This window comes from Xenorhabdus poinarii G6, assembly GCF_000968175.1.
GTDB classification, from domain to species: Bacteria; Pseudomonadota; Gammaproteobacteria; order Enterobacterales; family Enterobacteriaceae; genus Xenorhabdus; species Xenorhabdus poinarii.
Map to the genome: position 1 here is coordinate 1 of NZ_FO704551.1, position 57,671 is coordinate 57,671.

Genomic DNA, 57,671 nt, shown 5'->3' on the forward strand with positions numbered 1-57,671 from the left:
TGATATTAAAAATCGCCACGAGGTACATGCTATCTTCCTCACGATTGGGGAATTATGCCTTGTGCCCAATATAACGTATCTTTTATTCCGGTTTCTTTTATTGGTCTTGTTTTAGGGGAGTTAGCCGTGTCACTTTCGCTTTGGCAGCAATGTCTTGCCCGATTGCAGGATGAGTTACCTGCCACAGAATTCAGTATGTGGATACGACCCCTTCAGGCAGAACTGAGTGATAACACTTTGGCTCTCTATGCCCCCAACCGTTTTGTGTTGGATTGGGTAAGGGAGAAGTATATTAATAATATCAATTTGTTATTAAATGATTTCTGTGGTCCTGAAGTACCGTTACTGCGTTTTGAAGTAGGGAATAAACCTGTTTCACCAAACCAGTCTGCCGTACAGAAAATCTTTACCGATATGCCGGTGGCTGCTGCGCCGTCCACCTCATCAGTACGCCCAAGCTGGGACAACGCTAAAATCCAGCCAGAGTTATCTTATCGTTCCAATGTGAATCCCAAACATACATTCGATAACTTTGTTGAAGGTAAATCCAACCAACTCGCCAGAGCTGCCGCCAGACAAGTGGCTGATAATCCGGGGGGGGCATACAATCCCTTGTTCCTCTATGGCGGAACCGGCTTGGGTAAAACCCACCTTTTGCATGCTGTCGGCAACAGCATCATGGCACGCAAAGCCAATGCAAAAGTAGTTTACATGCACTCTGAACGTTTTGTTCAGGACATGGTCAAAGCGTTACAAAATAATGCCATAGAAGAATTCAAACGTTATTATCGTTCTGTCGATGCGCTTCTGATCGATGATATTCAGTTTTTTGCCAATAAAGAGCGATCCCAGGAAGAATTCTTTCATACGTTCAATGCCCTGCTGGAAGGTAATCAACAGATTATTCTGACATCAGACCGCTATCCGAAAGAGATTAATGGCGTCGAAGATCGGTTAAAGTCCCGTTTTGGTTGGGGATTGACCGTTGCCATCGAACCCCCGGAGCTGGAGACACGTGTTGCTATTTTGATGAAGAAAGCTGACGAGAATCAAATTCTGTTGCCGGGGGAAGTCGCTTTCTTTATTGCCAAACGCCTGCGATCTAACGTTCGTGAACTCGAAGGCGCTTTGAATCGAGTCATCGCCAATGCCAATTTTACAGGCCGTGCAATTACGATTGATTTTGTACGTGAAGCATTACGTGACCTATTGGCTCTGCAAGAAAAGCTGGTCACTATTGATAATATTCAGAAAACTGTGGCTGAATATTACAAAATCAAAGTTGCTGATCTGCTTTCCAAGCGCCGTTCACGCTCCGTTGCCCGACCGAGGCAAATGGCCATGGCGCTGGCAAAAGAGCTGACCAATCACAGCTTGCCTGAAATCGGGGATGCCTTTGGTGGACGTGACCATACCACTGTCCTTCATGCTTGTCGAAAAATAGAACAACTGCGTGAAGAGAGTCATGACATCAAAGAAGATTTTTCTAACTTAATCAGAACATTGTCTTCCTAGCGCTATGAAATTCATCATTGAACGTGAGCAATTATTAAAACCGTTGCAGCAAGTGAGCAGCCCCCTGGGAGGCCGCCCTACTCTGCCGATTTTAGGCAACTTATTATTGCAGGTAACTGAAGGTTCCCTGCTCCTGACGGGCACCGATTTGGAAATGGAAATGAAGGCGCGGGTCACGCTGACTCAGCCACATGAACAAGGTGCAACCACTGTTCCCGCACGTAAATTCTTTGATATCTGGCGCGGGTTACCTGATGGCGCAGAAATCAGTGTAGAACTGGATGGCGATCGCATTCTTGTTCGTTCCGGTCGCAGCCGTTTTTCACTCTCTACGCTACCCGCTTCAGATTTTCCCAATCTTGATGACTGGAAGAGCGAAGTTGAGTTTTCTCTGCCTCAGGCCACACTGAAACGTCTGATTGAATCCACGCAATTTTCCATGGCACATCAGGATGTTCGCTATTACTTAAACGGGATGTTGTTTGAAACTGAAGGTGAAGAACTGCGTACTGTTGCTACCGATGGTCACCGCCTGGCTGTTTGTTCTATGAACATCGGGCAAAATCTGCCGTCCCATTCCGTGATCGTCCCTCGCAAAGGGGTGATTGAATTGATGCGTCTGCTAGATGGTGGTGAAAATCCGCTGCAATTGCAGATTGGCAGCAATAACATCCGTGCTCATGTTAATGATTTTATCTTCACATCGAAATTAGTGGATGGCCGCTTCCCTGACTATCGTCGCGTACTGCCCAAAAATCCTGATAAGACGTTGGAAGCCAATTGTGACATGCTCAAACAAGCCTTTTCACGAGCCGCGATTTTGTCCAACGAAAAATTCCGTGGTGTTCGCATCTATTTAAGCGAAAACCAACTGAGAATTACCGCCAATAACCCGGAGCAGGAAGAAGCAGAAGAGATCCTTGATGTCAGTTATCAGGGGACTGAAATGGAAATTGGCTTCAATGTCAGCTACGTATTGGATGTTCTAAACGCATTGAAATGCGAGCAAGTGAGTCTCCTGCTAACGGATGCCACATCCAGCGTAAAAATTGAGAATTCAGCCAGTCAGGCGGCGACTTATGTCGTCATGCCAATGCGCCTGTAGCCGTATTAATTCATCGATATGATTCTCTCGCGTTTGCTGATCCGCAATTTTCGTAATATTGCGGATGCTGATCTGCCACTGGCGACCGGTTTTAATTTTCTGGTTGGGCCAAACGGTAGCGGCAAAACAAGTATACTGGAAGCCATTTATACCTTAGGCCATGGCCGTGCTTTTCGTAGTCTTCAGGCAGGAAGAGTCATTCGCCATGATTGCGATGAGTTCATTCTTCATGGGCGGCTTGATCAGCCATTCCATGAACGTATCTTGTCGGTCGGCTTAAGCAAAAACCGTCAAGGCGACAACAAAGTCAGGATCGACGGCAGTGATGGACATAAAATTGCTGAATTAGCCAAAATGCTGCCGATGCAACTTATCACACCGGAAGGTTTCACCTTACTCAATGGGGGGCCGAAATACCGTCGGGCTTTTATTGATTGGGGATGTTTTCACAATGAGCCGCGCTTTTTTACCGCCTGGGCCAACCTGAAAAGGCTGCTCAAGCAGAGAAATGCGGCATTACGCCAAGTCACCCGCTACAGTCAAATCCAACATTGGGATCGGGAACTTATCCCATTGGCAACCGAAATCAGCCAATGGCGGGCGGAATATATTGCAGGAATTTCCGAAGATATCGAAAAAACCTGCAAACAATTTTTACCTGAATTCACACTCAGTATCAGCTTCCAACAAGGCTGGGACAAAGAAAGTGAATATGCGGAACTGCTCGCGCGACAGTTTGAGCGCGACAGAGCGCTAACCTACACGGCTTCCGGCCCGCATAAAGCTGATCTGCGGATCAGGGCGGATGGCACACCAGTAGAGGATATGCTGTCTCGTGGTCAGTTGAAATTACTGATGTGCGCGTTGAGGTTAGCACAGGGTGAATACTTCACCCGACAGAGCGGGCAACAATGCCTGTATCTGCTTGATGATTTTGCCTCAGAACTGGATGCCGGCCGTCGTCAACTATTAGCCGAGCGTCTGAAATCTACGCAGGCCCAAGTGTTTGTCAGTGCAATCACACCTGGGCAAGTTACAGACATGATTGATGTAAATAGCAGGATGTTTCGCGTAGAACATGGCAAAATAGAGGTTCAACTACAGGATTAAGATGAGCGAGAAACGTTGATGTCGAATACATATGACTCCTCAAGTATCAAGGTATTAAAAGGGCTGGATGCTGTCCGTAAACGTCCAGGCATGTATATCGGTGATACCGATGATGGTACTGGCCTACACCACATGGTCTTCGAGGTTGTTGACAACGCTATCGACGAAGCCCTCGCAGGTCATTGTGACAAAATAGTTGTCACGATCCACGCAGATAATTCCGTTTCTGTGCAGGATGATGGCCGCGGTATTCCTACCGGCATACACGAAGAAGAAGGTGTTTCAGCAGCAGAAGTTATTATGACTGTGCTGCATGCGGGGGGTAAATTCGATGACAACTCCTATAAAGTCTCCGGCGGTCTGCATGGCGTAGGGGTTTCTGTTGTTAACGCCTTATCGGAAAAACTGGAACTGACTATCCGCCGTGACGGCAAAGTCCATGAACAAACTTATCATCTGGGCGTACCACAGTCCCCGCTAAAAGTAGTCGGTGATACTGAGCAGACGGGGACCACTGTCCGTTTCTGGCCAAGCATGGAGACGTTCAAGGTCAACACGGAGTTTGAATATGATATTCTGGCAAAGCGCTTGCGTGAATTATCCTTCCTGAATTCCGGCGTTTCCATCCGTTTAGTCGATAAACGCACGAATGCAGAAGACCACTTCCATTATGAAGGTGGTATTAAGGCGTTTGTTGAATACCTAAGCCGTAATAAAAACCCCATTCACCCAAATGTCTTCTATTTCTCCACAGAAAAAGATGGGATTGGCGTTGAAATTTCTATGCAATGGAATGATGGTTTTCAGGAAAATATCTATTGCTTCACCAATAACATTCCTCAACGTGACGGGGGAACCCACTTGGTTGGTTTCCGTACCGCCATGACCCGTACCCTCAATAGCTATATGGATAAAGAGGGCTACAACAAAAAATCCAAAGTCAGTGCGACTGGTGATGACGCCCGTGAAGGTTTGATCGCGGTGATTTCCGTTAAAGTCCCTGATCCAAAATTCTCTTCTCAAACGAAAGACAAGCTGGTTTCTTCCGAAGTGAAAACCGCTGTCGAAACGCAGATGAATGAGAAGCTGGTGGAATACCTGCTGGAAAACCCGAACGATGCCAAAACCGTGGTCGGTAAAATTATTGATGCGGCTCGTGCTCGTGAAGCAGCGCGTAAAGCCCGTGAAATGACCCGCCGCAAAGGAGCTTTGGATCTGGCAGGATTACCGGGCAAACTGGCTGACTGCCAGGAGCGTGACCCCGCGCGGTCTGAACTCTATCTGGTGGAAGGGGATTCTGCGGGCGGTTCTGCAAAACAGGGACGCAACCGTAAAAATCAGGCTATCCTGCCATTAAAAGGTAAGATCCTGAACGTTGAGAAAGCCCGCTTCGATAAAATGCTCTCGTCACAGGAAGTCGCGACGTTGATCACCGCTTTAGGTTGCGGGATTGGCCGCGATGAGTACAACCCGGACAAATTGCGTTACCACAGCATTATTATCATGACCGACGCCGACGTTGATGGTTCTCACATCCGTACTCTGCTACTGACATTCTTCTATCGCCAGATGCCGGAAATCATCGAACGTGGCTATGTCTACATCGCGCAGCCACCACTGTATAAAGTGAAGAAAGGCAAACAAGAGCAATACATCAAAGATGACGATGCGATGGAAGCCTATCAGATGTCCATCGCACTGGATGGGGCAGCATTGTATACCAACCCACACGCACCCGCTCTGAAAGGTGAAGCGCTGGAGAAACTGGTAACAGAATTCAATACAACCCAGAAAATCATCCGTCGTATGGAGCGTTTGTATCCGCAGGCTTTACTGAACAACCTGATTTACCATCCCAAACTCACCGAAGATGCCCTAAGCACGCAAGAAAAAGTGGAAGAATGGGTCAGTGCGCTGGCAATTCGCCTCAATGACAAAGAGCAGAATGGCAGTACTTATAGCTATCAAATCCATGAGAACCGTGAGCGCCAGATTTTCGAACCCATTCTGTGCATTCGTACACATGGTGTTGATACTAACTACAATCTGGATTTTGATTTCATTCACGGTGGTGAATATCGCCGTATCACCAAACTGGGTGAATTACTCATAAACCTGATTGAAGAAGATGCCTATATCGAACGTGGTGAACGTCGTCAGGCGATAGCCAGCTTTGAACAAGCTCTGGAATGGCTGACTAAAGAATCACGCCGTGGTCTTACCGTCCAGCGTTATAAAGGTCTGGGAGAAATGAATCCTGATCAGTTGTGGGAAACCACGATGAACCCAGAAACACGTCGTATGATGCGTGTGACAGTGAAAGATGCGATTGCAACCGATCAACTGTTCACCACGCTGATGGGGGATGCCGTTGAACCTCGTCGTGCATTTATTGAAGAAAATGCACTAAAAGCGGCGAATATTGATATTTAATATTTTTGCTTATCCCCGCCCCAGATAACGTCATGTTATCTGGGGCGGCCTCATCCGTCTGATGAGTGTCTGCCTGTCATTGTCCTTCGTCAGTTCTGCGGAACAAAAATATTCTATTTGTTATGTAGAATAACAATTTCTAGCTCAAAATCCGGCAACCCATGAACCACGAGATGACGTCCCCCATAACCGGCTATCAATACGACGGTATAATAAAGGAAAACGAGTAGCCACAGATTTTGCCAGTTTGTGCCTCAATCTCTGGTAATCGAAACGCATAATGAGTATTTGTTTTTTTCTACAACAGAATACGTAACATCCTGCGCAGAGGCTCTGCCGCGCCCCATAAAAGCTGATCACCCACAGTAAAAGCGGATAGGTATTCCGGCCCCATATTCAGTTTACGCAAACGACCTACTGGAGTATTCAATGTCCCCGTCACCGCAGCGGGTGTTAGCTCTCGCATTGTCAGCTCACGATCATTCGGAATAACACGAACCCAATCATTATGGGAAGCTAACAACGTCTCGATTTCATGGATTGGAATATCTTTTTTCAATTTCAGAGTAAACGCCTGACTATGACAGCGCAGCGCCCCAACACGAACACACAAGCCATCAATCGGGATGACATGATGACCCGTGTTCAAAATCTTGTTGGTTTCCGCCTGTCCTTTCCACTCTTCACGGCTCTGCCCGTTTTCCAGTTGCTTATCAATCCATGGGATCAGGCTCCCCGCCAAAGGCACACTAAATTGATCCGTCGGCAATGCACCACTGCGAGTAAAATCAGTGACTCGTTTTTCAATATCCAAAATTGCGCAAGCAGGATTCTGTAATTCCTCTGCAACCTGATTATGCAGCATTCCCATTTGCACCAGCAGTTCACGCATATGACGAGCGCCACCCCCAGAAGCTGCCTGATAACTTGATACTGAGGCCCATTCAACCAAGTCATTGGTAAATAATCCCCCCAATGACATCAGCATCAAACTCACGGTACAGTTACCGCCAACAAAAGTTTTGATACCTTTATTCAAGCTGTTTTGAATATGATGATGGTTAACCGGATCAAGAATAATGACCGCATCATCCTTCATGCGCAGAGCAGAAGCGGCATCAATCCAATATCCCTGCCATCCCATTTCCCTCAATTTGGGATAGATTTCATGGGTATAATCCCCGCCCTGACAGCTAATAATAATATCCAGTGCCTTCAATGCCTCAACATCAAAAGCGTCCTGCAATACACCTGATTTGCCTGCGAATGCCGGGGCAGGAAGCCCATGCTGGGAAGTTGTGAAAAAAACCGGATTGATTTCATCAAAATCCTTCTCTTCTGCCATTCGCTGCATCAATACTGAGCCGACCATACCACGCCAGCCGATAAAACCTACACTTTTCATCATAGTTATCCTGTCTCGAAAGATGTTCATCAGACATACTGACATCACTAAAACTGACAAAATATGATGAAAGGTGCAAGTCTATTTATGAACTATGGCACTATCCTACTTATTGTTTGGTTTTTCCGGTTATTATTTTCAGCGGATGACTATTCATTATTTTGGTTTGTTGGATAAAGGCTTAATGCCAGTATTATCGGTGAAAAACTGTCAACCAGGAGACAATGATGGCTATATGGTTTAAGCAACGCTTTCATATCTTAATCGGGTTAGTATCGATTCTTATCATCGTCCAATTGCTTAATACCTTTACCGGTGGATCATTAATCCATCTCGGCATCATTCCCCGTCATGTTCGGGGATTGATCGGTATTCCTCTCTCCCCTTTCCTACATGGTAGCTGGGAACATTTATTCAGTAATCTTCCGGCACTCTTGGTATTGAGTGCGTTATTGATGACGCATTCCATTCGTTATTATGTCATTGCCAGCCTGTTTATTATCTTTACAGAAGGAATTCTGGTCTGGTTATTTGGCCGTCCCGCCATTCATGTTGGTGCCAGCGGCTGGATCTTCGGCCTGTGGGGATTATTGCTGGCGAATGCTTACTTCCTCAGACGGGCAAAAGATCTCTTCTTTGCCATTTTGGTGATTATTTACTACGGTGGGATTATCTTCGGTTTGTTACCATGGCAAGAATACATTTCAACCGAAGGGCATATTTTTGGCGCTATTTCAGGGGCTGTTTTCTCTTGGTTCACCAAAAAGTGGCTTATCACAAGCCATTAGTTAAAAAAACAAAATACCCACATCCCCTGGTTGCATAACAAAATTTACTTCCACTGTAATGCGGGATCATCAATAGGTTGCCCCAATACCTCTTTATCCTTTGTATAATCGTGCGATACATACCAATTTGGGCTGCGCCCCTGACGAGGAAGAGCGGATTCATCACGTCTCACATAACCCGAACGCAAAGCCCCAAAAATATGCTCATCAATCACGACCTCATCCGGTTGTGCATGGGGTATGACAGCTTTAGCATGACGACGATCCATTTCATTTAACAAACGACAGAGATATTCTGCCGAGAGATCAACTTTTAATGTCCAGGCATTATTGATATAACCAAACAGGTAAGCAAAATTAGGAATATCCTGTAACAATGTTCCCTTATATAACAACTGACTATTACTTTGTGGCTTTTGCCCATCAATAAAAAGTTCAATTCCCCCCATAAGATGTAAGCGCAGCCCGGTAGCTGTCACGAGGATATCTGCGGGTAATGCATTACCCGACTGCAACAAAATACCGTTTTCAGTAATACGTTCAATCTGGTCAGTCACGATAGAGGCTTTCCCCTCCCTTAGTACCTTAAATAAGTTACTGTCTGGAACAAAGCATAGCCTTTCATCCCATGGCATGTACCTTGGTGTAAAGTGCTTCATGTCAAAACCAGCGCCAACTTTTCTGCGAACCAATCTCAGTAAAAACGATTTGAGCAGATTGGGAAAATATCGACTCATCTTATACAACGAACTGAAAAATAAGATATTACGCTTTCTGCTTAATGTGTAAATCCAACGTTGTGGAATCAGGCCTGTTAGCCATTCTGCCATCTTATCCCTTCCCGGTATTGATAAAACATAACTGGGGGAACGCTGGAGCATGGTGATATGTTCAGTATCATTAGCCATTGCCGGCAGTAAAGTGACTGCGGTTGCACCACTTCCAATCACAACAACGCGCTTTCCTTTGTAATCTAATTCCTCAGGCCAGTATTGCGGATGAATGATCGGGCCTTTGAAATCTGCAAGTCCGGGAAATTGAGGTAAATGGGGTTCATCATGATTGTAGTAACCTGTCGCTGCGATAAGAAAATGACAGGTAAATTGCCGAGTTTCTCCACTGGCTTCATCAATGGCATTGACTGTCCATTGGCAAGTTTCATTTGACCAATTCGTATGGGTGATTTTTAATCCAAACTGGATTTTTTTATCAATGCCATATGCCTTCGCTGTTTCATGGAGATAACGTCTGATTGAAGGAGCATCAGCAAAAATACTGGTGTCAGTCCAGGGACGAAATTTATAGCCATAGCTCATCATATCTGAATCAGTACGAATGCCTGGATAGCGAAATAAATCCCACGTTCCCCCTATGGCATGGCGACGCTCTAATATGCTGATTTTTTTATCAGGACATTCTCTTGCTAAATGGCACGCGATACCAATGCCAGAAATGCCAGCACCGATGATCAAAACATCATAATCGTTATTCATGTTCCTTCTCCCGCAAAACAATTTTATTAATCAGATAAGCAGCCTGTTCAAACTGCCATGGTATTTTTTATTTGCGGGGGCAACCATTTGTATTTATAAGGCAGGAGTATCATGATGAGATACATGATTTATTTTCATTAGCATAATGATATCAATTCATTAATTATCGTGTTCTTTTGAATCAATCAAACGTTAAAGCTCGCACCATATTTGGTAAAACAAAGCGCCAGATAAAAACCAGCACTTTGTTATTAACCTGAAGGCACTATTGCTAGTGCCTTGATATTATTAAGAGCAAAAATGAGTACTGAACGTATCAAAGTTATCGGCTTTAACAAACCTGGCAGCGTTAGGCACCTCTTTGCCATCTTTATCTTTACTTAACGCATTAAAATGCTCAACACCACACTTGATCTTCGCTTTTTCAGCTTCACGCAGGTCATCTGAGAATATGCTTGATTTCGTTTCAACCACAAAGTAAAGCTTCCTCCCCGCGCCGTCATCTTTGTCAATTAATACCGCCCAGTCAGGATTGTAACTGCCCAGCGGGGTACCAATCTTGAACCAAGATGGCAACTTGGAATAAATCTTCACTTCTTCAGCACCTTCTAGCTTTTCAGCGAAGCTAACCTCCGTATCAGAATCGCAAATGATGTAGTCATATACCGACTTTTCAGCTTTTACCATATCTTTGAAATAACCAGTCAGCTCTTCTTCTTGGAAAAGCACTTGAGCATAGTATGCCTCGTCACCAATACGTTGATATTTAATGCCATCTACAATGGCAATACGCATCTGTTTACGGATAACTTCACCCGCTAATTCGATAAAGCGCTGAGGGTTGTTTTTGAAGGCTTCCAGCTTATCGCCTAAACCTAACAGAATATCGATAATTGTCTGGCGGGTCAGATTGGTCTGATCGGTCAGATAAGTCACGATATCTGGCAACTGGAAGTTGCGATTGCGGTAATCCTGAATCTTGGTTTTCTTATCATAAGCTTCCAGTTCAGCTTCAGTGACAGCAACCTTAACCTTGGTGTACTGAAACCTGGCACTGGCTACGACCACATTCGTGCTAATTTCTTTGATACAGTTATCAACCAGCTCGTTGATATTAAAGTTAACACGGTAAGTTGTTTTGTATTTAATGCGCTCCCAAAGAGCCTTGAAGTCTTCACCAAGAACAACTTGCTTACCATTTGTATCTGCACACAAGCTTACAGAGCGCTTCTCTGCGTGTTTTTTCACCTTCAAGCCTTTTACCAACTTCTTCAATGTGGCAACGATGGCATCCGTATATTCAGCAACACTGGAGGGCAGGCTCACCTCATTGTTATTGATAGCAATTTTCAGCACATCCTGAATCTTGCCTTTGCCATCAATATAACCTTGGGACAGAAAATACTGGAAGATCTCTGCTGACTGCTTTGCACCCAAAAAGGCCTTCTGATCCCGCTCGCCAGAAACAACCATGTTGGCAAATTGGTGAGGCTCAACCGCCCCGAATTTAATGCCTTCTTCTGTTTCAATCTCTTTTTGCAGTCCATCAACAAAGCGTTCATAAGACTCATTTGCCATCACGGTCAGGGTATTTACCTCAAAACCGTAAGGCACACGCTCACCCGACTGATCAACAGCTAAACGCAGGCCACGACCGATTTCCTGCCGTTTTTTAGTGATTGAGCTGGATTCATTCAACGTACAGATCTGGAAAACATTCGGGTTGTCCCAGCCTTCTTTCAGTGCTGAGTGTGAAAAGATAAAACGTAGCTTCTCGTCTATAGATAGAAGCTTTTCTTTATCTTTCATGATCAGACTATAGGCTGATTCATCAGCCGCAGTTTTTCCTCCTTCGCCTTTAGCTGAAAGCTTTGAGTCAGTAAACTGAGGGCGACCAGAGACATCTTTTTTCTTATCCTGTGCAAAGTAGCCATCGTGCACTGTTTGGGTGAGTTCTTGCAGCGCAATTTCGTTAATCGTGTATTTATCGCCATCACTGTGCCAGATTTTCGGATACAACACGCGATATTTTGGCTTGCTAACCTGTCTGGCAAACGCTTCTTCAAACCACCTGACAAACTTACCCTGCACAGGCACGCCATCGTTAGAATAGCCTCGGTAGTTGGCAACCTTATCGATAAAGAACAGACTCAACACCTTAATACCTTTCTGACTTAAGATTTTCGAGTGGTCGAACTTGTCATAACCCGCTGTTACCTTGTGATAAAACTTCAGTTCTTTTTCCAGATGTTCTTCGATAGTTTTGGCTATTTGAATACGCTTAAAGGCTTCCGAATCCACTTCACCAATGGCTTGCCCAAGACGCACAATTTCATCGCAACAGGTAAAATCAATATATTCATTACCTTCTTCGCAATAAATATCATTAACGATATAACCTTCATACACACTGCGCCCACCCGAAAGTTCGAATAAGTCATTGACCTGACCATCTTTGATAGTGATTACCTTACGGGGTTGCAGCTTGCCGGTGCGCGTTTGAGCGTCAATTTCAATTTTGGCAGAAATGGGGGATTTCTTATTATCAACACTCACTAGCTTGATGTAGGCTTGGTTATGCCCGTCTTTAACATCCAGCGAAGCAACTTCAATTTGCTTAACCAGTTTGCGCTCATAGGCATCAATAGCGTCAAGCTTATAGAGCAGGTGTGGCGATTCCTCCAACGTAGCCGAATAACGGAATGTACACAGCGGCGCCAAGCTGCTAATCGCGTCTTTTCGGTTTGCCGTTGATACCACTGACTGTGGTTCATCAATAATAACGACTGGATGAGTCGCCTGAATAAATTCAATCGGCTTCATCCCGTTCAATCGGTCATCGGTACGGTGAATCAGATTCGCCGTCGTTTCCTTCGTCGGATCAATGAATGATTTACTGAACGCATCAATATTGATCACCATGATTTGGATGTAATCATTGGTCGCAAAGTTACGCACCTGTTCGCGCTTTGATGAATCATAGACAAAATAGTCATACTGGACGTTTTTATACTGCTCACGGAAGTGAGACTCAGTGATTTGCAGCGACTTATAGACGCCTTCTTTAATCGCAATAGACGGCACCACGATAATAAACTTTGTCAGTCCATAACGCTGATTTAGCTCAAAGATAGAACGCAGATACACATAGGTTTTACCTGTACCCGTTTCCATCTCAACACTGAAATCCAGACTTATCAGTTCTTGCTTTGCGTTTTCAACCTGTGGCAAGCCATTCTTTAACTGGACGTTACGCGTGTTGGCATAAATTTCATCAGGCGATAAGGTAAGAGCATTTCCAACACCGAGGTCATTGTTTTTACCAAAGATATCCAGTTGCTGATTCGCCCACATCTTATCAGCTACCGTAAAATTACATTGAAATGTTTCCTGCCCTGCAAACACACCTAAAACAGCCTCAACCGCCTCCATTTGGTGTGATAAGTCCGATCTAAATTGAATCTTCATTACCATCACCTTAAATGCTCTTTACATCGTTGATACCATACTGCTTGAGGATCTGAATCGCATTGGTTTTGACGATACAGTCTGCAAAGCCCTGGTCTTTAAAAACGACTTGCGTACTTTCTGGATTAAGTTTTTCTTTCAGTTTGGCAATACCTTCAATCACCTGTTCGGTAATATCATCGTCCAGGCATACGATTAAAGCCCCGGTGCCAACAATGAAGATTTTCTTTCCCTCTACAGTGACTTCTTCAACACGGGTGGTTAATTCAATACCGTATTTAAGCAGGATTTCATAAAGAATATCTTCTACCGAGCGATCATCTTTAATTGATTTTAATGCGAGTTTAAGTGCTGGCTCCAAATTATCGAAGTTAGCATCCCAAGAACGGATATTAGTTTCGTCTAGCTTAAATACTTTAAAACCAGTATTAACTCCTGTTTTTTCACTTGCCCTCTTTATCCTTTCTTTTGTAATTTCCGATAAGAAATAAGGTTTACCATTTTCCTTACAGAACTCAATAACTGATTTATTCTCTTTTTTGTTTTCATCGAGTAATTCAGGAAGTTGAACCATAATGAAGGTTAAGTTTTTATTATATATTTTGACAGCTTCAAATACAGCATGAGCGGAAGTTCCAGAACCAGCAAAAAAATCAAGAACTATTGATTTTTCTTCTGGAATAGAACCTATTTTTATTGCTCGTAGTATTGTGCCAATTGGCTTTGGTCTTGAGAATACCTCTTTTTCAAAACCAAGTTCAATAAATTGTTCACTACCTCTCTCACTATTAACATCTTTGTGAGTCCAAGCAGATGTTGGCTTAACTGGAGGTCGTCCTTCCAAATAGTCTTTTTCCATAATTCCCCACATTTTTTTTGTAGGCATATATTTAGGATAAATATCATTAATCCTATTTTTTGCAGTATCAAACCCCCAACGCCATCGGCCATCTGCTCCATTGTCTTTTACTGGCTTAATTTCAATTAGATCACTGTTTATTCTATCTTTTGATACTGTTAAACAGTTTAATACCTCATCGAAATAGAAATAATAAAACATATCTGGACGATCTTCTCTTCGATCAGCATCACCTGTTTTCCTTAGATCTATGTCACGGTATTTTTTACCATTTTCATCGATCTTATTATACCGTTTTGTTATTTTTTCATCAGGTTCAAATCCATAAGTCCTAGCCAAAGATGAATTTTTTGCAATAACTAGTAAATATTCATGGGCTGTCGCAATAAATTTATCATCTGAACGACCTTTAGGATTATTTATATTGGTGATAACTCCCAATATGTTATCTTCTCCAAATATCTCACAACAAATCGATTTTAAATTAGCAATCTCATTTTCATCTATAGATATGAAAATGAGGCCATCATCCTTTAGAAGATTTCTTGCTAACTTTAAGCGAGGATACATCATATTTAGCCACGACGAGTGATATCTACCAGATGTATCTGAGTTAGTTCTAATTTTTCTTCCTTCACCATCAACCTGGCCTGTTAATTCAAGATAATTTTTTATATTGTCATTAAAATTATCTCTATAAATAAAATCTTTACCTGTGTTATAGGGAGGATCGATATAAATCATTTTTATCTTTTTATGGTAAGACTTCTGTAATATTTTAAGCACTTCAAGGTTATCGCCTTCAATAAACAGGTTTTCGGTGGTATCCCAATTTACACTTTCTTCTTTACAAGGGCGTAATGTGCCTGTTGATGGAGTCTGGGCAATTTGACGCGCCCGAGTCTTACCATGCCAAGTGAAGTTATAGCGCTCATCTGAATCATCAACGGCTTCACCAAGCACTGCTTTTAAGGCATCAAAATTAATTTTTCCTTCAGAAAATACTTCAGGAAAAAGTTGCTTAAGTTGATCGATATTGTTTTGAGTGATATCCGCACTCTTAGACTCAGGGTAGTTCGGGGTGATTTTTTCAATTGTCATCAAAGGAATTCCATTTATTGCCAACGGAGAAAAACGCATGCCCGTGGCTCATATTCTTCGTAAACAGTTAAACCATTGCCTTAATCACAGCAATTGACTGTTTAAGTGTAGTAAAGAATTTCTGATACATTGAAAATCTGAAAATCTTATTAAGATAAAAACGACGGGCGATGCCCGGCGCACTAAAAAATCCGATCAAACTTGCGCATATCTGGATAATAACTACAGTTATTACACAGAATGCGGGAAAAAGCGGTTCAGGAGTGAAAAGAAAAATCGAATCAGATACGAACCCTGTTCGCCGAAGGATCACACCCAGTAATGTGGATGACAGAAAGCCCATCCACAAATTAGCCCAAGAGTTAACATAGATTCTCTAAAAAACCGTAATACATAACCATGTTAGTCCAAATGATTACGGCTAATTAAAATACCACTATAATCTTCAAGAACGATATATAACAAAGTAAAAACCACTCTTGCCAATGCCCCTCTAAAAACCTCAGCAGCTCCAGCTGGCAATTCAACAATATTCGGCTGATATTTTGAAACTAATACGAAAAATTTACCTTTACAGGTATATTTTCCATCATAGCCAACTGCATTGAAGGTTTTAGTATTAGTCAAAGTGCTGAGTTTTTTAATATCTTTGATTACGTCTTTGAGTGCTGTATGAACATCCCCATTTTGTTTTAATTCCAAAAGGTAGTAGCTATTTTTCTCACCTGACCAAAGCCAAAAATCCGGCTTACATCTTTCAATATTTTCAGGCATGCCATCCCATTTGATACTAAACTCTCTCCACCATTCTCCATCTTGCTCTGTAACATGGTGGTATAAAAAATAAGCCAGTTCGATCTGAAACCAATTCTCCCAACCCGTTATATTCTCAAATTTAAATACATTAAAGCGTTCAATAACATGTAGCTGGTTGAAAAAATCGACCAGCAATCTCACTGGATCAACTTTTTTCTCTGGAAATTTGGACATCATTTCTACAGATTCTAAAGCCGTTTCAGGCACTTTTTATTTTCTCCATTTTATTATCGTGAATATCCTATATGTAGTGATAAGCCTCTATTAGGATTTTTCTCTCATAAAAAAATCCGGCCAGCTTTCGCCTAACCGGATTGAGAACGTACTTGTTTGACTATACGTCTATATTAATAACGTATTATAAATATTACTCCACCGTCACTGATTTCGCCAAGTTACGTGGCTGATCCACATCTGTACCTTTGATCAAGGCAACATGGTAAGACAGCAATTGCAATGGCACGGTATAGAAGATCGGTGCGATCAACTCTTCTACGTGTGGCAGGGAGATGATCTTCATATTTTCGCTGTCGGTGAAACCCGCATCCTGATCGGCGAAGACGTACAACAACCCGCCACGGGCGCGGACTTCTTCGATGTTGGATTTCAGTTTTTCCAGTAGTTCATTGTTTGGTGCAACGATGATCACTGGCATGTCCGCATCGATCAAAGCCAACGGGCCATGTTTCAATTCACCTGCTGCATAGGCTTCAGCGTGAATGTAAGAGATCTCTTTCAGTTTCAGTGCACCTTCAACCGCGATCGGGTACTGATCACCACGACCGAGGAACAGAGCGTGGTGTTTTTCAGAGAAATCTTCTGCCAGCGCTTCAATCAGTTTGTCTTTGGACAACATGCTTTCAATGCGGCTTGGCAGGGCATGCAGGGCATGAACAATGTTTTGTTCCAATGATGCATCAACCCCTTTCAAACGCCCAATGTAAGCCACCAGCATCAACAAGACAGTCAATTGAGTCGTAAAGGCTTTGGTCGAAGCGACACCAATTTCGGCACCCGCTTTGGTCATCAGCGCAAATGCTGATTCACGTACCAGAGATGAGCCCGCTACGTTACAGATGGTCAACGAAGTCAGGTAGCCCAGCTCCTTGGATAAACGCAAGGCAGCCAAAGTATCAGCCGTTTCACCAGACTGAGACAGGGTGATCAACAGGCTTCCCTTACGACGTGCAGGTTTGCGGTAACGAAATTCTGAGGCAATTTCCACATCACAAGGAATCCCCGCTAACGATTCGAACCAGTAACGTGAAACCATTCCCGCATTGTAAGAAGTGCCGCAGGCAACGATTTGGATATGCTCAATTTGAGACAATAATTCCGCTGCATTCGCACCCAGTTCTGTCAGATTTACCTGACCGTTGTTTAAACGGCCTGCCAATGTGTTTTTGATCGCCATTGGTTGTTCGTAAATCTCTTTTTGCATGTAGTGGCGGTATACCCCTTTGTCACCGGCATCGTACTGAACATTGGATTCAATCTGCTCACGTTCAACCGCTTCACCCTGTATATCAAAAATGCGAACATTGCGGCGAGTGATTTCAGCAATATCGCCTTCTTCCAGATAGATAAAACGGCGAGTCACCGGCAGTAACGCCAGTTGGTCAGATGCCAGGAAGTTCTCCCCCACCCCCAAGCCAATCACGAGTGGACTACCAGAACGCGCAGCCACCAGCACATCAGGATGACGGCTATCCATAATCACGGTGCCGTAAGCGCCGCGCAATTGTGGGATAACACGCTGAATCACTTCCAGTAATGAGCCACCTTGTTGCTGTTCCCAGTGAACAAGGTGAGCAATGGTTTCAGTGTCTGTATCTGAAGCAAAAATGTAACCGTGCGCTTTTAACTCTTCGCGCAATTCTTCGTGGTTTTCAATAATGCCATTATGCACAACCGCAATATGGTCAGAAGTATGAGGATGAGCGTTGCGTTCATTTGGTTCACCATGCGTTGCCCAGCGGGTATGCGCAATACCTGTGCCACCAATAACGGGCTGTTTATCTGCTTCATCAGCCAGCACCTGGACTTTACCGACTTCACGCAGGCGAGTCATACGGTTTTCACTGTCAACAACAGCGATACCCGCAGAATCGTAACCACGGTATTCCAAACGACGCAGACCTTCGATCAGTATTTCTGCAATATCTCGTTGTGCTACTGCACCAACAATTCCACACATGTGTTTTATTCCTAAAAACAGGGCGATAAAAAGCCCCTTTGATGTCGCACAACCTGATTGTGTTACGGCAAATCGTGTTCCGGCTTGCCGATCCCCGAGCTTTGTAGAAATGGGGAATCTCCTCATTTTTATTAAGGAGTATTATTTATTATGGGTATAACTTATTTATTTTTCTTAACTGGACGCTGCCAGTTTTGAATATGCGTTTGTTTTACGCGGCTAATCACCAATTCATTCTCAGTAACGTTTTTTGTTACTGTAGTTCCGGCACCAATTGTCACCCCTTTCGCGATGGTTACAGGTGCAACAAGCTGAGTATCAGAACCGACAAAGACATCATCACCAATGATGGTTTTAAATTTATTAACACCATCATAGTTGCAGGTAATCGTTCCAGCACCAATATTGACATGACTACCAATTTCAGCATCACCAAGATAAGTCAGATGACCCGCTTTAGAACCCCGACCCAGTGAAGTTTTTTTCATTTCAACAAAATTACCAACGTGCGCTTTTTCCGCCAATTTGGAGCCCGGACGTAAATGGGCAAAAGGCCCGACAGTACATTCGGCAGCAATTTCAGAATCGTCAATAACAGTATAAGGGCGAATCACCACACCATCACCAATCACGCAATTTTTCAGAATACAACCTGATCCAATCTGAACATGATTGCCCAATGTGACATGGCCCTGAATAATGACATTGGTATCAATCACTACATCGTGACCATGTTCTAATGTTCCACGCAGATCAAAACGTGCTGGATCTAATAACATGACACCGGCGAGTAGTAATTTTTCAGCCTGTTCCGATTGGTAAATACGTCCCAGAGCGGAAAGTTGAAGACGATTGTTAACTCCTTCCATCTCACTTAAACGGCTTGGATGTACCGCCTTAATTTGACGGCCTTCTTTATGTGCAAGCGCAATAATATCGGTTAGGTAGTATTCACCTTGTGCGTTGTTGTTTTCCAATTTGGATAACCAACGTTTCAAATCACCGCCATTAGCAACCAAAATACCCGTGTTAATTTCGTTGATTTTATACTGTTCTTCCGTTGCATCTTTCTGTTCGATAATGCCGATGACTTCTCCATTTTCACGAATGATACGGCCATACCCTGTTGGGTTATCCAAAATAGCAGTCAATAATCCAATACCACCTTCTGGTTTAGCCTCAATCAAACGCTCTAAGGTATCTTTAGCAATCAAAGGCACATCACCGTACAGAATCAAAATATCTTCATTATCTGCAAAATGCGGCGCAGCTTGCTGCATGGCATGACCCGTACCAAGCTGTTCAGCTTGAAAAACCCAGTTCAGATTCTGGTTAGAAAGCGCTTGTTTCATCAGATCACCGCCATGCCCATAAACCAGATGAACACTTTGCGTTCCCAACGCCATTGCGGTATCAATAACATGCTGAACCATTGGCTTACCAGCCAACAAATGCAGAACCTTGGGAAGGTCGGAATACATGCGGGTTCCCTTGCCTGCGGCAAGGATCACGACACTTTTTGCATTGACACTATTTGCAATCATAGACATAAGAAACCTGACAATTCCAATTTTAAGTATGAAAGTAAACCTGCTTGAGAAATAAATTGCTACATATTTCGCAATGCAAAAAAGCCAGTTAGCTTTCACCAACTGGCTTTTTATCTAACTGCCTGTATCCTTCATCTTTCAAATTACAACGCATTTGAATGCAATTCGAAATCTGTCAGATACCTGTTACATCATTTTTTTTGTCAGCTCGATAACGCGAAGTTTCGCGATCGCCTTCGACAATTCAGCAGATGCCTGAGCATAATCAACATCGCCGTGAGAATTACGGATGTGTTCTTCTGCCTTGCGCTTGGCTTCAAGCACTTTAGCTTCATCCAAATCCTTACCACGGATCGCTGTATCGGCCAGTACGATAACGCCGTTTGGCTGAACTTCAAGAATTCCACCTGACAGGTAAATAAACTCTTCTTCACCAAACTGCTTAACAATACGTATCATGCCCGGTTTTATGGCAGTAAGTAGTGGCGTGTGTTGAGGATAAATCCCCAATTCACCTTCACTACCTGTCACCTGAATTTTCTGTACCAGCCCTTCAAACAACTGTTTTTCAGCACTGACTACGTTCAGGGAGAACGTCATTGCAGCCATATCAACCTCCCGTCAGCCGTATTAAAGCTTCTTCGCTTTTTCCACTGCTTCGTCGATGGTACCCACCATGTAGAACGCCTGCTCTGGCAGATGGTCATAATCACCGTTCAGGATGCCCTTGAAGCCACGAATAGTGTCTTTCAGAGAAACGAATTTACCTGGAGAGCCAGTGAAGACTTCTGCAACGAAGAATGGCTGAGACAAGAAGCGCTGGATCTTACGGGCACGTGCCACAACCAGTTTGTCGTCTTCAGACAGTTCATCCATGCCCAAAATAGCGATGATGTCTTTCAGTTCCTGATAACGTTGCAGGATAGACTGAACGCCACGAGCCACATCATAGTGCTCTTGACCAACAACCAATGGGTCAAGCTGACGGCTGGTTGAATCCAGCGGGTCTACCGCAGGATAAATACCCAGAGATGCGATCTGACGGCTCAATACGACAGTTGCATCCAAGTGAGCAAAGGTTGTCGCAGGTGACGGGTCAGTCAGGTCATCCGCAGGAACGTAAACCGCCTGTACGGAGGTGATGGAGCCGGTTTTGGTTGAAGTGATACGCTCTTGCAGAGCACCCATTTCTTCCGCCAATGTTGGCTGATAACCTACCGCAGATGGCATACGACCTAACAGTGCCGATACTTCTGTCCCAGCCAGGGTATAACGGTAAATATTATCAACGAACAGCAGCACGTCACGGCCTTCATCACGGAATTTTTCCGCCATCGTCAGCCCCGTCAGTGCAACACGCAGACGGTTTCCTGGTGGCTCATTCATCTGACCATATACCAGAGATACTTTATCCAGTACGTTTGAGTCAGTCATTTCATGATAGAAGTCATTACCTTCACGGGTACGCTCACCGACACCGGCAAATACAGAGTAACCTGAGTGCTCGATCGCGATGTTACGGATCAGCTCCATCATGTTAACGGTTTTACCTACACCCGCACCACCAAACAAACCAACTTTACCCCCTTTAGCAAATGGGCAAATCAAGTCCATGACTTTGATACCGGTTTCCAGCAGATCCTGAGAGTTGGACAGCTCTTCATAGGTTGGTGCTGTACGGTGAATTGACCAGCGCTCTTCTTCGCCGATTTCACCTTTCATATCAATCGGATCGCCCAACACGTTCATGATACGGCCCAGTGTTGCTTTACCCACTGGTACTTCGATTGGGTGTCCTAAATTAATGACGTCCAAATTACGGCGCAGACCATCGGAAGTTCCCATCGCGATACAACGGACGATACCGCCACCTAACTGTTGCTGAACTTCCAGCACCAGTTTTTCTCCACCGTTTTTAACCTCAAGGGCATCGTATACTTTTGGTACACTGTCCTGAGGGAATTCGACGTCCACCACGGCGCCGATTACCTGGATAATCTTTCCAGTAGCCATCTTGAATCCTCTACGTAATTCGTAAACCTAGCTGTTAAACCGCAGAAGCACCTGAAACGATTTCGGTGAGTTCCTGAGTGATGCTGGCCTGACGAGCCTTGTTGTAAACCAACTGCAACTCTTTGATCAGGTTGCCGCCGTTATCGGTCGCGGCTTTCATCGCGACCATTCGTGCGGCCTGTTCACTAGCCAGGTTTTCAACGACGCCCTGATAAACTTGCGATTCTATATAACGGCGCAGCAGGGTATCCAACAGCGCTTTAGGATCAGGTTCATACAGATAGTCCCAGGACTTCTTCTTCAGTGTTTCATCGTCTCCGGCTGGCAGAGGCAATAACTGAGTGATTGTCGGAACCTGAGACATTGTATTCATGAACTTGTTTGTCACTATATACAGTTTATCCAGACGCCCTTCGTCATATGCTTGCATCATGACGTGGACTGGCCCGATCAATTCGGACAATGATGGGTTATCTCCCATCCCTGTTACTTGAGCAACAATGTTGCCGCCAACAGAAGAAAAGAAAGAAACCGCTTTCGATCCAACAAGCGCCAAGTCAACTTGGACGTTTTTATCAGACCAGTCTTTCATTTCTATCAGCAATTTTTTGAACAAGTTAATGTTCAAACCACCACATAAACCACGGTCAGTCGAAACAACCACGTACCCAACACGCTTCACTTCGCGCTCTTCAAGGTATGGATGTTTATATTCCAAATTACCTAACGCAAGGTGTCCAATCACACTGCGAATGGTGTCTGCATAAGGACGGCTAGCCGCCATGCGATCCTGCGTTTTACGCATTTTGGACGCGGCGACCATTTCCATCGCTTTAGTGATTTTTTGCGTGTTCTGCACACTGGCGATTTTGGTACGTATCTCTTTTGCGCCGGCCATTTCTGCTTCTCCTCATTAACCAGACGGCCCATGTTCAATCAAACAGGGCCGAATAGTGTTACCAGGACTGAGTCGCCTTGAAGGATTCCAACAGCGCTTTCAGCTTCGCTTCAATCTCTCCATTGTAATCACCAGACTGGTCAATCTCTTTCAGCAGATCAGCATGTTCACGGCTAGCATATGCCAACAGTGCAGCTTCGAAACTGACCACTTTCGCGATTTCGATATCTTCCAGATAACCACGCTCAGCCGCAAACAGAGACAATGCCTGCTGTGCAATGGACATAGGCTGATACTGTTTCTGTTTCAGCAACTCAGTAACTTTCTGACCATGATCCAACTGCTTACGCGTTGCATCATCCAGATCAGAAGCAAACTGGGAGAAGGCCGCCAATTCACGATACTGAGCCAGAGCGGTACGAATACCACCAGACAGTTTCTTGATGATCTTAGTCTGAGCAGCACCACCAACACGGGATACGGAAATCCCTGGGTTAACGGCCGGACGGATACCTGCGTTGAACAGAGAAGATTCCAGGAAGATCTGACCATCAGTGATGGAGATAACGTTTGTTGGTACGAACGCTGAAACGTCACCCGCCTGAGTTTCAATGATTGGCAGTGCAGTCAGAGAACCTGTTTTACCTGTTACTTCACCGTTGGTGAATTTTTCAACGTATTCAGCATTCACACGCGCAGCTCGCTCCAGCAAGCGGGAGTGCAGGTAAAAAACGTCACCAGGGAATGCTTCACGTCCAGGTGGACGACGTAACAACAGGGAAATCTGACGGTATGCTACAGCCTGTTTAGACAGGTCATCGTAAACAATCAGGGCATCTTCACCACGATCACGGAAGTATTCCCCCATCGCACAGCCAGAGTATGGTGCAAGATATTGCAACGCCGCAGATTCAGAAGCGGATGCAACAACAACGATCGTGTTTTCCAGTGCGTTATGCTCTTCCAGTTTACGCACTACGTTAGCAATGGTAGAGGCTTTCTGGCCAATCGCAACATAGATACATTTGATACCAGAATTACGCTGGTTGATGATCGCATCGATAGCCAGAGCCGTTTTACCGGTCTGACGGTCACCGATCACCAACTCACGTTGACCACGACCAATTGGGATCATGGCATCAACGGATTTGTAACCTGTCTGGACAGGCTGGTCAACGGATTGACGATCGATAACGCCTGGCGCGATAACTTCTACCGGTGAGAAGCCATCGTGCTCAACAGCACCTTTACCGTCAATTGGCTCACCCAGAGTGTTAACAACACGCCCCAGTAGACCACGACCAACAGGTACTTCTAAAATACGGCCGGTACATTTGACTTTCATGCCTTCGGCCAAGTCAGAATACGGCCCCATCACAACCGCACCTACAGAGTCGCGCTCCAGGTTCAGTGCAATTGCGTAACGGTTGCCAGGCAGAGAGAGCATTTCACCCTGCATGACATCAGCTAAACCGTGGATACGAATGATACCGTCGTTAACGGAAACAATCGTACCTTCATTGTGAGCTTCACTCACGACATTGAACTGAGCAATACGCTGTTTGATCAGTTCGCTGATTTCGGTGGAATTCAGTTGCATATGCTCCAGTCCCCTTAAGACTGCAAGACGTCTGTTAAACGATTCAGACGGCCACGAATACTGCCATCGATCACCATGTCACCCGCGCGAATAATCACACCGGCCATAACAGACTTGTCAATTTTGCAATTCAGCTTCACTTTGCGTGACAGACGTTTTTCCATCGCCGCAGAAATTTTAGTCTGCTGCTGCTCATTCAGTTCGGATGCAGAAATCACTTCAACATCAATAGTTGATTCGAGTGACGCACGCAATTGGGTAAATTGCAGGAAGACTTCTGGCAATACCAGCAAGCGACCATTTTCTGCCATGACACGAATAAAGTTCTGAGCATGCTCATCAACCTGCTCACCACAAAGAGTGATGAAAGTTTTGGCTAACGTTTCCGGTGCCAATGAACCGGAAAGCAGCTCACCAACCTGCTCATTGCGAGTAACCTCAGCAACGAACGCTAGCATGTTCTGCCAGTGTTCAATGGATTGGTGTTCTACAGCAAAGTCAAAAGCTGCTTTGGCGTAGGGGCGAGCTACCGTAGCAAATTCAGACATGCCCCTCCCTCCTTACAGTTCAGCGACCAGTTTATCAACGATGTCGCTGTTAGCAGCTTCATCCACGGAACGTTCGATGATTTTCTCGGCACCTGCGATTGCCAGCATCGCAACCTGTTTACGTAACTCTTCACGAGCGCGTTTGCGTTCAGCTTCAATTTCAGCCTGCGCCTGCGCTACGATTTTGTTACGTTCCAGCTCTGCTTCTGCTTTAGCGTCATCAATGATTTGAGCTTTTTGTTTATTCGCTTGCTCAATGATAACTTGTGCATCAGCTTTCGCTTTTTTCAATTGGTCGGTCGCATTGGCTTGCGCTAAGTCCAGGTTCTTTTTAGCACGTTCTGCCGAAGCCAAACCGTCAGAAATCTCCTTCTGACGCTTTTCAATGGCCGCCATAATGGGTGGCCATACATACTTCATGCAAAACAAAACAAACAGGACAAACGCGACGGCCTGGCCGAGGATTGTTGCGTTAATATTCACGGCACAATACCTCTATTTCAATTAATGAATTGGCGTAATTTTCAGTTCTGCTACTTTACTTACCACCAACAGCGAACATCATAAATAAGCCCAGACCCACAGCAATCATCGGGATGGCGTCAACCAGGCCCATGACGATAAAGAACTGCGTACGCAGCAGAGGAATCAGATCAGGTTGGCGAGCAGCGCCTTCCAGGAATTTCCCTCCGAGGATGCCGATACCGATCGCAGCACCAATAGCCGCCAAACCCATTAGAATAGCGGCAGCTATGTACAGCAGATCCATGTTTATATCCATGACAGTCTCCAGTTTGTTTCAGTTAAAACACAATGATTGATAAAAAATTAATGCTCTTCAGATGCCATCGACAGATAAACAATCGTCAGAACCATGAAAATAAAGGCTTGTAACGTGATAATCAGTATGTGGAAAATCGCCCACGGCAGGCTGAGTAACCACTGTGCGCCCACTGGTAAAAGGGCCGCAATAAGAATAAAGATCAATTCGCCAGCATACATATTACCAAACAGTCGCAGACCGAGTGATATAGGCTTAGACAGCAAACTAACCCCTTCCAAAATTAAGTTAATCGGAATAAACAGTGGATGATTGAAAGGCTGCAATGTCAGCTCCTTCGCAAAACCCCCTATTCCTTTCATCTTAATGCTGTAGAACAAAATGAGGACAAAGACACCGAGAGCCATCGACAAAGTCACACTGACATCTGCGGTTGGAACAATACGCAGAGCCGGCAAGCCGAAGGCGTGTTCACCGATATAAGGAATAAAATCGACTGGCAGCAAGTCCAATGCGTTCATTAGTAACACCCAGACGAACACGGTCAAAGCCAAAGGCGCTATCACTTTGCTCTTGCCGTGATACATATCACGAACGGTGCCATCAACGAAACCGATTACCATTTCTATTGCAGTCTGGAATTTCCCCGGAACACCATCAGTGGCGTGAACCGCGGCTTTTCTGAATACAAATAGAAACAACATCCCTAATACGATGGAGAAAAAAAGCGAGTCAATGTTCAACGTCCAGAACGTCGCCTCATAACCACTAGCGTGGGGATTGACCAACTCAAAGGTACGCAAGTCCAACTGAAGGTGCTTCAGATGATGACTTATGTACTCCGAAGTTGAAATTTCTCCTGATGCAGACATGATGCTTTTTACCCTTTTGTTGTTAAAAACGCTAACCGTTCATTACGGCAGGTGCGATGATCTGCACAATCAGCACCGCTAAATAAGCCACACCAAGTGGTGCAAATGCCGCCTTGAACACCCCTAAAGCGACTATTAGCACGGTTATCGTAATGATAACCTTAACCCCTTCGCTAATTGCAAAAAACCATGCAATGCGTACCGGAACACCTTCTTCTTTCACTTTTTGGAAGCGGCTAAGCAACATAAAAATGGCATTTGGTAGCCAACATGCTAACCCACCAGCGAAAGCCGAAGCGCCCCACTCGATACTTTTAGTGCAAAACGCCACACTGAGAATAACAAAAGTCATTAACTGCAAAAGTAACAGTTTCAATGCCATTCTACCGCTGTAAAGGGATACAGACATGACTTTTGTTTTCTCCCTGAGGGTTACACCATCGCATATCAGGCTTTGCTAAATAATAGCTGTATCAAACTGGCTTTGCTTAAGAGTGTCAAGTGACAAAAACGTGCAAATTATACGGGCAGCCAAAATGAATTCAATCCATAAGTAGCGAAAAAGTGAATAATTAATTAAATTTCTAACTTTGGTGCTAGATCGCTCACAAATACTATTTAATATTCTGCAATCTATGAGGGGATAACTTCAATATTAAACGTGATATACATCACATCAAGTAAAACCATTAATTATTTTTATCATTAAATCGATGATAGAAACATTTTGTTTTTTCCTACAAATAATCAGTCAATTAAGATTAGATCTGTGTATTTTTATCTGATATGACGATAAAAAAGATTAAATGTTTATTTTGCTCACTTTCTCTAAATTTTACTTATCAATAAAATTGCTAGAAATCGCTAGAAAGAAACGTTATTCCAATATAAAAATAACGTGGATTTTCTGTGAACTCCCCGTAAATAAAGTAAAATCCCTAAGAAGAATAATGAGTAACGGCCGTTACATTTTTGAATGTCGTTGACGTCACTCATTATTTGCGTTTTTATTGACAAATAGCAAAGTTAGTTTGACTTAAGTATAACCAGATGACGTTGCTCATCCAAATCGATAACCTGGAGAGGAATAATCGTATCCAACTTAATCTCTCTAGGTAACTGAGCTAATTCATCTTTCGGTAATGCGCCTTTTAAGGCGTAAAAACGCCCTTCAAGTGGCTTGGTCAGATGACGACACCATGACAGCATGTCTTGCAATGAAGCAAATGCACGGCTGATGACCCCGTCAAAAAGGGGCTCTGGAATGAATGCTTCAACCCGGCTTTGTACAGGCTCAATATTGGCTAAACCTAATTCATGCTGAACCTGGCGTAAAAAGCGTACCCGTTTTCCCAAACTGTCCAATAGCGTGAAATGAGCATCGGGACGCACAATGGCCAGTGGAATGCCGGGTAAACCCGGTCCTGTTCCTACGTCAATAAACCGCGTTCCGTGCAGGTATGGGTTAACAACGATGCTGTCCATGATATGCCGAACCAACATCAGATCCGGATCTCGGACAGATGTCAGGTTATAAGCTTTGTTCCATTTATTCAGCATACCGACATAGGCCACGAGCTGCTGTTTTTGTTCCAGTGATAACTCAATATCCGTTTTTGCCAGCAATGATTCCAATTTGTTAAGCAAAATGTGTCCCCTTAGGCGCTACGACGCAATAAACCTTGTTTTTTCAGCCATACCAGTAAAATAGAAATAGCGGCAGGTGTGATGCCTGAAATACGTGAAGCTTGGCCAATGGAGCTTGGTTTGTGGTCATTCAGTTTTGCAATCACTTCATTGGAAAGCCCATTGACTTGTTGATAATCCAAATCAACGGGTAATGCGGTATTTTCATTACGCAATTGTTTTTCAATCTCTTCCTGCTGACGAGCAATGTAACCTTCGTACTTCACTTGAATTTCAACCTGATCCGCAGCCTGAGGCTCTGTTAATCCCGGTGAAAAACGCGGTAATGAAGTCAGCAAGCGATAATTAATCTCAGGACGACGTAGCAAATCTTCCCCGTTAGCTTCTTTTGACAACGGTGTTTTCAACATTTGGTTGATATCCGCTAAGTTGTCAGAGTGAGGATGCACCCAGATATTGCTCAAACGCTGGCGTTCTTGCTCGATCATTTCAACCTTGCGGCAATAATGTTCCCAACGGAGATCATCAACTAAGCCAAGCTTACGACCCTGTTCAGTCAGACGAAGATCCGCATTATCTTCGCGCAGCATCAAGCGGTATTCAGCACGGGATGTGAACATACGGTAAGGTTCTTTTGTACCGAGTGTACATAGATCGTCAACCAATACACCAATATACGCCTGATCACGGCGTGGGAACCAACCTTCCTCGCCCTGGGCATAACGTGCTGCGTTAAGACCGGCTAATAACCCTTGTGCGGCGGCTTCTTCATATCCTGTCGTACCATTAATTTGGCCGGCAAAGAACAGACCATGGATAAATTTGCTTTCCAGTGTTTGTTTTAAATCACGTGGATCAAAGAAGTCATATTCGATCGCATAACCAGGTCGGATGATACGGGCATTCTCCATTCCTTTCATGGAATGAACGATTTGCATCTGAACATCAAATGGTAAACTGGTTGAAATGCCGTTTGGATAGATTTCGTTACTGGTTAATCCCTCTGGTTCCAAGAAGATCTGATGAGCATTACGATCCGCAAAACGCATGACTTTGTCTTCAATGGAAGGACAGTAACGAGGGCCGATCCCTTCGATGATCCCCGCATACATTGGACTACGATCCAAGTTATTACGGATCACCTCATGAGTTTTCTCGTTGGTGTGGGTGATGTAGCACGGGATCTGCTGTGGATGTTGATCAATGTTTCCCATGAATGAGAATACGGGGGTTGGATTATCGCCCCATTGTTGTTCAAGCTGATTAAAATCAATCGTCCGGGCATCAATGCGGGGAGGTGTTCCTGTTTTCAGGCGAGCCACGCGTAATGGCAGTTCACGTAAACGGTGAGATAATGAGATCGCAGGAGGATCACCCGCACGCCCGCCACTGTAGTTTTCCAATCCAATGTGGATCTTTCCATCAAGGAAAGTTCCTACGGTTAAAACCACAGATTTAGCTTTGAATTTCAAACCCATGCGGGTAGTGACACCGGTAACCGTATCATTTTTAACAATAAGATCTTCAACGGGTTGTTGGAAGATCATTAAATTAGGTTGATTTTCCAGTGCGGTTCTTACTGCCTGTCGGTAAAGTACGCGATCCGCTTGTGCTCGTGTTGCCCGAACTGCCGGGCCTTTGCTGGCATTGAGTGTTCTGAACTGAATACCAGCCTGGTCCGTGGCTTTTGCCATTAGGCCGCCCAGTGCATCGATCTCTTTTACCAGATGCCCTTTACCGATCCCACCAATGGCTGGATTGCATGACATCTGGCCCAAAGTATCAATATTGTGAGTCAGTAATAAGGTTTGACGCCCCATACGTGCTGAGGCCATCGCTGCTTCAGTACCGGCATGACCCCCACCGATAATGATGACGTCAAAGTGATCTGGATAAAACATGTACGAACCTTCAATTGTGAGAATGCTTCATGTGCATTAGGGAGAGAATTCTACTCAAGTTTGGACTTAAGACCAAGAGGTGAGAGATCATCAGTATTTAAAATAAGATCTTTTTATTTAAAGATCTTTTTATTAGATCTTTTATTAGGATCACGATCATCTGTGGATAAGTGGATTTTCCATATAAAGATCATAACACTGTAAAGGATCATTTGCTGTGAATGATCCGTGATCCAACTCAGTATAAGCTGGGATCTAAATGGGTAGTTATTCACAGGTACTGGATTGAAACTGAGTTATTAAATGGATAACTACGGGTTAACCCCTGCTTTTCAGATTAGTTATCCACAGTTGATCGTTATATTTTTAACCAGATCAGAGTAACTTTGCCCACTTTTTAACCCATTCTTCGGCTGGATCTTCGGGAATCTCGTGCTGCAAAATGTCGATTTCCAGTCGATCGCCGATCCGTTTTGCGCCGTGATCCGCGAATAAACGTTCCAGTGATCTTATCGCACCACAAAATGTATCATATTCGGAACTGCCAATACCAACGGCCCCAAATGTGATCTTGCTGAGATCGGGGTGGTGTTGTGTGATCGCATCAGCTAGAGGCTGAATATTATCAGGTAAATCTCCTGCGCCATGCGTTGAAGTAACCACAAGCCATAATCCTTCAAGCGGAAGATCTTCCAGTGAAGGGCCATGCAGCACTTCTGTTGAAAACCCGTCATTTTCTAAGATCTCAGCCATATGTTCTGCGACATATTCGGCGCTACCTAGTGTACTACCGCTGATTAAGGTTACTGTACTCATCATGATCCTTGCTAAATTAAAGAACAACTATTGTATGTGGTGAATCCATTGGGATCTACCTGTGGATAATGTGGTTAACCGTTTTTGGGTTAAGGTTTTATTGTCCTCATGATGGGATTTTGCAGGGAGATCAATGTTTCTGTTGACTGGATTTCGTCAATAGTCTGTATTTTATTGATCAGTACATCCTGGAGAGCTTCGATGGATCGACACATGACCTTAATGAAAATGCTGTAGTGCCCTGTGGTGTAATAAACTTCAACAACTTCATCAAGCATATCCAGTTTTTTTAATGTTGTCGGATAGTCTTTGGCACTTTTCAATATAATGCCGATAAAACAGCACACATCGAACCCCAATTGTTTGGCACTAATATCAACCCGAGTACCTGTGATGATCCCCGACTGCTTCATTTTTTCTACGCGGACATGAATTGTTCCTGGACTAACAGCAAATTTTTTGGCTAATTCGGCATAAGGTGTACGTGCGTTTGCCATTAAAGCGTGAAGTATGTCGCGGTCTAAATTATCGATCTGATAAATTTCTGCCATTTTTAATCCCCATTTTTAAATAATATTCATTTTTATAGTGTAAAAATTATCATTTATTTATCATATTCACTATTTTTATTATCAGATATTGAATTTGTACCTCATTTTGTTGCTTAATCTATATCAACAGGACTCAGGGCCACCAAAAATTTTGAGAGCAATATCATGAAAACATCCTTCATTGAAAAACAGCAGCAGATTAGTTTTGTGAAATCCTACTTTTCTCGTCTGTTAGAAAAACAGCTTGGTTTAATCGAAGTTCAAGGACCTATCTTAAGTCGTCTGGGTGATGGTACTCAGGACAACTTATCTGGCCATGAAAAAGCGGTTCAGGTGAAAGTGAAAACTTTACCGGATGCTACATTTGAAGTTGTTCATTCTCTGGCGAAATGGAAGCGCAAGACGTTAGGCCGTTTTGGTTTTCAAGCTGGACAAGGGTTGTATACCCACATGAAGGCACTGCGTCCTGATGAAGATCGCTTGACTCCTATCCATTCTGTCTTTGTTGATCAGTGGGATTGGGAAAAAACGATGGGTGAAGATCAGCGTTCACTCGACTATTTAAAACAGACAGTAGGTAAAATCTACGAAGCAATAAAAGAAACACAACAAGCAGTAAGTAAGGAATTTGGTCTGGCACCGTTCCTGCCAGATCAAATTCACTTTATTCACAGTGAAGCGCTTCTGAAACGTTACCCTGATCTGGATGCTAAAGGTCGTGAGCGTGAGGCTGCCAAAGAGTTTGGGGCAATTTTCCTGATGGGAATTGGTGGTCAGCTGTCTGATGGTCAGGCACATGATGTACGTGCGCCAGATTATGACGACTGGACTACACCAAACAGTGATGGTTTCTTTGGTTTAAACGGTGACATTATTGTCTGGAACCCTGTGTTGCAGGATGCTTTTGAAATCTCTTCAATGGGAATTCGTGTTGATGCTGAAACGTTGCAACGCCAGCTTGCACTGACGGGTGATGAAGATCGTTTGCAATATGATTGGCATAAGAGGTTGATTAAAGGTGATATGCCACAATCCATTGGTGGTGGTATCGGGCAATCCCGTTTGGTGATGTTGTTGCTGCAAATGTCACATATCGGTCAGGTTCAATGCGGTGTTTGGTCACCTGAAGTAATTGAATCCGTAGAGGGTGTACTCTAAATTTTAAGTTCGCCACCTTCTGCGTAAGCGGCTAATAGGCCCGGTATCAAAATGCCAGATATGATCAAATATCCTCATGATACCGGGCTTACCATAATGGGAAAGGGAGACCGCATGGAAGCGGTGTTGTTGATGCTGTTGCAGATTTTTTATCTGATGGATTAGAGAGCCTGGCAAACGTTGGGCAATGAAATCTGAAATAACAACAGCATCAGCATCTTTCCAAATATTTTCTGTCATTTTTTCAACGGTGGCATGTAAACAAGAGGCTAAATCGGTTCCTCCTCTGAATGTTTGTCCTAGAAAATGCATGGCTTGCGTTAACCCTTCTGGTGAGGTCAAATCATAGTGAACAAGTGCTGTCGAAAACAACATGATATGGCAGTGGCGGTTATCCTCTAGTGCTATACGCATCAAGGCCAGGCAGAATGCTTTTGCACACCCTTCATTAAATCTCCCCATTGAGCCTGATGTATCGACACAAACAATAAAGGGTCCCCGGGGTTGTTTTTCATTGTGGCGATGAATAACAGGTTTGAGTGTCGTCCTTAGTTGCCAGTTGTCGCCTTGTAGGCGATAGGACAGTAGTTTTTTTTCGACCAATCGCCGGTAAAATTCATCCTCTAATTCTTCAATCCCTAGCATAACCATCTCTGTGGGCAATAGTCTTAAGATATCGTCATCTTGTCTAATTCCACTGATTTGCTCAGGCAGGATATCCGGTATTCTTTCTTGTTGAGTACAGGGTTCCAGAATAGGGCTTTCTTCGGGAATTGATTTGGCTGTCTGACTGCGGCCAAGGCGTTGCGCCAGTTTTTCCAGTTCGGGTTGTTGCTTGAGAAAGTCAGCGTAGCGCGTAAATAGCGGTATGTTTTGTGACGTCAGATGAAACTGTCCTTTACTCATGTCCCATAATCGGCCAGCAGTGCGATCATTGTGATCAAAAATGGGATCAAGGTTAGCGCTTAGGGCTAATTGATTCTGGATCTCTGCGAGTCGTTGTTCTTTTTCCTGCTCTAAGAGAGCCTTGTTAAAGGTTGTCGCTTGCAGGATCAGGCTAAGACGCCAGCGTTGAAGAAACAGCATGTGTCCTGAAGAGGTGTATTCAGTGAGTGCTTTGGCTAATGTATCGGCTTCATGGGCAAAGGGAGATTCAACTTGTTGAAGTTTATCCACAATATGAGCTACCTGTTGATAGAAATCTGTCGTGTCAATTGTCTGAGCGTGTTGGTATAACTGAAACTCTTCGGCTAATGAAGCAGGGATAAGCGTTTCCTTGATCCTTTGCTGTAATGTTTGTTGCCATGCAGGGAGATCGTTTAATAATGCGCGTTTAAGTCGTGGGAATTTACGGAAGAAAATAACCAGTTGAGGGGTATCTGGCAGGGTTAAAATGATCTCTTCGATCAGCTTGTTTTCATTGATCGCAAGTAAGAGATCAAGTTTGCCCAGTGTTAACATGTTGCTACCTCATTTTTGATCTCAACTGTTTTTGTTGCTCGGTGAGTTGAAGAAAGCTTTGCTCAATGCTGGCAAGCCAATGTTCTTCGATAAATAAACAGGGTTGGTGCTGATTAAATAAATGATGTTGTTGTTGTATTTCATTGCTGATGGCTATCAGCTTTTCATTCCATTCTTTATGGGGATTTTCCGAGGTTATCGATGGTTTGCCAGATTGGCAGAGAACGGCACTATTACGGCTAATATCCAGCACGGTCAGCCGATTCTTTTCGTTGATTTCTGCGGTGATGGGTTGTGGGAAACCGATACCATTTAAGCTGGCAGAGAGTTTTCCTGTATTATTTTTTAGGGTGTTTTCCAGTGATTTTTTCTCTATTTCGATGAAATTGACTTCGATATCATGCAGATGTAATGAAGGATGTAAAAACAAAGTCAGTTTTTCATCTGTAATATCGTCAGGCAGTGAATAGCGGATTTTGCGGCCAAACAGAGAGGATTTGCTGACTAACTGCAGGGGGGGATGGTCATTTTCATTCTGATTGGCTTGTATCCATTGGTGGTATAACTTATCCATTTTCTGCATGAGAGTATATTGTAGATAAGCTTGTTCTGTTAATAAGGACAGCAAGAATTGGCGCAACAGTTTTAACGTGCTGGAGTTGTGCCATAGACAATCTTTTAATAGCACCATATCTAATGGCGTTATCTCGCTTCTCCCACTGAAAAAAGCACTCGCTTGTAATAAACGAATCGATTTTTTCCAGCGGCGATCGGATATGTCAGGCGTATTCCCAGCCACATTGATTTGTTGGCGTAGTTGATAGATCAGTTCAAAGATATGATCCGGCAGGGATATATGGTTGATCTTATCTTGCCATTGATGAAATTCGTGATCTGTGATTTGAAGATGGGTGGGGACAGGATTGTCATTTTCATTGTTTCGATCAGTCAGCAAAGCGCGAAAGTTTCTCTTTTCCTGAATTTTGTCTAACCAGAGTCGGATCAACATGCGATCGTAGAGTGCGTCCAGATTGTTATCACTTTCCGGGAGTTCATTGGATGCTGTCACCAGTAAACGCATGGGGATAAGTTCTTCTTGATTGCCATTTCTGAATTTCTTTTCATTAATGGCAGTCAGTAAGGTATTCAAAATAGCAGGGCCAGCTTTCCAAATTTCATCGAGGAAAACGATTTCAGCTTCCGGTAAATAACCTTCAGTAAGACGTTGATAACGCCCTTCATCTTTGAGTGCCTGAATAGAAAGGGGGCCAAAAATCTCTTCGGGGGTGGAAAAGCGGGTCATCAGGTACTCAAAAGCGCGGGCGTTCTGAAAGGCAAACTTGAGCCGACGTGCGATAAGGCTTTTGGCGATTCCCGGGGGACCAAGAAGAAAAATGCTCTCTCCGCATAAAGCGGCTAGTAGACAAAGGCGAATAGCTTGTCGCCTTTCATATAAGCCACTTTCCAGATGCTGGCTTAACAGAGATATTTTCTCAACTAATTGCATACTATTTACACCATAGTTCGTATAATCACCTTCCTTTATGTATAGATAAAATTCACACTCTGCAAAGATTTTGATGATAACTTATCCATCTGCAATGGTATGGCTTAAAAATCGATTTAGACTAACTCGTTAAATAGGCTAGTTTTTATGACTGAATGACTATTTTTATACAGGAATAAAGGTAATGAGTATGGCAAAACTGGTGGTGATGGGTAGCATCAATGCAGATCACATATTGGATCTCGATTCTTTTCCTCAGCCAGGGGAAACTGTAAAAGGAAAACAGTATCAGGTTGCCTTTGGAGGCAAAGGCGCAAATCAGGCCGTTGCTGCTGGTCGGTGTGGCGCTAACACAACATTTATTGCGTGTGTTGGACAAGATGATATTGGTGCGCGTATTTGCCAACAGTTGGCAGAGGATAATATCAACACTTCGTCAATTGAAGTTATTGAAGGTGAAACCACCGGAGTTGCTCTGATTTTTGTCAATCGGCAGGGGGAAAATGTGATTGCTATTCATGCCGGCGCAAATGAGCGTTTAACACCAGATTATTTCCTCCGTTATAGCCATGTGATTAAAGATGCTGATGCATTGTTATTACAGCTTGAAACACCACTGGAAACAGTACAGCTTGCCGCTGAAACCGCCAGAAAGCATCAGGCTAAAGTGATTTTGAATCCGGCTCCCGCACAGAAACTCTCAGATCAGTTGCTTTCGCTGGTAGATATTATTACGCCGAATGAAACAGAAGCAGAATGTTTGACGGGTATTGCTGTAAAAGATGATGTTGGAGCAGAAAAAGCCGCTCAGGCCTTACATGCTAAAGGTATAAAAACGGTGATTATCACACTAGGTAGCCGAGGCGTATGGTTGGGGGAGAAAGGGAGTCAAGGTAAAATTGTTCCCGGATTCAAAGTAACAGCCATCGACACCATTGCTGCGGGAGATACATTTAATGGCGCTTTGCTAACGGGATTACTGGAAGGGAAGGACATGTTGCCGGCGATCCGTTTTGCCCATGCTGCGGCTGCGATTGCCGTGACACGTCGGGGAGCGCAGCCTGCAATTCCGTGGCGAAATGAAATTGATGCATTTTTATCTGAACAGGATTAACGGTGGCTGCCATGAAAAACCTCGCCTCTCGCTCAGTGTCGAAAACATCATTTTTTAGGTTGCTTTTTCTTAACTAAATTGCTGCCATCTTCCTTAGTTAAAAGCAGAAAGATAAAAGCAGAAGCCAAAGTAATCATACCTATTGTAATAAATGTATAGTGAAAGTGTTCTACCGTAGAACCATAGCGCATTGACTCATAAAATCGCAGAATTGCAGCACTGGTCGTCACACCTAAACTGATGGATAACTGCTGAGTAACAGCTAACAGACTATTACCCGCGCTGGCATTATCATCATTCAGATCACTCAAGGTAATTGTATTCATTGCGGTAAACTGTGTGGACATCATCATGCCCAATATAAAAAGGGGAACTATCAAAAAGGCGATAGGGAGTTCTGGGGTCTGTAGCGAAAATTGTGAAATCATGACACCAATAATGACCGTGACCCAAATAAGTGTGTTGCGATATCCAAAACGAGTCAATATCTGGGTGACAAAGGATTTGGCTAAAATCGAACCAATTGCATTGGGTGCCATCATTATTCCTGCCATTAGGGCTGAAAAACCAAACCCCACTTGCAGCATCAAAGGAATAATAAATGAAAGCGCCCCAGTTCCCAGACGGGTAGCAAGATTGCTAACAATGCCAAGTGAGAATGTGCGTGTCTGGAATAAATGAAGGTTAATGAGAGGATTAGCGTGTCTTTTTGCATGAAAGATATAGCCCAGTATCATGATAAGACCGCTAGAAAATAAAGCGAGAGGAACATAGCCAGAGAGAGTCTGATGTCCAAATAAGTCAAAACTGATAGAGATTACCACCAATCCCATGCTAAACAATATGAATCCCAGAAAATCAAAAGGGCATTTGGGCATAGTTAAGTTGGGCATATTCTTTTTGGCATAAATGATACCTAATAATCCAATGGGAATATTAATGATAAAGATCCAATGCCATGTTGCATAAGTGACTAATATCCCACCAAGCATTGGGCCTAAAATTGGACCCAGTAATCCCGGCATACTGACAAAGTTTAAAATAGGTAGCAGTTCGCTGCGCGGATATGCTCTTAGTAAAGCCAAACGTGCAACAGGCATCATCATAGCGCCGCCTATACCTTGAATCACTCTGGAGACCACTAAAAAAGAGAGATTAGGTGATAATGCACAAGCGAGTGATCCTAAAGAAAAGAAGGAAACAGCATAAATGAATACAGTTCGAGTACCAAATCGATCAGCTAGCCAACCGCTTACAGGAATGAGCATGGCGACAGTTAAAGTATAACTGACGATAGCGGATTGCATCGTCAGCGGAGAATGATCAAGGCTTTTAGCAATCGCCGGTAGTGCGGTGTTAAGAATGGTGGCATCTAAAGACTGCATAAAAAAAGCCATCGCTGCGATCCAAGGTAACCCCGACATACTGCGTGCGGATTTAACCATTTAGGTATCCCGTTTATTTTTTCATGGTAGTTAGTGAATACATAATACCTCAATACATTAAACTCAAACTATTTTCTGGTTACTAATAAATCAATTATATCGTCCAAGGGGGGTGTTTGTGACTACGGACATTGTTATAGACAAGCGCTCTCACCATCTTGTGTGTTCCATCGTTTTTGTAATAGCCGTCTAAATCGTCAATTCTAGAATAAAAAAAGCGCATATTTGTTTGTTTTGTTGAAAAAAAACACGAACAGAAAGAAAATTCAAAAAAAACGATTGCCAGCGCCGTAAAAGTCCCTATAATGCGCCACCACTGACCGACGCCACGCTGAAACAAGCCGCGCCGGGCAGGGAGAAGAAAGCGAAAATAAACGCTTGACTCTCGAGGCGAAAAGCGTAAGATACGCAGCCTCGCAACCCGGCAGCGATGCCCGGTTGACACGCTCTTTAACAAATTAATCAGACAATCTGTGTGGGCACTCGCAAGACCCTATCTCAACGCCGAAAGGCGAAAAAGATTATGCAAGTCTTAAAGAGTGACTAACAGTGAATTCATTATGAATAAACCGTTTAATTCTTTGAGCATCAGACTTTTAATTGAAGAGTTTGATCATGGCTCAGATTGAACGCTGGCGGCAGGCCTAACACATGCAAGTCGAGCGGCAGCGGGAGAAAGCGTGCTTTCTTGCCGGCGAGCGGCGGACGGGTGAGTAATGTCTGGGGATCTGCCCGATGGCGGGGGATAACCACTGGAAACGGTGGCTAATACCGCATAATCTCTGTGGAGCAAAGTGGGGGACCTTCGGGCCTCACGCCATCGGATGAACCCAGATGGGATTAGCTAGTAGGTGGGGTAAAGGCTCACCTAGGCGACGATCCCTAGCTGGTCTGAGAGGATGACCAGCCACACTGGGACTGAGACACGGCCCAGACTCCTACGGGAGGCAGCAGTGGGGAATATTGCACAATGGGCGCAAGCCTGATGCAGCCATGCCGCGTGTATGAAGAAGGCCTTCGGGTTGTAAAGTACTTTCAGCGGGGAGGAAGGCGGCAGCCTGAATAAGGTTGGCGTTTGACGTTACCCGCAGAAGAAGCACCGGCTAACTCCGTGCCAGCAGCCGCGGTAATACGGAGGGTGCAAGCGTTAATCGGAATTACTGGGCGTAAAGCGCACGCAGGCGGTCAATTAAGTTAGATGTGAAATCCCCGGGCTTAACCTGGGAACGGCATCTAAGACTGGTTGGCTAGAGTCTCGTAGAGGGGGGTAGAATTCCACGTGTAGCGGTGAAATGCGTAGAGATGTGGAGGAATACCGGTGGCGAAGGCGGCCCCCTGGACGAAGACTGACGCTCAGGTGCGAAAGCGTGGGGAGCAAACAGGATTAGATACCCTGGTAGTCCACGCTGTAAACGATGTCGATTTGGAGGTTGTGGCCTAGAGCTGTGGCTTCCGGAGCTAACGCGTTAAATCGACCGCCTGGGGAGTACGGCCGCAAGGTTAAAACTCAAATGAATTGACGGGGGCCCGCACAAGCGGTGGAGCATGTGGTTTAATTCGATGCAACGCGAAGAACCTTACCTACTCTTGACATCCACGGAATTTTGCAGAGATGCGAAAGTGCCTTCGGGAACCGTGAGACAGGTGCTGCATGGCTGTCGTCAGCTCGTGTTGTGAAATGTTGGGTTAAGTCCCGCAACGAGCGCAACCCTTATCCTTTGTTGCCAGCACGTAATGGTGGGAACTCAAGGGAGACTGCCGGTGATAAACCGGAGGAAGGTGGGGATGACGTCAAGTCATCATGGCCCTTACGAGTAGGGCTACACACGTGCTACAATGGCAGATACAAAGAGAAGCGACCTCGCGAGAGCAAGCGGACCTCATAAAGTCTGTCGTAGTCCGGATTGGAGTCTGCAACTCGACTCCATGAAGTCGGAATCGCTAGTAATCGTAGATCAGAATGCTACGGTGAATACGTTCCCGGGCCTTGTACACACCGCCCGTCACACCATGGGAGTGGGTTGCAAAAGAAGTAGGTAGCTTAACCTTCGGGGGGGCGCTTACCACTTTGTGATTCATGACTGGGGTGAAGTCGTAACAAGGTAACCGTAGGGGAACCTGCGGTTGGATCACCTCCTTAAACCGACGATAGGTTATTGTTGCAGTGCTCACACAGATTGTCTGATGAAAATGAAGAAGAAGCAGCGCGTCTGCGAAGAAGACAAATGTCCCCTTCGTCTAGAGGCCTAGGACACCGCCCTTTCACGGCGGTAACAGGGGTTCGAATCCCCTAGGGGACGCCACGCTGCGGGGAACGGGTGAAAGGCGTAACCAACTGTATTTTTAAGTGGGCTGGTGACAGCCGATTTACAAATCATGCTCTTTAACAATCTGGAACAAGCTGAAAATTTGAAACACTCAGTGCTGTCAAGACAGTATTGAGGCGTCTCTCAACCCGCATCTCCGAAGACACCTTCGGGTTGTGAGGTTAAGCGAATAAGCGTACACGGTGGATGCCTAGGCAGTCAGAGGCGATGAAGGACGTGCTAATCTGCGATAAGCGCCGGTAAGGTGATATGAACCGTCATAGCCGGCGATGTCCGAATGGGGAAACCCAGTGTGACTTGTCACACTATCATTAACTGAATTCATAGGTTAATGAGGCGAACCGGGGGAACTGAAACATCTCAGTACCCCGAGGAAAAGAAATCAACCGAGATTCCCCCAGTAGCGGCGAGCGAACGGGGAGCAGCCCAGAGCCATCAGCAGTGTCAGCGTCAGGAGAACGGTCTGGAAAGGCCGGCAGTAAAGGGTGATAGCCCCGTATCCGAAGGCGTTGGCAGTGTGAGCTCGATGAGTAGGACGGGACACGTGGTATCCTGTCTGAATGTGGGGGGACCATCCTCCAAGGCTAAATACTCCTGACTGACCGATAGTGAACCAGTACCGTGAGGGAAAGGCGAAAAGAACCCCGGCGAGGGGAGTGAAAGAGAACCTGAAACCGTGTACGTACAAGCAGTGGGAGCACCCTTTGGGGTGTGACTGCGTACCTTTTGTATAATGGGTCAGCGACTTATATTCTGTAGCAAGGTTAACCGTATAGGGGAGCCGCAGGGAAACCGAGTCTTAACTGGGCGTTAAGTTGCAGGGTATAGACCCGAAACCCGGTGATCTAGCCATGGGCAGGTTGAAGGTTGGGTAACACTAACTGGAGGACCGAACCGACTAATGTTGAAAAATTAGCGGATGACTTGTGGCTGGGGGTGAAAGGCCAATCAAACCGGGAGATAGCTGGTTCTCCCCGAAAGCTATTTAGGTAGCGCCTCGTGAATTCATCTTCGGGGGTAGAGCACTGTTTCGGCTAGGGGGTCATCCCCACTTACCAACCCGATGCAAACTGCGAATACCGAAGAATGTTATCACGGGAGACACACGGCGGGTGCTAACGTCCGTCGTGAAGAGGGAAACAACCCAGACCGCCAGCTAAGGTCCCGAAGTCATGGTTAAGTGGGAAACGAAGTGGGAAGGCTCAGACAGCCAGGATGTTGGCTTAGAAGCAGCCATCATTTAAAGAAAGCGTAATAGCTCACTGGTCGAGTCGGCCTGCGCGGAAGATGTAACGGGGCTAAACCATGCACCGAAGCTGCGGCAGCGACACTTAAGGTGTTGTTGGGTAGGGGAGCGTTCTGTAAGCCGTTGAAGGGGGACTGTGAGGTCTGCTGGAGGTATCAGAAGTGCGAATGCTGACATAAGTAACGATAAAGCGGGTGAAAAACCCGCTCGCCGGAAGACCAAGGGTTCCTGTCCAACGTTAATCGGGGCAGGGTGAGTCGACCCCTAAGGCGAGGCTGAAAAGCGTAGTCGATGGGCAACAGGTTAATATTCCTGTACTGGTGATAATTGCGATGGGGGGACGGAGAAGGCTAGGCAGGCCGGGCGACGGTTGTCCCGGTTTAAGGATGTAGGTGGGTGAGCCAGGTAAATCCGGCTGACCATGACACTGAGGTCTGATGACGAGTCACTACGGTGGCGAAGTTGCTGATGCCCTGCTTCCAGGAAAAGCCTCTAAGCTCCAGATTATCATTAATCGTACCCCAAACCGACACAGGTGGTCAGGTAGAGAATACTCAGGCGCTTGAGAGAACTCGGGTGAAGGAACTAGGCAAAATGGTGCCGTAACTTCGGGAGAAGGCACGCTGGCGCTAGGTGAAGGACCGCGCGTCCGGAGCTGAGGCCAGTCGCAGAGACCAGCTGGCTGCAACTGTTTAATAAAAACACAGCACTGTGCAAACACGTAAGTGGACGTATACGGTGTGACGCCTGCCCGGTGCTGGAAGGTTAATTGATGGGGTTAGCCGCAAGGCGAAGCTCTTGATCGAAGCCCCAGTAAACGGCGGCCGTAACTATAACGGTCCTAAGGTAGCGAAATTCCTTGTCGGGTAAGTTCCGACCTGCACGAATGGCGTAATGATGGCCAGGCTGTCTCCACCCGAGACTCAGTGAAATTGAACTCGCTGTGAAGATGCAGTGTACCCGCGGCAAGACGGAAAGACCCCGTGAACCTTTACTATAGCTTGACACTGAACATGGAGCCTTGATGTGTAGGATAGGTGGGAGGCCTGGAAGTGTGGACGCCAGTCTGCATGGAGCCATCCTTGAAATACCACCCTTGAATGTTTGATGTTCTAACGTGGACCCGTCATCCGGGTTGCGGACAGTGTCTGGTGGGTAGTTTGACTGGGGCGGTCTCCTCCCAAAGCGTAACGGAGGAGCACGAAGGTTAGCTAATCACGGTCGGACATCGTGAGGTTAGTGCAAAGGCATAAGCTAGCTTGACTGCGAGCGTGACGGCGCGAGCAGGTACGAAAGTAGGTCTTAGTGATCCGGTGGTTCTGCATGGAAGGGCCATCGCTCAACGGATAAAAGGTACTCCGGGGATAACAGGCTGATACCGCCCAAGAGTTCATATCGACGGCGGTGTTTGGCACCTCGATGTCGGCTCATCACATCCTGGGGCTGAAGTAGGTCCCAAGGGTATGGCTGTTCGCCATTTAAAGTGGTACGCGAGCTGGGTTTAGAACGTCGTGAGACAGTTCGGTCCCTATCTGCCGTGGGCGTTGGAAGATTGCAAGGGGCTGCTCCTAGTACGAGAGGACCGGAGTGGACGCACCACTGGTGTTCGGGTTGTCATGCCAATGGCATTGCCCGGTAGCTAAGTGCGGAAGAGATAACCGCTGAAAGCATCTAAGCGGGAAACTTGCCTTAAGATGAGTCTTCCCTGACCCTTAAAGGGTCCTGAAGGAACGTTTAAGACGAAGACGTGGATAGGCTGGGTGTGTAAGCGTAGCGATACGTTGAGCTAACCAGTACTAATGAACCGAGAGGCTTAACCTGACAACACCGAAGGTGTTTTAGTGGGGCAGAGAGAAAGTTTCAGAGAGAAACAGCTTGTTCGAGATTGAAAACCGGATTTGTCTGGCGGCAATAGCGCGGTGGTCCCACCTGACCCCATGCCGAACTCAGCAGTGAAACGCCGTAGCGCCGATGGTAGTGTGGGGTCTCCCCATGTGAGAGTAGGACACTGCCAGACATTCATTAGTCAGAGAAGCCATCCGTCACCGGATGGCTTTTTTGCGTTGGGGAGAATTTGATTTAACATTTTAGAAAAGCCACTTTAAATTAATGTGCTTTTCCCTGCCCAATTCCAATCCCTGTTTGTGAACAAATAAACTGCTCACGAAACATGACCCTTTCCTGTGCTCCTTGTTCTGATGTGTCTGTAATTGAAAACAACCAAGCGCCAACAAAGGCGACAAACATAGAAAATAGTGCTGGATATTCATAAGGATAAATCGGTTTTTCATGACCAAGAATACTGACCCAAATTGTCGGCCCCAGGATCATTAATATAACCGCTGTTAGTAATCCTAACCATCCACCAGCCAGCGCTCCGCGTGTGGTCAGCTTATTCCAGTACATTGACAATAAAATAATAGGGAAATTACAACTCGCAGCGATGGAGAATGCTAAACCAACCATAAAAGCAATATTTTGCTTTTCGAACAATATTCCCAGACCAATAGCCACTAATCCCAGAATAACGACCGTAATTTTGGAGATTTTTAACTCGTCCCGTTCATGAGCTTGTCCCTTTTTAAGCACATTTGCATAGAGATCATGGGATACTGCTGAAGCGCCAGCTAATGTTAATCCTGCTACGACAGCTAAAATAGTGGCAAAGGCAACCGCAGAGATAAAACCAAGGAAAAAATCGCCGCCAACGGCACTTGCCAGATGGACTGCGGCCATATTTGTACCACCGATTAAGGCTCCTGTCGCATCTTTGAATGAGGGATTAGCACTGACCAATAAAATGGCACCAAATCCGATAATAAACGTCAGAATATAAAAATAACCGATAAACCCGGTTGCATAGAAAACACTCTTACGGGCTTCTTTTGCATCACTGACAGTAAAAAAACGCATGATAATATGGGGTAATCCCGCAGTACCGAACATTAATGCCAATCCTAAAGAGAGTGCTGAGATAGGATCAGAAACTAACCCTCCGGGACTCATGATGGCTGGCCCAAGCGAGTGTACAGCTATAGCCTCTTTAAACAGGGTATGAAAGTTAAAATTAACGGCTTTCATCACGATCAACGCCATAAATGTTGCCCCTGCTAATAGCAGAATAGCTTTAATAATCTGAACCCATGTTGTTGCCAGCATCCCACCAAACAACACATAAAGCACCATTAAAATACCAACTAGAATAACTGCGACGTAATAATTCAACCCAAATAATAGTTCGATAAGTTTTCCTGCTCCCACCATCTGAGCTATCAGGTATAACGCCACAACAACCAGTGATCCTATTGCGGATAAGGTACGGATTGGACCCTGTTTCAGTCGATAAGAAACGACATCAGCAAAAGTGTAACGCCCTAAGTTTCTTAATCTCTCGGCAATCAGAAAGAGAATAATTGGCCAGCCCACAAGGAAACCAATGGAATAGATCAAACCATCATAACCGGAGGTATAAACCAGCGCTGAAATTCCCAGAAAAGAGGCTGCGGACATATAGTCACCTGCTATTGCCATTCCGTTCTGAAACCCTGTAATGCGCCCACCAGCGGTATAATAATCTGAGCGTGAAATCGTCCGTTTTGAAGCCCAATAAGTGATACCCAGAGTGAAGCCAACGAATAACAGGAACATGACTATTGCCTGAATATTCAAAGGTTGTTTTTCTACATGACCTGAAATGGCATTTGCTTGAGTGAGTAAAGGAAAGAGGGAGAAAAAGAGAAGTAATAGGATTTTTTTCATTTTCCCACCTCATTAAGAAGCGTTGACGTCAGACGATCAAATTCACCATTCGCCCTCACTACATAAATGCCTGTTAATAGGAAAGAAATAAAAATGATCCCGATCCCAACAGGGATTCCCAGCGTGATCGTGGTGTTTTCATGAAGTTGTGTTCCAAGCCATTCAGGAACAAAAGCAATCAGGAAAATAAAACCAACATAAAGCACTAACATCATGATGGACAATAGCCAGGCAAAACGCCCTCGCTTCTTCACTAACGCCTTAAAGCGGGGATTATTTTCAATCTTTTGATAAATGTCATCACTCATTGGTGTATCTCCTTGTTGATTTTAAACGGAACACCTTAAGCTATATAATGAGTGGATAGCCGTATCCGACGGAATTCATGACGATTAGCCACCTCCTTGCATAGCTCAGTGCTTTCGGTGATACGTTATTCAAGCCGCCTTGCGGCGGCCTCATGTTCTACAACATGGTCTTACGGCATATTGATTGATTGTTTTTCTTCCAGTAATTTTTCCACCACCCCCGGATCGGCTAGAGTTGAGGTATCTCCTAAGTTACTGGTATCTCCAGAAGCAATTTTGCGCAAAATACGTCGCATGATTTTTCCTGAACGTGTTTTGGGCAGAGAATCTGTCCAGTGAAGAATATCGGGAGTTGCAATTGGCCCGATTTCTTTACGAACCCAATTTCTGACTTCGGTGTACAGTTCAGGAGAAGGTTCTTCACCATGAATAAGCGTGACATAAGCGTAAATAGCTTGGCCTTTGATATGATGAGGGATACCCACGACGGCGGCTTCAGCTATTTTGGGATATGAAACCAAAGCCGACTCAATTTCTGCGGTTCCCAAACGATGGCCTGAAATATTCAGAACATCATCAACTCGCCCTGTTATCCAGTAATAGCCATCTTCATCACGTCTAGCGCCATCGCCACTGAAATACATACCTTTAAACGTGGAAAAATAGGTTTGTTCAAAGCGCTCATGATCGCCATACAGTGTTCGAGCCTGCGCTGGCCAGGAATCCGTGATAACAAGGTTGCCTTCACACTCTCCCTCTAAAATTTCACCTGAATTATCGACCAATGCGGGAGTGACACCAAAAAATGGTAGTGTGGCAGAACCTGCTTTGAGATCGGTCGCTCCCGGTAATGGCGTAATCATGAATCCACCCGTTTCCGTTTGCCACCAGGTATCTACGATAGGGCATTTACTATTACCTATTTTTTGGTAATACCATTCCCATGCTTCTGGATTAATGGGCTCACCAACAGAACCCATAATGCGTAATGATGTGCGTTTAGTTCCTTCTATTGCCTTATCACCTTCGGCCATTAATGCCCTGATAGCGGTTGGTGCAGTATAGAGAATGTTCACTTTGTGCTTGTCGACCACCTGACAGAGACGATTGACATCGGGGTAATTAGGTACACCTTCAAACATTAAGGTCGTGGCACCACAGGATAGTGGCCCATAGAGCAGATAACTATGCCCGGTGACCCAACCTATATCGGCGGTACACCAATAAATTTCTCCGGGGCGATAATCAAATGTGTATTTGAACGTTAAAGATGCGTAGACCAAATAACCACCAGTCGTATGCAGAACGCCTTTAGGTTTACCGGTAGAGCCTGAAGTATAAAGAATGAATAATGGATCTTCGGCATTCATCTCTTCAACCGGGCATTCGGCACCCACACTTTCTACCAATTCGTGCCACCATAAGTCACGGTCATTATTCCAGCTACTGATATTTCCGGTTCGCCTGAAAACAACTACATTTGTCACGCTAGTAATATCTGGATTACTCAGAGCCTCATCGACATTTTTTTTCAATGGAATTGTCCGACCGGCCCGCAAACCTTCATCCGCAGTAATAATGAGTTTGCTATTTGAATCAATCACTCTGCCGGCAATAGCATCTGGAGAGAAGCCACCAAAGATCACGGAATGGATTGCGCCAAGACGAGTACAGGCCAACATTGCAACGGCCGCTTCTGGCACCATTGGCATATAGATAGCAACGACATCGCCTTTTTTAACCCCCAGTTTTTTCAGCACATTCGTGAATTGGCAGACGTCATGATGTAATTCGCGATACGTAACATGTCGGGATTCTGTCGGATTATCGCCCTCCCATATAATGGCAGTTTGATCACCACGCTCTTGCAAATGGCGATCAAGACAGTTGGCACTTAAGTTAAGAGTACCATCTTCAAACCAGCGGATGTTGATATGCCCAGGATCGAAAGCGGTATTTTTGACCTTGGTATAGGGTCTGATCCAATCAACTATTTTGCCTTTTTCCCTCCAGAATCCTTCGGGGTCTTGTAATGACCATTGGTAATCTTGTAGGTACTGTTGTTTGTTTATCAGGGCCGTATCTGCAATATCAGTGGGAATAAGATGCTTAATTATGTGAGTCATATTTTTATCTCCTTGCAGTTGTTAATACTATGTCAAAACAAGGTTAACTAAAGTGTAAAAAGCATTTTTGTTTCTTTTTTGCGCGGAAGATCACGCAATTAAAGAGAATGAATTTCATAGCATGATCATTGAGTTTGGCGTTATTTATTAAAATTAAATAAGGAAATCTGCTCTATTAGCTGTTAAATATTTCATAAAATCGACATTAGCAGGTCTTTCTGTTTAATAGGAGAGTACAACGTGAGACTATATTAGGAAACCATAGTTAATATATGGAATTGATAATCATTTTCATTATTGTTTAATTCACTATAATAAGCGTGTTGTTCACAAGGTGTGAGCTTTATATATTCTAAACAACTGGAGATATGATATGAGCTATTCACTGCCTTCTTTACCTTACGCTTATGACGCGTTAGAGCCTCATTTCGATAAACCGACGATGGAAATTCATCATACTAAACACCATCAGACGTATGTCACTAACACCAATACCGCACTGGAAGCTTTCCCCGAATTAAGCAAACTGGATATTGATGATCTCGTCCAGCAACTCGATAAAATTCCAGCAGATAAACGTACTTTTATTCGTAACAATGCAGGTGGTCATTCAAACCACAGCCTGTTTTGGAAAGGATTAAAACTGGGTACAGTATTGGATGGTGCGTTGAAAGCGGCCATTGAGCGTGATTTTGGGAGCGTTGACAGCTTCAAAGAAAAATTTGAGCAGGCGGCAGCTACCCGTTTTGGTTCTGGTTGGGCATGGCTGGTGCTGAAAGATAATGGCAAACTTGCTGTTGTTTCAACAGCGAATCAGGATAGCCCACTGATGGGGGAAGAAATCGCGGGAGCTTCTGGTTACCCGATTGTAGGTTTGGATGTATGGGAACATGCTTATTACCTGAAATATCAGAATCGGCGCCCTGACTATATCAAAGCGTTTTGGAATGTCGTCAACTGGGACGAAGCAGCAAGACGTTATGAAGAAAAAATAAAGTAATTCAAGTCATTATTTTTATAAGTATGCTGGTCATGATGTTGACCGGCATTTTTTTCATTATCTTGGTTATTATGTTTGGTAAGTACGCGTCCATTTTCAATCGATCATTGAGAGGAAGTTAGAGGATGTATTACCCACAAATATATAGAGGTAAGATATCGTCGTTAGGAACACTGGATTTTAGTGCAATCAATAAACTGGTGGTGGATGGTCGATTGTATCTGACCTCTCTTGGGCTGGAAGGTGATGAACAAGCCGAAATCCGTTTTCATGGTGGCCCTGATCGTGCGCTTTGTCATTATCCGAGAGAACATTATCTATTTTGGAAAAGGCAATTTACTGAGTTAACTGAATTATTTTATTCTCCCTTTTTTGGTGAAAATATATCAACGGAGGGGATGACAGAAGAGAATGTTTACATTGGGGATATTTTCCAATGGGGAGAAGCAATGATTCAGGTGACACAGCCTCGTTCTCCTTGCTACAAACTTAATCTTATTACTGGAATTGCGAACTTTTCGGCCATTATGCAAGATAAAGGATATTGTGGCTGGTTATATCGGGTCATCTCTCAGGGTTTTGTCAGTGCTGCTGATCCATTGAAATTATTAAGTCGAAATAGTGATGTTTCTGTTAAGGATGCCATTTCCATCGCTTTCCATAGCCCATTTGATGAGAAGCAATACCAACGTTTAATGGGGGCTGCAGGGTTATCTGCTAGCTGGAATCTGACGATGCAAAAGCGGATATTGTATGGAAAAATAGAAGATTTTAATCGTCGTTTATTAGGAAAATAATTTATTTACTGATAATTATTTTAGTTAAAAAATAGGTTTTATTCTTGGCGTGGATGATAAAAAATGAAATTTTTAATTCATATGCCAAAGGGTATCATTACCAACCCCTTGGCATGCACATAAGACGATTACGGATAAGCAATAAAGCCAACAGCCTCGTAGACCTTATCCAGAGTTGCCTGAGCACGAGCTTGTGCTTTAACGGCACCTTCTGCCATTATTTGGTTAAGCAGAATTTCGTCATGACGGAAATGATGGAAACGCTCTTGTAAACCTGCCAGCATTTCACATACTGCATCGGCAACTGCGCCCTTCAAATGGCCATACATTTTGCCTTCAAACTCAGCTTCCAGTTCAGGTATTGTTTTACCTGTGACACCGGCAAGAATATCCAGCAAATTGGAAACACCCGGTTTGTTTTCCAGATCATAACGTACACGAGGTGGTTCTTCGGAATCAGTAACTGCTCGTTTAATTTTCTTGGCGACAGATTTTGGATCTTCTAGCAGGGCAATCACGTTATTGCGGTTATCATCTGACTTTGACATTTTCTTATTCGGATCTTGCAATGACATCACGCGGGCACCGCCTTGCGGAATGAATGGTTCCGGCACAGTGAAAATATCACCGTATAAGGCATTAAAGCGCAGTGCTAAATCACGGGTCAGTTCAAGATGCTGTTTTTGGTCACTTCCCACGGGGATTTGATTAGCCTGGTAAAGCAAAATATCAGCCGCCATTAGAACAGGATAATCAAACAGACCGGCATTGATATTTTCTGCATAACGGGCTGATTTATCCTTGAATTGAGTCATGCGACTGAGTTCGCCAAAATAAGTGTAGCAGTTCAGCACCCAACTCAATTGAGTATGTTGCGGAACATGTGACTGAACAAAAATGGTGCTTTTCTTTGGATCAATACCACAGGCAAGATAAAGTGCTAGTGTATCCAGCGTGCGTTTTTTGAGTTCATCGGGATCCTGGCGAACGGTAATGGCATGCTGGTTAACGATGCAGTAGATGCAATCATATTCATCTTGCATTTTAACCCACTGACGCAATGCCCCCAGATAGTTACCGATGGTTAATTCACCGGAGGGTTGTGCACCGCTGAATACAATAGGTTTTTGGGAGTTTAATTTCATTACAGTGGGGTCATTCATTTTATTACGCTTCCTGTCTTTTGAAAGTGGATTGTTGTTTCAACGTGGAAAATCCAATAGTTGGGAGTAAATCCGGGAAATTCGCCAAGACATAATTTGGCTGGCTTAATGTTATAGATTCTCCGTAGTTATATCCATAGGTTAGGCCAACGCAAGGGCAACCAGCGGCTTGTGCCGCCAAAATATCATTACGAGAATCGCCAACGAAAAGTAACTCTTCTTTATGTAAGCCAAACATGCCCATGGTCAGATATAGCGGCGCGGGATGAGGCTTTTTCTCTTTAACATCGTCACCACCCAGGATCAATGAAAAGAATTCACTGATACCTAATGATTCCAGTAATGGAGCAATAAACGATGTTGGTTTATTGGTTACTATCGCCATTGGTAGATGATGTTGTGCCAATTCTGCCAATGTTTCTTTTACATGAGGAAACAGTTGGCTGCCGGTGATGACGCTAGTTTCATAAAATTTATCAAACAGCTTGCGTGTTTCACGATGTAGTTCGGGAGAAAGATCGGCTCCCGCCCATGTTAATGCCCGCTCAACCATGACATCAGCGCCATTGCCAATCCAGACCGCAACGCGTTCTTTACCCGCTGCGGGTAATCCTTTGGCAATCAGGGCTTGATCCAATGCCGCCGCCAGACCACCTGCACTGTCTACCAGTGTGCCATCTAAATCAAAAGCAATGGCACGAATTCCTTTTATGACGTTATTTTTCATTATGCTACCTTTGATAATTCGTGGCGCATCTCATCGATAACCGCTTTATAATCTGGCTGACTGAAAATAGCAGAACCCGCAACGAACATATCAGCGCCAGCCTGAGCCACTTCCGCAATATTACAGGGTTTGATGCCACCATCAACTTCAAGACGAATATCGTATCCACTCTCATCAATGATTCTGCGCACTTGCCGCAGTTTTTTCAATGTTTCTGGGATGAACGACTGACCACCAAAACCGGGGTTGACGGACATTAACAAAATCACATCCAGTTTATCCAATACGTAATCAAGATAGTTCAGCGGTGTTGCTGGGTTGAAAACTAAGCCTGCTTTACAGCCCTGTTCTTTGATAAGTTGCAAGGTGCGATCGAGATGTTCACTCGCTTCGGGATGGAAAGTGATATAGGTTGCACCTGCTTTGGCAAAATCAGGAATAATGCGATCAACCGGTTTTACCATCAGGTGAACATCAATGGGTGCGGTAATACCATAATTTCTCAGTGCCTGACAGACCATTGGTCCGACAGTCAGATTTGGCACATAATGGTTATCCATCACATCAAAGTGCACAACATCAGCACCTGCTTGCAAAACCTTAGCGGTATCTTCACCTAATCGAGCAAAATCGGCGGATAGAATGGATGGTGCGATCAGAAAGTCTTTCTTCATTATTATCTTCTCCAATTCAGTGTCTTATCCCCGTCAGTTCACGGGCTGGAAATCTCAGTCACTTCTGGCGGTATAACGCCAAAAGTTCATCAACTTTACCTCGGGCAAGAATATTTCTACTGATTGTCCGGCGAGCCTTAACAATGTAAAGGGAAGCCTGGTGATACCATTCTCGTGTCATCGGCGTGTCATGATTAGAGATAAGCACCGGAATATCTTTTTGAGACGAGAGATGATAGGCAATTTTCGCCAGATTTTCCTGATCAAGAAGATTAAAACTATTGGTATGGTAGGCTGTAAAGTTAGCCGTAGCCGAAAGTGGGGCATACGGAGGATCACAGTAAACCACTGAGCTTTTTGGCGCATTATCCAATGCGATTTTGTAATGTTGGCAGATGAACGTTGCCTTCTGGGATTTTTCTGCAAACCAGTAAAGCTCATCTTCAGGAAAATAGGGCTTTTTATAGCGCCCGAAAGGAACGTTAAATTCACCTCGAGAATTATAGCGACAAAGGCCGTTATAGCAGTGACGATTCAGATAAAGAAACAGCATACTGCGATAAAAAGGATCTGTGCTTTTGTTGAACTCTTCTCTCAGGCGATAAAAGTTTTCGGAAGTGTTGAACTCCGATGAAAATAATGGACGGACATGATTAATAAACTCATCTGCACGAAACTTTACGGTATCGTACAGGTTGATCAGATCGCTATTGATATCTGACAAAATGTAAGAATCATATTCGGTATTTAGAAATACCGAGCCTGCGCCAACAAATGGCTCAATCAAGCAATCGCCCTCTGGCAGATGACGTTTAATATCATCCACCAAGGGGTATTTTCCACCGGCCCATTTTAAGAAAGCGCGTTTTTTTTTCATGCCGTCAAATTAGTTATTCAATAATTTCAGAGTCGCAGATTGTACTCTGTTTAGGACAGCATATCAGCGCCTAATCAAAATAGTTTTATCTTTTCAGATCTTGCTGAACTTGTTGTAGTTTTCTGACCCAGGGTTTTTTGGCCTGGACTTCCACCGGGAGTGTGGAAATGGCTTTTTTGGCATCAGAAACAGAACGATAATTACCGTGGATCAAGATAAACCATGCTTTGCCATCGCGTTTGGTTTCATAAACCTTAAAGTGAGAAAGGTTATTCTTTTTCGCGAAGGCGCTTAAAGTATCAGAACGGCCGGCACTACTCAATTGGAGTGTGAATCGGTTTGCTGGCGCTTTCAGCAGATCATCACCATTGGCCTGATTCGTCGTTGACACAGATTTCTTGATCGTTTTGGTGTGATTTTCCTCTCTGACCTTATGGTCTTGTTGCGATTTTTCTACATGATGCCGTGGTGCAACCTTCTCTGGTTTTTTCTGTTCTACTGGCGACGTCGTCGTTGGTTGAGCCGGTTTTACCGGTGGTTGTACCAGATTGTTTTGCACGGCATTATTTATGTTACTTTGTTGTTGATTCAACGCATCAGAAATATCACCGGGTAACTCGATACGCTGGTTATAGCTCCCTGTTTCTTTTGTGGCAGGAAACGCTTTGTCTTGCGGACTCGTTATGGGGGGTGGGCTGAGTTCATGTACACCGTCAGTTGTTGGCTCTGATGGGGTTGCTTGCTCATTGTCTGAGGGAGGGGATGAAAGTGAAGAAGACCCCGAAAGATCGATGCCCTTTGCTGCATTTGAAGAGGGTGAATTTTCATGACCGGTGGGAGATTTTAATGCCGAGCTGATGGCTATAATCAGAAGCAGAAGCACCAAAATGCCAATACCAATCATCATTTGTTGACGGGATACGGCGAACTTGGGGGGATTAAATGGTTTTCTGGATCGCTGAGAGCTGCGATCTGAAGTATCGGGTTTTAACTCATTGTCTATTTTTTGTTTATTTTCTGATTTTAATTCGTCCACATGCCCCTCCCAACAAGGATAGTACTGCCAACGGTGATTTAAATGGTTTGGCAGCCTGACCTAACTAAAACTGATGATGTTTTATGTGATAATGTAGCTATTTTATAGCATAACAGCTATAGAATAATTCATCATTCAGCTATTGTGTATCTTCTAGCGGGAAGAGGGTTGGCATAGACGAATAGCCTCCAATACAACGTCTTTCCCAATATCAGAACGAAGTTTTGCTTCCCCAATGGTTGTGGGTAGTACCAGATGCAGTTTCCCGGCCGAAACTTTTTTGTCACGCATCATATGAGGTAAATAAGCATCAGGAGACATTGTCGCAGGGCCATTGACCGGCAGTTTGGCTCGCGTCAATAATTGAATGATACGTTGGGTATCTTGTTTTGAGAATGTCCCGACGAGTTCAGCTGCCCTTGCCGCCATCACCATACCTGCAGCAACTGCCTGACCATGCAGCCAGACGCCATAACCCATTTCAGCTTCAATGGCATGACCAAAGGTATGACCGAGGTTTAATAATGCGCGTATTCCACTCCGTTCTTGCTCATCAGCCGCGACAACCCATGCTTTGAGTTCACAACAACGACGGATGCAATAGGCCATTGCCTGACTGTCGAGAGCCAGTAATTTCTCAATATTTTCTTCAAGCCAGCAAAAGAACTCACCGTCCAGAATGATGCCGTATTTAATGACTTCAGCCAGACCTGAATACAGTTCTTGAGCAGGCAATGTTTTTAGACAATTGAGATCGATAATAACCGATGCAGGTTGATAAAAAGCACCGATCATGTTTTTGCCAAGAGGATGGTTGACCCCTGTTTTTCCACCAACGGAAGAGTCAACCTGAGAGAGTAAGGTGGTGGGTACTTGGATGAAACGAACGCCGCGTTGATAACTCGCTGCGGCAAACCCCGTCATATCACCGATGACGCCACCACCTAGAGCGATAAGTGTTGTGTCGCGACCATGATTATTCTCCAGTAAGGCAGAATAAATGTCATTGAGCACAAAAAGCGATTTGTGTTGTTCACCATCAGGCAAAATAACTTCATTTACCCGAAGAGCCATTGCCTGCAATGTGGATTTCACCTGATCAAGATACAGGGGAGCAAGTGTTTCATTGGTCACTATCATGACCTGCTGACCCGCTTGCAGGGGATTGAATGCCCCATTGTCAGAAAATAGCCCTTCAGCTATGGTAATGGGATAGCTTCTTTCACCTAACGTAACAGTCACTTGTTCCATATCAGCTTTTGCCTTATCGCTTGCCGCTGTGCGGACTCGCTATAATCAGTTTTTTTCCAATAACTCAATGATTTGGTTAGCGACGACTTTGGCGCTTTGCTCATCTGTGCGAATAGTCACATCAGCAATTTCCTCATAAAGAGGATTACGCTCATCAGCCAAATTTTCTAAAACTTCTCGTGCTGGTGCATCAACTTGAAGTAAAGGGCGTTTTTTATCGCGCTGGGTACGAGCTAACTGTTTTTCGATGGTTGTTTCTAAATAGACGACCACACCACGGGCAGACAGGCGATTGCGGGTTTCTTTTGATGTAACTGAACCCCCTCCGGTAGCCAATACGATGCCTTGTTTTTCAGTCAGTTCGTTAATTATTTTTTCTTCGCGGTCGCGGAAGCCTTCTTCGCCTTCCACATCAAATACCCAGCCCACGTCAGCTCCGGTACGTCGCTCAATTTCTTGATCAGAGTCGTAAAACTCCATATTGAGTTGCTGAGCTAACTGACGACCAATAGTGCTTTTGCCGGCACCCATAGGCCCAACCAGAAAGATATTGCGTTTCTCTGCCATGTTTTTGGTATTACTAAGACTGTTTGTTAATGATAACCCGCCCCGCCAATCAGATTAGCCGCGGGACCTAAACTGAAACCTCATGAGTGAGAATGTGAGATCAGATAGGAAAATTATCTCAGCACATCAGCCTGTATTGCAACTATATAAATCTGGCACGAACCTAAGCGATCGGTTTCGTGCTTTTGTTGGCTGATTGAGAGCCTGCTGTCACTACCTTCCATCTTTCAAATTGGGGCTTTATTGGTTGCGTTAATTATTCCAGTTACTCGCCATAAGCATAGAAAAACATCGTGTTATCTACGTCTATGAGAATTTGCTCCCTGCTGCTGCGCCACAATTTGAAATCTATTGGTATAGATAGACTCCTGCTTGTGATGTTCGATCTGCTCACTCAATTAGTTAATCCTTGTAAGCTAAATTGCTCTCAGCGTCAAATCCATAAACAGTCCGAACCTCAAAAAATGGGGGATGATTTAACAAAAAAACACGATAATATTCATTAATATATTGATTTTTATGTTGTATTTTATTTTTGATTAAATATCGGTCAATTGAGGTGTCACAAAAATGACGAGTTCTCTTCGGCTATTTTGTTCTCCTGTTTGGTTAAATAATGCGCCCAAAAGGGGAAGGTCTGACAAATAAGGTACTTTTTGTAAACTTGTGGTTTTTTTCTGTTGAAAGATCCCGCCAAGAATCAACGTTTCCCCATTTTTAACCGTAACTTGGGTCGCGATCTCCTGTTTATCAATGGCCAAATTTTCATTCCCTCCCTGGTTAATCGGGAAACCGGGGGCATTCTGACTGATTTTCAGTGCAAGCCGGATTTTACCCTGCCTCAAAATATAAGGAGTGACTTCCATGCCCAATACCGCCTCCTTAAACTGAACCGTTGTTTTATCTTTGTCCTGGACAATATACGGAATATCAGAACCTTGTTTGATACTGGCTGGCTGTTGGTGTGAGGCTGTTAGCCGTGGGCTGGCAATGATCTCAAGTTGGTTTTCCTGTTCCAGTGCACTGAGTTCCAATTCTAGCAAGCTGGCATGAATACGAGCGGTATTCAGTACTAATCTATGGCGTTGGTTCCCGGCTGGCTGATGTAGGTTTAGGCGATTCAGCCCCACTGATTGATGATGTGGATCAGCGTTGACTCCCCAGTGAATGCCTAATTCATGTAAAGCTTCTTTGCTGCTGGTCACAATATGGGCAGTAATTTGTACTTGTTGTTGCGGGGTATCTGCTTCTTTCAGCCAATTTCTGATACGGGTAATGGCATCAAATTTATCTTCCAGGATCAGGCTGTTGGTTAAAGGGTCGTGTTCAATTTTCCCCCACTTTGTCAGTAGCGCGGGTTGATTTTTTTGCAATTGCTCTGCTATGTGTTCGGCATCGGCATACTTCAGGGGGATTGTCTGATATTCGATCTCTTGTTCTTGCTCATTCTGCGTTGTTAAGGATAAATCAGCGTCATTCTCTATCGGAGATATTGGGGGCTGAAATGGATCTCTGACTGGCATGTCGAAATCTGGCTGTTTTTCCACATAATGTTCTTCCACATGATGCTCTTCCACATGATGTTTTCCCGCATGAGATTCTGCCGTCGAGTTCCCTATGGCATAACTAAATAGTGGTAGCAAGAGGCAAGTTAAAATGAG

The 57,671-nt window shown here is 44.5% G+C and carries 43 protein-coding genes, 1 tRNA gene and 3 rRNA genes (1 of these 47 running past the window's edge); 13 read left to right on the top strand and 34 right to left on the bottom strand.

Features of this window, described 5'->3' with window-relative positions; genetic code table 11:
• Positions 1-126 precede the first annotated feature (126 nt).
• From dnaA to gyrB, 4 genes are read left to right on the top strand one after another with little or no spacing between them, the layout of a single operon-like run.
• Positions 127-1,515, top strand: coding sequence for a chromosomal replication initiator protein DnaA (gene dnaA, locus XPG1_RS00005; protein WP_045960273.1), 1,389 nt, complete (start codon positions 127-129; stop codon positions 1,513-1,515).
• Between the two features lie 4 nt (positions 1,516-1,519).
• Positions 1,520-2,620 carry a DNA polymerase III subunit beta gene (gene dnaN, locus XPG1_RS00010; RefSeq protein WP_045957261.1) on the top strand — a complete coding sequence of 367 codons (1,101 nt, stop codon included), beginning with the start codon at positions 1,520-1,522 and terminating at the stop codon, positions 2,618-2,620.
• An 18-nt stretch (positions 2,621-2,638) separates the two neighbouring features.
• Positions 2,639-3,730: a DNA replication/repair protein RecF gene (gene recF, locus XPG1_RS00015; RefSeq protein WP_045957262.1), complete on the top strand. Its 1,092-nt coding sequence runs from the start codon at positions 2,639-2,641 to the stop codon at positions 3,728-3,730.
• Positions 3,731-3,748: 18 nt separating this feature from the next.
• Positions 3,749-6,163: a DNA topoisomerase (ATP-hydrolyzing) subunit B gene (gyrB, locus tag XPG1_RS00020; RefSeq protein ID WP_045957263.1), complete on the top strand. Its 2,415-nt coding sequence runs from the start codon at positions 3,749-3,751 to the stop codon at positions 6,161-6,163.
• Positions 6,164-6,461: 298 nt separating this feature from the next.
• Here gyrB and asd read toward each other — a convergent pair whose 3' ends face one another.
• A complete protein-coding gene (gene asd, locus XPG1_RS00025; protein ID WP_045957264.1) occupies positions 6,462-7,568 on the bottom strand; it encodes an aspartate-semialdehyde dehydrogenase in 1,107 nt (368 codons plus the stop codon).
• Positions 7,569-7,795: 227 nt separating this feature from the next.
• Between asd and XPG1_RS00030 the strand changes: the two genes are divergently transcribed.
• The gene (locus XPG1_RS00030) at positions 7,796-8,356 is read left to right on the top strand and encodes a rhomboid family intramembrane serine protease (RefSeq protein WP_045957265.1); all 561 of its coding nucleotides are present in this window, start codon (positions 7,796-7,798) and stop codon (positions 8,354-8,356) included.
• Between the two features lie 44 nt (positions 8,357-8,400).
• Here the strand turns inward: XPG1_RS00030 and XPG1_RS00035 are convergent, their stop codons facing one another.
• From XPG1_RS00035 to asnC, 19 genes are all read right to left on the bottom strand, one after another.
• A complete protein-coding gene (locus tag XPG1_RS00035) occupies positions 8,401-9,849 on the bottom strand; it encodes a flavin-containing monooxygenase (RefSeq protein WP_045957266.1) in 1,449 nt (482 codons plus the stop codon).
• A 288-nt stretch (positions 9,850-10,137) separates the two neighbouring features.
• Positions 10,138-13,317: a type III restriction-modification system endonuclease gene (locus XPG1_RS00040; protein WP_045957267.1), complete on the bottom strand. Its 3,180-nt coding sequence runs from the start codon at positions 13,315-13,317 to the stop codon at positions 10,138-10,140.
• Between the two features lie 10 nt (positions 13,318-13,327).
• Positions 13,328-15,316, bottom strand: a complete 1,989-nt coding sequence (locus XPG1_RS00045) for a site-specific DNA-methyltransferase (RefSeq protein WP_231853032.1) — start codon at positions 15,314-15,316, stop codon at positions 13,328-13,330.
• Between the two features lie 363 nt (positions 15,317-15,679).
• Positions 15,680-16,300 (bottom strand): hypothetical protein, encoded by a 621-nt coding sequence (locus tag XPG1_RS16900; protein WP_052708205.1) that lies wholly within the window; start codon positions 16,298-16,300, stop codon positions 15,680-15,682.
• Between the two features lie 160 nt (positions 16,301-16,460).
• Positions 16,461-18,290: a glutamine--fructose-6-phosphate transaminase (isomerizing) gene (glmS, locus tag XPG1_RS00055; RefSeq protein ID WP_045957268.1), complete on the bottom strand. Its 1,830-nt coding sequence runs from the start codon at positions 18,288-18,290 to the stop codon at positions 16,461-16,463.
• A gap of 161 nt (positions 18,291-18,451) precedes the next feature.
• Positions 18,452-19,840, bottom strand: coding sequence for a bifunctional UDP-N-acetylglucosamine diphosphorylase/glucosamine-1-phosphate N-acetyltransferase GlmU (glmU, locus tag XPG1_RS00060; protein ID WP_045957269.1), 1,389 nt, complete (start codon positions 19,838-19,840; stop codon positions 18,452-18,454).
• A gap of 186 nt (positions 19,841-20,026) precedes the next feature.
• On the bottom strand, positions 20,027-20,449 hold the full coding sequence (locus tag XPG1_RS00065; RefSeq protein WP_045957270.1) for a F0F1 ATP synthase subunit epsilon: 423 nt from the start codon (positions 20,447-20,449) through the stop codon (positions 20,027-20,029).
• A gap of 21 nt (positions 20,450-20,470) precedes the next feature.
• Complete coding sequence (gene atpD, locus XPG1_RS00070) at positions 20,471-21,853, bottom strand: F0F1 ATP synthase subunit beta (protein WP_045957271.1); 1,383 nt, start codon at positions 21,851-21,853, stop codon at positions 20,471-20,473.
• A gap of 34 nt (positions 21,854-21,887) precedes the next feature.
• Entirely contained in the window at positions 21,888-22,751 is an 864-nt protein-coding gene (atpG, locus tag XPG1_RS00075) for a F0F1 ATP synthase subunit gamma (protein ID WP_045957272.1), read from the bottom strand.
• A gap of 58 nt (positions 22,752-22,809) precedes the next feature.
• Positions 22,810-24,351, bottom strand: a complete 1,542-nt coding sequence (gene atpA / locus XPG1_RS00080) for a F0F1 ATP synthase subunit alpha (RefSeq protein WP_045957273.1) — start codon at positions 24,349-24,351, stop codon at positions 22,810-22,812.
• 14 nt (positions 24,352-24,365) lie between these two features.
• A complete protein-coding gene (gene atpH, locus XPG1_RS00085; RefSeq protein ID WP_045957274.1) occupies positions 24,366-24,899 on the bottom strand; it encodes a F0F1 ATP synthase subunit delta in 534 nt (177 codons plus the stop codon).
• A 12-nt stretch (positions 24,900-24,911) separates the two neighbouring features.
• Complete coding sequence (gene atpF / locus XPG1_RS00090) at positions 24,912-25,382, bottom strand: F0F1 ATP synthase subunit B (protein WP_045957275.1); 471 nt, start codon at positions 25,380-25,382, stop codon at positions 24,912-24,914.
• Between the two features lie 55 nt (positions 25,383-25,437).
• Positions 25,438-25,680 carry a F0F1 ATP synthase subunit C gene (gene atpE, locus XPG1_RS00095; protein ID WP_041982947.1) on the bottom strand — a complete coding sequence of 81 codons (243 nt, stop codon included), beginning with the start codon at positions 25,678-25,680 and terminating at the stop codon, positions 25,438-25,440.
• Between the two features lie 47 nt (positions 25,681-25,727).
• Positions 25,728-26,552, bottom strand: coding sequence for a F0F1 ATP synthase subunit A (atpB, locus tag XPG1_RS00100; protein WP_045957276.1), 825 nt, complete (start codon positions 26,550-26,552; stop codon positions 25,728-25,730).
• Positions 26,553-26,583: 31 nt separating this feature from the next.
• Positions 26,584-26,961, bottom strand: coding sequence for a F0F1 ATP synthase subunit I (gene atpI, locus XPG1_RS00105; RefSeq protein ID WP_045957277.1), 378 nt, complete (start codon positions 26,959-26,961; stop codon positions 26,584-26,586).
• A 617-nt stretch (positions 26,962-27,578) separates the two neighbouring features.
• Positions 27,579-28,199, bottom strand: a complete 621-nt coding sequence (gene rsmG / locus XPG1_RS00110) for a 16S rRNA (guanine(527)-N(7))-methyltransferase RsmG (protein ID WP_045957278.1) — start codon at positions 28,197-28,199, stop codon at positions 27,579-27,581.
• Positions 28,200-28,210: 11 nt separating this feature from the next.
• The gene (gene mnmG / locus XPG1_RS00115; protein ID WP_045957279.1) at positions 28,211-30,100 is read right to left on the bottom strand and encodes a tRNA uridine-5-carboxymethylaminomethyl(34) synthesis enzyme MnmG; all 1,890 of its coding nucleotides are present in this window, start codon (positions 30,098-30,100) and stop codon (positions 28,211-28,213) included.
• A 375-nt stretch (positions 30,101-30,475) separates the two neighbouring features.
• Positions 30,476-30,916 carry an FMN-binding protein MioC gene (mioC, locus tag XPG1_RS00120; RefSeq protein ID WP_045957280.1) on the bottom strand — a complete coding sequence of 147 codons (441 nt, stop codon included), beginning with the start codon at positions 30,914-30,916 and terminating at the stop codon, positions 30,476-30,478.
• A gap of 89 nt (positions 30,917-31,005) precedes the next feature.
• Positions 31,006-31,467, bottom strand: a complete 462-nt coding sequence (gene asnC / locus XPG1_RS00125; protein ID WP_045957281.1) for a transcriptional regulator AsnC — start codon at positions 31,465-31,467, stop codon at positions 31,006-31,008.
• Between the two features lie 165 nt (positions 31,468-31,632).
• Between asnC and asnA the strand changes: the two genes are divergently transcribed.
• On the top strand, positions 31,633-32,625 hold the full coding sequence (asnA, locus tag XPG1_RS00130; RefSeq protein ID WP_045957282.1) for an aspartate--ammonia ligase: 993 nt from the start codon (positions 31,633-31,635) through the stop codon (positions 32,623-32,625).
• Positions 32,626-32,628: 3 nt separating this feature from the next.
• On the opposite strand, the gene viaA is transcribed toward asnA, so the two are convergent.
• Both viaA and ravA read right to left on the bottom strand, forming a co-directional pair.
• A complete protein-coding gene (viaA, locus tag XPG1_RS00135; protein ID WP_045957283.1) occupies positions 32,629-34,086 on the bottom strand; it encodes an ATPase RavA stimulator ViaA in 1,458 nt (485 codons plus the stop codon).
• Between the two features lie 4 nt (positions 34,087-34,090).
• Positions 34,091-35,593 carry an ATPase RavA gene (gene ravA / locus XPG1_RS00140; protein WP_045957284.1) on the bottom strand — a complete coding sequence of 501 codons (1,503 nt, stop codon included), beginning with the start codon at positions 35,591-35,593 and terminating at the stop codon, positions 34,091-34,093.
• Positions 35,594-35,777: 184 nt separating this feature from the next.
• Here ravA and rbsK point away from each other — a divergent pair, with 184 nt between their 5' ends.
• Positions 35,778-36,707 carry a ribokinase gene (gene rbsK, locus XPG1_RS00145; RefSeq protein ID WP_045957285.1) on the top strand — a complete coding sequence of 310 codons (930 nt, stop codon included), beginning with the start codon at positions 35,778-35,780 and terminating at the stop codon, positions 36,705-36,707.
• 47 nt (positions 36,708-36,754) lie between these two features.
• Here rbsK and mdtD read toward each other — a convergent pair whose 3' ends face one another.
• Entirely contained in the window at positions 36,755-38,152 is a 1,398-nt protein-coding gene (mdtD, locus tag XPG1_RS00150; RefSeq protein WP_045957286.1) for a multidrug transporter subunit MdtD, read from the bottom strand.
• A gap of 597 nt (positions 38,153-38,749) precedes the next feature.
• Here mdtD and XPG1_RS00155 point away from each other — a divergent pair.
• From XPG1_RS00155 to rrf, 4 genes are all read left to right on the top strand, one after another.
• Positions 38,750-40,292, top strand: a 16S ribosomal RNA gene (locus XPG1_RS00155).
• An 87-nt stretch (positions 40,293-40,379) separates the two neighbouring features.
• A tRNA-Glu gene (locus XPG1_RS00160) sits at positions 40,380-40,455 on the top strand.
• A gap of 183 nt (positions 40,456-40,638) precedes the next feature.
• A 23S ribosomal RNA gene (locus tag XPG1_RS00165) occupies positions 40,639-43,546 on the top strand.
• Between the two features lie 80 nt (positions 43,547-43,626).
• Positions 43,627-43,742, top strand: a 5S ribosomal RNA gene (gene rrf, locus XPG1_RS00170).
• The 16S, 23S and 5S rRNA genes sit together here with 1 tRNA gene alongside, the layout of an rRNA operon.
• 89 nt (positions 43,743-43,831) lie before the next feature.
• Here the strand turns inward: rrf and actP are convergent.
• The 3 genes from actP to acs form a co-directional block, all read right to left on the bottom strand.
• Positions 43,832-45,484, bottom strand: a complete 1,653-nt coding sequence (actP, locus tag XPG1_RS00175; RefSeq protein WP_045957287.1) for a cation/acetate symporter ActP — start codon at positions 45,482-45,484, stop codon at positions 43,832-43,834.
• Positions 45,481-45,792: a DUF485 domain-containing protein gene (locus XPG1_RS00180; RefSeq protein ID WP_045957288.1), complete on the bottom strand. Its 312-nt coding sequence runs from the start codon at positions 45,790-45,792 to the stop codon at positions 45,481-45,483. The genes actP and XPG1_RS00180 overlap by 4 nt, the downstream gene beginning before the upstream one ends.
• Positions 45,793-45,962: 170 nt before the next feature.
• Complete coding sequence (gene acs, locus XPG1_RS00185; protein ID WP_045957289.1) at positions 45,963-47,918, bottom strand: acetate--CoA ligase; 1,956 nt, start codon at positions 47,916-47,918, stop codon at positions 45,963-45,965.
• Positions 47,919-48,291: 373 nt separating this feature from the next.
• Here acs and sodA point away from each other — a divergent pair, with 373 nt between their 5' ends.
• Both sodA and yiiM read left to right on the top strand, forming a co-directional pair.
• Positions 48,292-48,918: a superoxide dismutase [Mn] gene (gene sodA / locus XPG1_RS00190; protein WP_045957290.1), complete on the top strand. Its 627-nt coding sequence runs from the start codon at positions 48,292-48,294 to the stop codon at positions 48,916-48,918.
• A 125-nt stretch (positions 48,919-49,043) separates the two neighbouring features.
• Entirely contained in the window at positions 49,044-49,715 is a 672-nt protein-coding gene (gene yiiM / locus XPG1_RS00195; protein ID WP_045957291.1) for a 6-hydroxyaminopurine reductase, read from the top strand.
• Between the two features lie 128 nt (positions 49,716-49,843).
• On the opposite strand, the gene trpS is transcribed toward yiiM, so the two are convergent.
• From trpS to pilQ, 8 genes are all read right to left on the bottom strand, one after another.
• Complete coding sequence (trpS, locus tag XPG1_RS00200) at positions 49,844-50,878, bottom strand: tryptophan--tRNA ligase (RefSeq protein ID WP_045957292.1); 1,035 nt, start codon at positions 50,876-50,878, stop codon at positions 49,844-49,846.
• Between the two features lie 4 nt (positions 50,879-50,882).
• Entirely contained in the window at positions 50,883-51,605 is a 723-nt protein-coding gene (locus XPG1_RS00205; protein ID WP_045957293.1) for a phosphoglycolate phosphatase, read from the bottom strand.
• Positions 51,605-52,279, bottom strand: coding sequence for a ribulose-phosphate 3-epimerase (gene rpe / locus XPG1_RS00210; protein ID WP_045957294.1), 675 nt, complete (start codon positions 52,277-52,279; stop codon positions 51,605-51,607). Before rpe ends, XPG1_RS00205 begins: the two co-directional genes overlap by 1 nt.
• A 58-nt stretch (positions 52,280-52,337) precedes the next feature.
• Positions 52,338-53,156: an adenine-specific DNA-methyltransferase gene (gene dam, locus XPG1_RS00215; RefSeq protein ID WP_045957295.1), complete on the bottom strand. Its 819-nt coding sequence runs from the start codon at positions 53,154-53,156 to the stop codon at positions 52,338-52,340.
• 85 nt (positions 53,157-53,241) lie between these two features.
• Positions 53,242-54,192: an SPOR domain-containing protein gene (locus XPG1_RS00220; RefSeq protein ID WP_045957296.1), complete on the bottom strand. Its 951-nt coding sequence runs from the start codon at positions 54,190-54,192 to the stop codon at positions 53,242-53,244.
• 153 nt (positions 54,193-54,345) lie between these two features.
• The gene (gene aroB / locus XPG1_RS00225) at positions 54,346-55,443 is read right to left on the bottom strand and encodes a 3-dehydroquinate synthase (RefSeq protein ID WP_045957297.1); all 1,098 of its coding nucleotides are present in this window, start codon (positions 55,441-55,443) and stop codon (positions 54,346-54,348) included.
• 45 nt (positions 55,444-55,488) lie between these two features.
• Positions 55,489-56,010, bottom strand: coding sequence for a shikimate kinase AroK (gene aroK, locus XPG1_RS00230; RefSeq protein ID WP_045957298.1), 522 nt, complete (start codon positions 56,008-56,010; stop codon positions 55,489-55,491).
• A gap of 539 nt (positions 56,011-56,549) precedes the next feature.
• A protein-coding gene (pilQ, locus tag XPG1_RS00235; protein ID WP_084717240.1) for a type IV pilus secretin PilQ crosses the window boundary here: on the bottom strand, positions 56,550-57,671 show its 3' portion. Its footprint extends 18 nt past the window's final position; only the last 1,122 of its 1,140 coding nucleotides appear in the window; its start codon lies off the right edge, out of view — the gene reads right to left on this strand; its stop codon occupies positions 56,550-56,552.

What these genes read in the sequence shown, in the direction of transcription:
- mioC (WP_045957280.1), bottom strand. Translation starts at nt 30,916, where the DNA reads ATGAGTACAGTAACCTTAATCAGCGGTAGTACACTAGGTAGCGCCGAA.
- sodA (WP_045957290.1), top strand. Translation starts at nt 48,292, where the DNA reads ATGAGCTATTCACTGCCTTCTTTACCTTACGCTTATGACGCGTTAGAG.
- trpS (WP_045957292.1), bottom strand. Translation starts at nt 50,878, where the DNA reads ATGAATGACCCCACTGTAATGAAATTAAACTCCCAAAAACCTATTGTA.
- atpE (WP_041982947.1), bottom strand. Translation starts at nt 25,680, where the DNA reads ATGGATATAAACATGGATCTGCTGTACATAGCTGCCGCTATTCTAATG.
- glmS (WP_045957268.1), bottom strand. Translation starts at nt 18,290, where the DNA reads ATGTGTGGAATTGTTGGTGCAGTAGCACAACGAGATATTGCAGAAATA.
- mnmG (WP_045957279.1), bottom strand. Translation starts at nt 30,100, where the DNA reads ATGTTTTATCCAGATCACTTTGACGTCATCATTATCGGTGGGGGTCAT.
- XPG1_RS00065 (WP_045957270.1), bottom strand. Translation starts at nt 20,449, where the DNA reads ATGGCTGCAATGACGTTCTCCCTGAACGTAGTCAGTGCTGAAAAACAG.
- actP (WP_045957287.1), bottom strand. Translation starts at nt 45,484, where the DNA reads ATGAAAAAAATCCTATTACTTCTCTTTTTCTCCCTCTTTCCTTTACTC.
- atpA (WP_045957273.1), bottom strand. Translation starts at nt 24,351, where the DNA reads ATGCAACTGAATTCCACCGAAATCAGCGAACTGATCAAACAGCGTATT.
- atpD (WP_045957271.1), bottom strand. Translation starts at nt 21,853, where the DNA reads ATGGCTACTGGAAAGATTATCCAGGTAATCGGCGCCGTGGTGGACGTC.
- asnA (WP_045957282.1), top strand. Translation starts at nt 31,633, where the DNA reads ATGAAAACATCCTTCATTGAAAAACAGCAGCAGATTAGTTTTGTGAAA.
- atpB (WP_045957276.1), bottom strand. Translation starts at nt 26,552, where the DNA reads ATGTCTGCATCAGGAGAAATTTCAACTTCGGAGTACATAAGTCATCAT.
- yiiM (WP_045957291.1), top strand. Translation starts at nt 49,044, where the DNA reads ATGTATTACCCACAAATATATAGAGGTAAGATATCGTCGTTAGGAACA.
- glmU (WP_045957269.1), bottom strand. Translation starts at nt 19,840, where the DNA reads ATGTCTATGATTGCAAATAGTGTCAATGCAAAAAGTGTCGTGATCCTT.
- XPG1_RS00205 (WP_045957293.1), bottom strand. Translation starts at nt 51,605, where the DNA reads ATGAAAAATAACGTCATAAAAGGAATTCGTGCCATTGCTTTTGATTTA.
- asd (WP_045957264.1), bottom strand. Translation starts at nt 7,568, where the DNA reads ATGAAAAGTGTAGGTTTTATCGGCTGGCGTGGTATGGTCGGCTCAGTA.
- acs (WP_045957289.1), bottom strand. Translation starts at nt 47,918, where the DNA reads ATGACTCACATAATTAAGCATCTTATTCCCACTGATATTGCAGATACG.
- asnC (WP_045957281.1), bottom strand. Translation starts at nt 31,467, where the DNA reads ATGGCAGAAATTTATCAGATCGATAATTTAGACCGCGACATACTTCAC.
- ravA (WP_045957284.1), bottom strand. Translation starts at nt 35,593, where the DNA reads ATGCAATTAGTTGAGAAAATATCTCTGTTAAGCCAGCATCTGGAAAGT.
- XPG1_RS00040 (WP_045957267.1), bottom strand. Translation starts at nt 13,317, where the DNA reads ATGAAGATTCAATTTAGATCGGACTTATCACACCAAATGGAGGCGGTT.
- rpe (WP_045957294.1), bottom strand. Translation starts at nt 52,279, where the DNA reads ATGAAGAAAGACTTTCTGATCGCACCATCCATTCTATCCGCCGATTTT.
- XPG1_RS00035 (WP_045957266.1), bottom strand. Translation starts at nt 9,849, where the DNA reads ATGAATAACGATTATGATGTTTTGATCATCGGTGCTGGCATTTCTGGC.
- aroB (WP_045957297.1), bottom strand. Translation starts at nt 55,443, where the DNA reads ATGGAACAAGTGACTGTTACGTTAGGTGAAAGAAGCTATCCCATTACC.
- XPG1_RS00045 (WP_231853032.1), bottom strand. Translation starts at nt 15,316, where the DNA reads ATGCGTTTTTCTCCGTTGGCAATAAATGGAATTCCTTTGATGACAATT.
- aroK (WP_045957298.1), bottom strand. Translation starts at nt 56,010, where the DNA reads ATGGCAGAGAAACGCAATATCTTTCTGGTTGGGCCTATGGGTGCCGGC.
- viaA (WP_045957283.1), bottom strand. Translation starts at nt 34,086, where the DNA reads ATGTTAACACTGGGCAAACTTGATCTCTTACTTGCGATCAATGAAAAC.
- gyrB (WP_045957263.1), top strand. Translation starts at nt 3,749, where the DNA reads ATGTCGAATACATATGACTCCTCAAGTATCAAGGTATTAAAAGGGCTG.
- recF (WP_045957262.1), top strand. Translation starts at nt 2,639, where the DNA reads ATGATTCTCTCGCGTTTGCTGATCCGCAATTTTCGTAATATTGCGGAT.
- XPG1_RS00180 (WP_045957288.1), bottom strand. Translation starts at nt 45,792, where the DNA reads ATGAGTGATGACATTTATCAAAAGATTGAAAATAATCCCCGCTTTAAG.
- XPG1_RS00030 (WP_045957265.1), top strand. Translation starts at nt 7,796, where the DNA reads ATGGCTATATGGTTTAAGCAACGCTTTCATATCTTAATCGGGTTAGTA.
- dnaN (WP_045957261.1), top strand. Translation starts at nt 1,520, where the DNA reads ATGAAATTCATCATTGAACGTGAGCAATTATTAAAACCGTTGCAGCAA.
- atpI (WP_045957277.1), bottom strand. Translation starts at nt 26,961, where the DNA reads ATGTCTGTATCCCTTTACAGCGGTAGAATGGCATTGAAACTGTTACTT.
- atpG (WP_045957272.1), bottom strand. Translation starts at nt 22,751, where the DNA reads ATGGCCGGCGCAAAAGAGATACGTACCAAAATCGCCAGTGTGCAGAAC.
- mdtD (WP_045957286.1), bottom strand. Translation starts at nt 38,152, where the DNA reads ATGGTTAAATCCGCACGCAGTATGTCGGGGTTACCTTGGATCGCAGCG.
- rbsK (WP_045957285.1), top strand. Translation starts at nt 35,778, where the DNA reads ATGAGTATGGCAAAACTGGTGGTGATGGGTAGCATCAATGCAGATCAC.
- atpH (WP_045957274.1), bottom strand. Translation starts at nt 24,899, where the DNA reads ATGTCTGAATTTGCTACGGTAGCTCGCCCCTACGCCAAAGCAGCTTTT.
- dam (WP_045957295.1), bottom strand. Translation starts at nt 53,156, where the DNA reads ATGAAAAAAAAACGCGCTTTCTTAAAATGGGCCGGTGGAAAATACCCC.